Source organism: Moraxella sp. HMSC061H09, assembly GCF_001809255.1.
Taxonomy (GTDB): domain Bacteria; phylum Pseudomonadota; class Gammaproteobacteria; order Pseudomonadales; family Moraxellaceae; genus Moraxella; species Moraxella catarrhalis.
This window is the reverse complement of record NZ_KV796849.1, coordinates 57,672-106,489: the sequence shown is the minus strand read 5'-3', so window position 1 is coordinate 106,489 and position 48,818 is coordinate 57,672. Positions and strand designations below refer to the sequence as shown.

Sequence of the window (48,818 nt, the reverse complement as noted above, 5' to 3'; positions counted from 1 at the left end):
AAAACCGCCAACAAAGCCATTTTAGCGTACGCATAAACTTATGGTATAATCTGAATATGACACGATCAACACGATCAAAGGGCGTGTTTGCTTGATACCGATTGATAATATCAGTCATGCCAAATCCTGCCCAAGCAAACATAAATAAATCATTCATCCAATCGTCATGAGTGAATTGATTAAATTTAATCGTTAATCATTCGATGTAACCCAAAAAAAGCAAAAGAGCAAACAAGCGTAAAAAAGCAAAATGCCGCACCAATCATCGAACAACCCATTATCATACCATGTCATCAAGTGATACCAAACCATGAACCAATCTGATCACAAGCCAAACCCAGACTTAGCCACTTTTGGCGATGATGAGCTGGGTGAGTACAGTTTAATCCTACCGCCTGCAGGCTGTTGTTTTCATTGTGGGGAAGTGTTGCCCAAAGAGCCGTTTTTTACGACCATATTTGATAAGCCACGCCCCATGTGCTGTTTGGGGTGTCAGCTGGCCGCCCAAAGCATTGTTGAGGCGGGGCTGTCGCAGTATTATCTTGACCGCCGTGAGATTAGCCCAACGGCAAGCTTGCCTGAGGCGATAAATTTTGATGCTTATAATCATGCAGATATCAAAGAGCAGTTTGTGTATGCTGAAAATGGTGGCAGCACCGCTGAGCTTTCGGTTACCAATCTTAAATGCTCAGGGTGTACTTGGCTGATTGAAACTCGCCTTAGGTCGCTTGATGGGGTGAGAGCGTGTCAGGTGAATCTAACACAGCAGCGTATGCGGGTGAATTGGGATGATGGCGTTTTATCTATTGGTGAGATTTTAAAAACGGTTCATTCAGTTGGTTATGACGCCAAGCCTTATCGCCAAGATACGCATGAAGCGATGCTTAAACGACAAAATCAACAAATGCTCATACGGCTAGGCATTGCAGCTTTGGGTGCGATGCAGGCGATGATGTTTTCAATTGGTATGTATTTTGGTGCGTACAGCGGTATTTTGGTTGAGCATCGTGATTTTTTGCGTTATGTTTCGCTGTTTGTTAGCATCCCTGTCTTTTTTTATTCAGGTGTGCCATTTTTTATGTCGGCTTATCACGCACTACGCGCACGACAAATTAATATGGATGTGCCTGTATCGATTGCCTTAATCTTGACCTTTTTTGCCAGTTTATACGCCACCATCATCGGTGCAGGCGAGACTTATTTTGACTCAGTCTCCATGTTCATCTTTTTTTTATTGGCAGGGCGATATATTGAACACAATGCTCGCCTAAAAGCATCAAATATGGCATCAGATTTGGTGGTGATTGAGCCGATATTGGTCACCAAACTTGATGAAGCGTCTGATTTGGTTCAAGCACTTGCCACCGACCAAGCACAAACCGCCATTGATACTTGGCTGGCTACCAAAGGTGATATGGATAAACGCATCAGCCAAATTGGTCAAGATGATAATGCCAAAATTTTGGCCCAAAGTGTCAAAGTCGGTGATGTCATTTGGATTGAATCAGGGTGTCAGATTGTGGCAGATGGCGTCTTATTATCCAAAACGGCAACCGTCTCCCAAAGCCTATTGACAGGCGAGAGCGATTTAATCGTCAAAACTTGTGGCGAAAGATTGGCTGGCGGTTCTCAAAATGATAGCCAGCCGCTATTGATGCTGGTAACCGATGATGTGGATAACAGCCAAATTGCACTCATTGACCGTCTGATGAATCGTGCGATGAGCGAAAAACCCCAAATTGCTCAAGATGCCGATAAAATGGCGCGTTGGTTTGTGGCACGCGTGCTTTTATTGTCGCTTTTGGTGTTTGTGGTTTGGTATTTTATTGATAAGACCCAAGCACTGTGGGCGACGGTGGCGGTTTTGGTGGCAACTTGTCCTTGTGCGTTATCGCTTGCTACCCCAATTGCACTGACCGTGGCAACCAATCGCTTGGCAGGCTTTGGGTTTTTGCCAACCCGTGGTCATACGGTACAAACTTTGGCCAAGGTTAGCCATGTGGCATTTGATAAAACAGGGACATTAACCCTCGGGCAGGCAAATCTTTTAGCGGTGGTGAGCGATTACCCAAACGATGACATTTTGGCACTGGCGGCAGCGTTAGAGATTGGCAGCCGCCATCCTGTTGCCAAGGCGATTTTGACAGCGGCACATGGGCTACATTTGCCTGCTGTTCAAGAGATGAGCCATCATATCGCAGGCGGTGTAGAAGCGGTATCTCAGGGCGTGCGTTATCGTATTGGTCATGCCAGTTTTGTTACCGACCAAGCAAGCGGTCGCCCTGACTTTGACTATGGACGCTATCAAGAAAATCTGGAGGACTATCAAGCCAATATGTCAGTACTGTTATCGGCTTGGCAAGATGGCAGTTGGCGACTGATTGCACGGTTTTATTTTAATGACCCGATTCGTACAGATGCCCATCAGATGATTGAGCAAATCAAATCATCAGGCATGATACCGCTTATGCTGACAGGCGACCCCAACCCCAATGCCCTAAAAGTTGCCAAAACGCTTGGTATTGATCAGGCATATTATGGGCTAACACCAGAGGATAAAGTGTCATACATCAAGCAATTACAACAAGATAATCACATTGTTTTGATGGTTGGTGATGGGATTAATGATGCGCCTGTTTTGGCGGCTGCCAATGTTTCAACCGCCATTGCAGGTGCAGCAGACCTAGCCCAAGTATCAAGTGACAGTGTTCTTTTGGGTGGTCGGCTGTGCTCGATACCCAGAGCTATTCATCTTTCAATCAAAACCCAAGCCATTATCCGCCAAAATCTCAAATGGGCATTGGTTTATAATGCGTTGGTGCTATTGCCTGCAGCGTTTGGCTATGTACCGCCTTGGCTTGCGGCGATTGGCATGTCGTTATCTAGTCTGGTGGTGGTCTCAAACGCCATGCGTATTAAAAAAGCTAAGTAAATTTTTCATCAACCTAAAAAACCACCAAAATATCAGCGTATTTTGGTGGTTTTTAATTAAAATTAAGTTGGTTTTAATGCTGATGGCTTATTCTTGCAACTTATTCTTGCAAATAGCCAATAAGGCGTAAAAATTCGATATACATCCAAACCAATGTGGATAAAATACCGATGCCATACACCCATTCATAGTCTTGTGCCACGCCAAACGCCACGCCTTTTTCAACATTGTCAAAATCAAGCAACAAACTAAACGATGCAATCAAAATCACAAAAATACTAAAGCCGATGGCAACCATGCCCCCATCAAATAATAAAGGCAGGCTAGAACCAAATAGGTGAAAACCCAACTGCACCAAATACAAAATACCAATGGCAATCACTGCCGAGGTTACAATGGCACGCAATTTTTCGGTAACTTTGATAATGCCCGTGGCATACAGCGTCAACATGACAGCAGCGGTGATAAAAGTTGCTGATAATGCAGATAATGGTACGGATGGGTAGTATCGGTACATGATTAGGCTAAATGTACCCAATAGCACCCCTTCAATCAGTGCATAAGGAATGGCAAGCGATTTGGCAAGATGCGGCTTCATGGCACTGGCTAAGCCTACGCCCATGCCAGCAAATACCGAAACTAATGCCATGGCATATAATAGCGATGATGAGACATTGATGGATAAGGCATAAAAAAATACACCAAATCCTGAAACGGCAGCTAAGCTAAGTAAAAAAGCGGTTTTACTGACAACACCACGCACACTCATGGCAACGGCACTGGTGGCAAGTGTTGTACGGCTGATGATAGGGTTTGCCATAGTATATCCTTGTTCAATAAAAATTTGTCAATCTTAACATTAATGACAATGAATAAACCAATTAATTAAACCAATTAATTAAAAAACACAGGAACGATGATAACAAATATCCGTGTTTGGTCACAAATCAGTATCAAAACGGTATTACAACTATTTTGACAGAGCATTAATCAGATGATATAAAAATCTTTGCCTTGATTATCCGAAAACCAAGTAGCTTTGTCAAGTTAAGTCAAGTTAACCATATGCATCTTTTTGTATTCATAATTTTGTATTAATCATTGCAAGGCTTGGCGTGTTTGTTGTGTTGATGGGCGTTTTTTTGGTATGATACGCATTATTTATGATTAAGCCAAGCCATGTCAAATTTTACCAACAATCACCCAAAACGCCCACCATTTCATCGTATTGGTGTGATGGGGCGTGCAGGCAAAGCCAGTATTGTAGAAACGCTAAACGAACTCATTAGACTGCTGAAGATGCGTCATTTATCGATTGTCATTGACGCACAGACAGCGGCCATTGATGGTATTTTGATTGATGGTGAGCATGCAGATGACAGCATCATAATCACACCACGCCACACGATGGGTGAGCAGTGCGATTTGGTCATCGTGGTGGGCGGTGATGGCTCAATGCTTCAGGCGGCGTCTGTGATGGCAGGTACTGGCGTGCCAGTACTTGGTATCAATCGGGGGCGATTAGGGTTTTTGGCGGATATTAATCCAGATGAGCTGACCGAAAAAGTCGGACAGGTGCTTGATGGGCAATATTGGCTGGTTGAGCGATTTTTATTAAAACTTCAAATTATCCAAAATACGACCAATGACAATGCATTGACACAAGTTTTACATGAAGATATTGCGTTAAATGATATTGTCTTACACGCAGGCAAGTCAGTTCACACCATTGATTTTAAACTAAAAATTAATAATAAAGATGTCTATCGGCAGCATGCAGATGGTCTGATTGTCGCAACACCCACAGGCTCAACCGCCTACGCACTGTCAGCAGGTGGGCCGATTATTCACCCAACATTAGACGCCATTTGTTTGGTACCCATGCATCCACACACGCTATCTGACCGTCCGCTTGTTGTTGCTGGCAGCAGCCAAATTATGATTAATATTCATAAAGATAACCGCACACAGCCCATGGTTGGTGCAGATGGTAAGACTTCTGTGCCTTTGGAAAATGACCAAACGCTCATCATCGCCAAACATGATAAGACGCTTTTATTACTGCACCCAAACAGCTATAGCTTTTATGAAGCGTGCCGTACAAAATTACATTGGAATTTATACAGTGAAGAGTTTTCACTGGATTAATTCTCCTTTCATTAATTGGAAAATAACCCATGAATAAACAAGAAATTCTAAACAGTCTAACCCCTGAAATTGTTGATAAATTTCGTACCGCCATTGAGATTGGTCGCTGGGAGAATGGTGAAAAGCTGACCGATACACAGCGTCAAACCTGCATGCAGGCGGTTATGGTCTGGGAACATGAGCATTTACCCATCACAGAACGCACAGGCTACATTCACAGGCCCATCAAAGAAGATGGAACGGTTATCGGTGAGGCATGTGACATTGAGCATGACCACCATTATCCCAATGCTGAGCATGTGGTGAAGTTTAAGAGTTAGGATATTGCCTTAAAAAGGCTCTTTAAGACAGCGATTAACCAATCAACATTGCCTATGCTGATATGGGTGATGTTTATTGGTATGATACTGTTAATCCATAGTTTATTGATTAACAATTATTTACTTAAGACGCACCAATATTTCAATCCCAAATCACCATGCAGCTCAGTCAAATCTAGCAATACCAACGACCCAAGGGCGGTTAAGCCAGCTGTCTTACAAAGCTTATCGGCAGCCACCAAAGTGCCACCTGTGGCAAGCACATCATCGACCAATAAGACATTGGCAGGGTCAAGGTCGCAGCTGATCTCAAGCGTATCACTGCCATATTCCAAACCATAGCTTTCACGGTGGACAGGGGGTGGGAGTTTGCCTGTTTTTCTGATAAGAATCAAACCTTTATCAAGGCGAGCGGCCAAAAGGCTGGCAAGCACAAATCCCCGAGACTCAACCGCAACAAAGGCATCCGTTGCCGCCAGTATGTCACTTGGCAACGCATGAATCAATGCGTCAATCAGCTGATTTAGGTGTCGATTGAGTAGTGGGCTGATATCATAAAACTCAATACCTGCCTTTGGAAAATCTGTTACAGTACGAATATGTGTCCAAAGATTTTGGCTCATACATTTCCTTTCATAGTCATATCAGTCGGTTACAACAGCACTCGCCATAGAATAACCCCAATCGCCAGTATAAAAAATATCGGGGCTAGATATAAATGAATTGCCAATGCTGACCACCACGCCATCCCCAGCATAAGCACAAACCCAGCCAAAGCAATCCAGTCATGGCGACGCTCATTGAGTCCATCGGCTCGGAGCGATTGTATCTCATGTAATAGGGCATCTTGATGAGCGCCCAAAGTGGCTAGGCTTTGTAGGCTTTGGTTAAGCAGCTTGGGTAGGTCTGTGGTAGACAGCAGCACCTCAGGCAGGCGAGCTTGTAGCTCTTGCATATTTTTGATGGGATCTAATTGAGATTTGACCCAAGCGGTTAAAATTGGTTTGGCAAGTGACCAAATATCCAGCTCAGGATACAGCTCACGACCCAGCCCCTCCACATGAACCAGCGTCTTAAGCAGTAACATAAGCTGCGGTGGAATACTCATACGATGACGGCGAGCAATGGATAAAATTTCAAATAGCACGCCTGCAAAATCAATTTCATGAATCGGCTTTAGTACCATTGGCGAAACGGTACGGCTCATATCACGCATCAGTGCATATTTATCCGCTGACGGTGGTATCCAGCCTGCTTGCCAAATGATATCCACCAGTGCGGTGTAATTGGCATTCATAACTGACAACAGCATTCGGGCAACAATCAGCTGGTCTTCTTTGGACAGCTCGCCCATAATGGCACAATCAAGCCCGATATAGCGTGGTTCGGCAACAGCACGCCCATCAGGCATGGTTTCAACAAAAATATTGCCTGGGTGCATATCGGCATGAAAAAAGTTATCACGAAATACTTGGGTAAAAAAGATGGTCAAGCCTTTTTTGGCCAGTGCAGCACGGTCATAACCAAGGGCATCAAATAAGTCAGTTTGGGAGATGGGTACGCCAAAGATGCGTTCAGATACCATAACTTGTTTGGCACTCATATACACCTCAGGCACATAAATCAGCCGAGAGCCTGTAAAATTATGACGCATTTTGGTGCTGTTGGCGGCCTCAAGCGTCAAATCCAGCTCATTGAGCATAATTTGGCGATAATCTTCAACCACATCAATCAGATGAATGGCACGAGCCGCTTCAAGGCGTGCAGATGCCCAAGCTGCCATTTGCCGTAATAGCTCAAAGTCTGAGATGATGCCTTGTTTGATATTGGGGCGGACAACCTTAACAACCACTTCACGACCATCATGCAAGGCGGCGGTATGTACTTGTGCGACACTGGCAGCGGCCAAAGGCATCTCATCAAAGCGAGCAAAGATATCCCCAATCGGCTGACCTAAGCCGTACTTGGCATGTTCAATGGTAGCAATGGCTATTTTGGCATCAAATGGGGCAACCTTATCTTGTAATAAAGATAATTGTGCGATAATTTGTGGCGGTAATAAATCAGAACGAGTGGATAATAATTGACCCAACTTTAAAAATAGCGTCCCCATTTCTTCAAGTGCAAGCTTGACGCCCAAAGGCTGATGTGAGCGACCGAAGCTTGCAGGATGTGCACGAAGTAGGCGAGCAATGGGTGCAAATTCTGGTACATCAGCAAAATGTGTATCCAAGCGATATTTGGCTGCGATGCGGTATAATGACAACAAGCGTTTGCGATGAGTGATAAGCATATCGGTGGTCGGCTTAGGTTTTAGTTATTTTGCTTAAGAGTATTTTGGATTTCTGCTAATTTGGCTTGACTGCGTTCAATCTCACTTTGTAGGCGAAGCAGGGTTTGTTTTTTATCCTGAAGCGTCTGATCGATAAAGCTACTTTCATTGGAAGATGCCTGGTGTGATACAAAGCTTGCCAAAGCTTGCTTAATGTGACTGATGATGGGGGCTGCTAAAGGGGAAATCTCTTGACCAACAAAATACAACTGACTAACCGCATCTTGCCCAATCAACCGCTCTAGCCAAGACCAAATGTCAGGATGACATTGCTCAAGCATGTATTTGGCACGCATTAAAATCTGATGGTCGCCTTGAATTGGCAAATTGCCTGTTGGATTTTGAAGGAGTGCTAATAGATGCTTGGGGTTATCAACCGTTAAAGTACACTCAGGCGGATTGGGATAAACACCGCCTTGTGGCTCAAAAATCGGCTCAAAAGCAGGCTCAAGACGCACACGCTCATCACCAAATAGTACATCAACGGATAGATTTGGTGACCGCATCATCACACGCAGCGTCTTACCTGATAAGTTTTTTAATTCAGACTGTATCAATGGGTCTAGGCCGATGGCGGTATTGACCAGCTTTTCACCCACAGCAAGCGACAGCACCCCAATCATCATGAGTGTGCCTTAAATCCACGATGAACCGCAACAATACCGCCTGTTAAATTGTGATAATCACAATTAACAAAGCCAGCATTTTGCATCATCTGCTTGAGTGTTTGTTGGTCTGGGTGCATACGGATTGATTCGGCTAAATACTGATAGCTTTCGGCATCACCTGCCACAATCTTACCCATGATGGGCAGGGCGGTAAATGAGTATAAATCATAAGCCTTTGACAAAGGCTCAAATACAGGTTTTGAAAATTCAAGCACCAGCAGGCGACCACCTGGTTTTAAAACACGGTGCATGGCAGAGAGTGCTTTATCTTTATCGGTAACATTTCTTAGCCCAAAACTGATGGTTACCAAATCAAAGCTATTATCCTCAAAAGGCTCAAGCGTCTCGGCATTGGCAAGCACAAAGTCAACATTATGACAGCCTGCATTAATCAGACGAGTGCGACCGACCTCAAGCATCGCTTCATTGATATCAGACAACACCACACGCCCAGAGCGACCGACCTCACGGCTAAACACCTTTGCCAAATCACCTGTACCGCCTGCAATATCAAGAACCTTTTGCCCGCTGCGTACACCTGTCAAGCTGATGGCGTACCGTTTCCATAGGCGATGAATACCAAAGCTCATCAAGTCGTTCATCACATCATATTTGCGTGCAACAGAGGTAAATACTTCGGCAACTTTGGCTTGTTTTTCAGATTTATGCACTGTTTGATAGCCAAAATGGGTCGTCTCGTCATCGGCTGGCTTTTCACCTTGGGGGCGTTGTTGTTCACTTTGACCTTGGGGAGTACCAGTGGGTAGGATATTTGGATTGGTGAATTGGTCATTTTGGTGATTGGTTGTCATGCGTCTGCTCAAGTTATTGTTAAGGTGAGTTGAAACTCACTTGGGTGATTTGGTTGGTTAAAGTTTATATGTCTTAATACAATGATAAAACAGTATGCTTAATAATACACCATTTTTGGGCATTTTGGTATTTTTGCTCATATTTAATGACAAAAATTAATAATAAAAATGCCCCATATAGTCACCACCGCCTGCCAATTAATTCTTGACTGATAAAAATTAGCAATGGATTAATTGATTTTTTTTGGGTGTGATTGAGTGTGAAATTTGTAAATTTGCTTGAATTTATCCCATGATGGCTTTATAGTGATGTTGGACGATGATTTTATGATTTGTCCTATCATATTTAGTTATATTGAGACTTATAACCCACAAAAGAAGGAAAATTGCAATGGCATTCACTCTACCAGAGTTGGGCTACAGCTACGATGCACTAGAGCCACATTTTGACAAAGAAACGATGGAAATTCACCATTCACGCCACCATCAAGCTTATGTTAATAACGCCAATGGTCTGCTTGAAGGTACTCAGTGGGCGGATAAATCTGCTGAAGAGGTTATCGCAAATTTGGATGAAATCCCAGCAGACAAAAGAACAGGCGTCAGAAATAATGCTGGTGGTCATGCTAACCATAGCCTATTTTGGACCATTTTAAAAACAGGCACGACTTTAGGCGGATCGTTAAAAGATGCCATCGTGAGAGATTTTGGTTCTGTTGAAGCATTCCAAGAGCAGTTTGAAAAAGCCGCTGCCAGCCGTTTTGGTTCAGGTTGGGCGTGGTTAGTGCTTGATGAAGGTTCGCTAAAAGTTGTCTCTACCGCCAACCAAGATAGCCCATTGATGGGTGAAGCGGTCGCAGGCTGCAAGGGATATCCTATCATTGGTTTGGATGTGTGGGAACATGCTTATTATCTAAAATACCAAAATAAACGCCCAGATTATATCAAAGCTTTTTGGGAAGTGGTTAACTGGGACGAAGCACAAAAGCGTTTTGACTCGGCAAACTAAAACAACCCATTCATCAAAAATCAGCTGAGTGATGGTTTGGGGCAGATAATCCCAAACCGCTCAATAAAATAAGCCGTAACTGACTGTTATGGCTTATTTTATTGCCCACAGAATCATCAGATAACTTACGCATCAAACTTATCTTATGATGACATATCAGGCGGATATTAAACCAAATAAGCCGTTTTGATAAGCTTATAAAATGAGTATTTTGGTCAAAAAAGATCTATCATCTAATACATAAATCATCGTAACTGACTTTGACATGATAACGCTCATTGAGACCAAGATTGCCTGCGATTATTGTGATGGGCAAACAAGGTTTTGGATGAATGTAAATCATTTTAAAAAATAATTGTGTTTATGCGTCTTATCTTTTAAAATCAGTTTAATAATATTAAGGAATTGTGATGACAAAGATTTTATTTTTGGTGACAGGGATGACGCCGCAAATTATCACCGAAACGATATGGGCATTGGCATGTGACCCTGAGTTATCTCATCAAGAACGCTTTATTCCTGATGAAGTTCATGTATTAAGTACCGATGATGGTCTAAACCAAATTCGCTCCCGTTTGTTTAGTGAAAAACAAGGCTCTAAATTTGCTCAATTCCAAGAAGAATATCCGCAGCTTGCCAATATGACTTTTGATGACAGTGATGATTATTTGCATGTCATCAAAGACCGTGATGGAAATATCTTAAAGGATTTAAAAACCCCAAAGGATAATGAGCTGGCAGCGGACTTGATTTGTCAGGGGAGATTTATGGATACACCGTTTGATGCTCATCGCCATGAAGATGGCAAAGGCATTGTTATTATTGTTCCTTATGGTCGGCTATATTACGCCCCGCATTATTTTGATGAGCAGACAGCGGATGCATATTTGGATTATTTCTTAGAAAGTCAAATCGGTGGTAAGCCCATCAATCACCGCACACACAACTGGCATCATACTGATTTGAATATGGTGCAGTTTCGTCACATTCATTGGCAACAAGACACCATCAAAATGTATGGTAAAGTACACAAGCTACCACGCATCTCAGCATGGTATGGCGATAATGATTGCCCTTATACTTATTCTGGCATCACCCTAAACCCAAATCCATGGACAGACCGATTGCTCATGCTCAATGATGAGCTTGGAAAAATATGCAAAAGACGATTTAACAGTGTATTGATGAACTGGTATCGCTCAGGTGAAGATTATATCAACTGGCATAAGGACGACGAAAAAGAATTGGGTAACAACCCCTTGATTGCTTCGGTAAATTTTGGTGAGTCTCGGCGGTTTTTACTGCGTTTATGCGACAATCATACGCTTAAGCTTGAACTACTTTTACATCATGGGAGTATTTTGGTGATGGCAGGTCAGTTGCAGCATTTTTGGCAGCACAGCATTCCTAAGCAAAAAAAGATACTAGGCAGCCGAGTGAATTTAACCTTTAGAAATATTATCGGTAATTAGTATCGTAATTAGTATCAAAGCCATAAAATATTAAGTTGATATATCAACCGCTAACACCTTGGGCTAGGCGAGTTTGACCAATCCAATGTTGAGCAAACTGATATGCGATGCGACCAGAACGACCGCCACGACTGCTCGCCCATTGTAAGGCTTGAGATTGGGCAAAATCATCAAAGACGATATTGGCCTTTGTCAGTTCATGCTCAACAATTTGTAAGTATAACGGTTGGTTCATTGGCTGAAATGATAGCCATAACCCAAAGCGGTCGGATAAAGATACTGTCTCATCAATGGTTTCATAAGGATTCACTTCATCAGTTTGACCATTATAAATACTGATATTATCTTTCATCATCTGTGGCAATAGATGGCGGCGGTTACTGGTAGCATAGACAAGTAGCTGACTATGCTCGCTATCAAGTGAGCCATCTAAGATTGACTTTAGGATGCGGTAATTCTCATCTTGAGCATTGAACGCCAAATCATCACAATAAACAAGATAGCGATTGGTATTGCCTTGATTGACCGACTCTTTGATGGCATGACGAATTTTACCAAGATGTTTTAAATCATCTCTGGCAACCTCAATCACACGCAGTCCTTGGGAATGATAAGCCTGAAGCAATGCCCGCACCAGTGATGATTTGCCTGCACCTCGTGTACCTGTCATCAGTAATGATTGGCAGGCAGGTGAGCCAAAAACTGCTTGGTATTGTTGATGAGTTTAGTTTTTTGGGTATCAATGCCAAGCAAATCCGCCAAACTACGGCCAAAGCTGATCTCAATCGGCTCAAGATTGCCTGATGTACCGCCAACCCACCGATAAGCCAAAACCGCAGGGTCGATGATGATGGGTTGGTGGGTGTGTTCGGTCAGATATTGAGTGAGTAGCTGGATCAGATGATCAGGCAGGTGCATATAAATTCCGTCGGATAATGTCAGATGAAAGATTAAATTTGGTCTGCAGAAAAGGTATCACATTGATGCACATCACCTGTTTCAAAGCCTTTATAAAACCAGTTTTTACGCTGGGCACTGGTTCCATGAGTGAAGCTATCTGGGACGGCATGGCCATGGGCTTTATGTTGTAGGTAATCATCACCGATTTTTTCGGCAGCATCTAAAGCCTCTTCAATATCACCTTGTTGTAAAAATTGTGTACGCTCATGATTGTGGCGTGCCCATAAACCTGCAAAGCAATCCGCTTGTAATTCTAAGCGTATAGATAAATTATTGGCTACCGTTTGATTGGCTTTTATTTGGGCTTGGTGTACTTGTTGAGAAATACCAAGCAAGGTTTGGACATGATGACCAACCTCGTGGGCGATGACATACGCTTGAGCAAAATCAGCGGCTTGGTCTTGGCGTGTCAGTTCGGTATGGTTTTTTTCGCCTGTAATGCCCATTTGTGTACGCATATCACGAAAAAACTGTGTATCTAGATATACTTTTTGGTCAGCAGGGCAATAAAATGGACCACTGGCTGAAGTGGCTGACCCGCAGGCAGATTGGACAGCACCGCTAAACAAAACCAAACTTGGTGGCTGATAGTGGTGTCCTGATTGGGCAAAAATTGGCGTCCAAACATCTTCAGTATCTGCCAAAATTGTGGCAACAAATGCTTTGGACTCTGCCATATCAGCGGTTTCATGAGTGGGGGCCGTGGTTGCTTGTCCTTGAATTTGTTGAGCAACACCCAAAGTGGTCTCTGGGCTGATACCAAATACCTGCCATAAGATGATGGCGATGATTAAGCCAAAAATACTCACGCCGCCGACTTTTTTGACGCCGCCGCTGCGTCTGTCTTCGATATTGTTGCTTTGTCTTCGTCCACGCCACTGCATAAGTTATCCCAAATCATTGATATTAATTAACCTAACACGCCTCTAAGCCATCTCATCGATGGCTCACTACGCTTGATGGGTTATGCCCATATCATATCACCATCTGGCAAAATCATCAATTTATCACCTAAGAATTTAGCATCAATATGAGCGTTTGGCATCTTTGATTTGATTGCAATTTATTGGTAATCATCGTATGATGAACCAACTTAGTTTATGCAATATGGAACTGATATATGTCAAAATTAACTTCGGTAGTGGTTGAACATAATCCATCTGCTCAGCCCATCACGCATACGGTGATATGGTTGCACGGGCTTGGTGCCAGTGGCCATGATTTTGAACCGATTGTGCCTAATCTTGGTTTGGCAAAAGATACTGCTGTTCGTTTTATTTTTCCCCATGCCCCAAAAATCCCTGTCACCATTAATAACGGCTATGTCATGCCTGCTTGGTATGACATTTTGGAGATGAGTTTAAATCGTAAAGTCGATGTGGCTCAAATCATATCTTCAAGTGCGATGATTGATGAGTTGATTGATGATGAGATTGCCAAAGGCATTGATAGCCAAAATATTATTATTGCAGGGTTTTCACAAGGGGGTGCGGTGGCGTATCATAATGTTTTAACCAATTCACGCAAGCTGGGCGGACTTTTGGCACTGTCAACTTATTTTGCCACATTTGAACACATCCAATCAATCGCAGTAAATCATCATATTGCTGTTAAGATTGACCATGGGGAATTTGATGACATTGTCCCCAAAACTTTGGGCATACAGGCGATGCACCACTTAAAATCACTTGGCTTAACTCCCATTTATACCACTTATCCCATGGCCCATCAGGTCTGTTTGCCACAAATAACAAGTATTGGCGATTGGCTAAATGCCTTAATTAAAAGCTGATACGATTTAACCGAGCAGATGATAAAAATCCATAACAATACTTATGCAATATAGGTATTGCTATGGGTGATTTTAAGTGAATGGCTACTTTTGATGCGGTTTTTGATTGACTTCATAGATGGCGGCTTGTAGCCAAATATTCGCTTGAATATAATCATGCACCTGAATGGCGTCTGTTTGCTCAGTGCTGACAGCTGCAATACGCACCACAAACGGGTCGGCATCAGGTTCACGCAAAATAACCACATCAAATAAAGTCATCGGTTTGCCAAAAAATTCTGTGCTTGATTTGCCCAAAACCTGCCCTTGACACCAAGCTTCATCTTCTTGACCAAAGGTTTCACCGTATAAATAAGCACACATATGCCCCAAATTAATCTCAACAGGTGCAAACGGCTTACCAGATTCATGGTCTGTTGGTTGCCATTGACGGATTTTTTCATCAATATCATCAGGGATTTGACCGCCATTTTTTGCGACAATATCATTAAAAGCGCGGTGGTGGCGAATGGCTTCTTGGTCCTCAATGACAATTGTTTCTTCTTGGTTGCTTGGCTTGATATGATACGCCAATGCACTAAAATTAACAAAGTATTTTTTGGGTGTACGATACTCTGTGCGATTGACGGCATACAGTTGGTCAAATGCATAAATGACCGCACCATCAGGCGTTTTTAGGCACAAAATGGCATCTGATGTGGTATCACAGCGAATGATACGCTCAATTTGGCAAGTTAAACCATAGGGGCTATTAACCGCAGGAAAAGCATTAATAAAAGCTTGGGGAGAACCGTTTTTGATGGTTAAGATTTGTTTGATATGACAAGGCTCATTCATACCCAAAAGTAGTTTGGCATTATTGGTACTATTTTGTGGGCAAAGTCCTTTGGGTAAGGTTGCTTTATCTAACATTGCCTGTAACCAATTTGGCACATCTTGGGTAATGTCATTGGTCAAAATTGCCCAATGGTCGCCATGGCTGGCATTTTCATCATGGGGTAAATCAACTTTGGTGGGGGAGGTTTCGTGCGTATAATTATAACGAATGGTCTGATTGCTCATAATTACTACTCATAAATAACTGCTTATCTACATGGGGATTGGTTAAAAAATCTCAAGCGCTTGGCAGGTATTAAGGACAGATACACACTAAAATTTTTTCAAGATTGATGAAATAATATTCATTAGTCAATACAGTAATTTGATGGTAAAGTATGCTAATAAAAGTACAAAGTGCAGCAACATGGTATTAATAAATGAAATCATTTAATACCACAAAGATATCATTCATTATTTACAACACTAAAATTTATCTTTAACCATGGTATCAAACCACAGTTATCGTCAGGAACACTCATGACCACTCAAATAAAAAGCCATTATCTTGGTAGAATTAGTAAGATTAATTGGAAGGCCTTTGGCCCTGGAATTTTGATGGCATCGGCTGCCATTGGTGCATCGCATTTGGTGTCATCAACACAAGCGGGGGCATTATTCGGCTGGCAACTTGCCATTGTCATTATTTTGGCCAATGTGCTGAAGTATCCTTTTTTTCGTTTTGGCATCGATTATGTGTATGACACAGGCGACAGTCTGATTGCAGGTTATGCCAAAAAATCCAAAGTCTATCTTTGGGTGTATTTTATTTTATCAGTCATCTCCTCCATCATCACTTTGGCGGCGGTTGGGCTCATGTCAGCGGTGATTTTAACCTTTATGTTTCCAAGTTTGGGTCTAACGCCTTTAACAGCGTCGGTCATTGTGCTGGCGATTTCTTGGGTGTTGTTGATTGCTGGGCGTTACAATGTGTTAGATGGCATAACCAAAATCATCATTTTGGCGTTGGCGATAACCACGGTTGCAGCGGTGTTTATCGCAGCAGGCAAACCCACCGTCATGGCGGTGGATTTTGTTGAGCCTAGCCCTTGGAATCTGGCAAGTTTGAGCTTTATTGTGGTGGTGGTCGGCTGGATGCCTGCGCCGCTTGAATTTTCTGTGATTACTTCTATGTGGACGGCTAAAAAAATCCAAACTGACCACACCACTCACGAACAAGGACGATTGGATTTTAATGTGGGTTTCGCCACATCAACCATCTTAGCGGTGCTTTTTTTGGCATTGGGTGTGTATGTTCAGTACGGTTCAGGGCAAGAGATTCAAACCGCTGGCAGTGCTTATGTTGGGCAATTGATTGACATGTACACTGCCACCATTGGTGAATGGTCACGGTTGTTGGTGGCATTTATTGCGTTTATGTGTATGTTTAGTACCACCCTCACCTCAGGTGACGGTTATGGGCGTGCCAATGCTGAATGCTGGCGATTGATAAAGGGTGAGCATGAAATCAGCCGTGGTCAGTTGATATTTTGGATATCGTGGGCGGTGTTTGGTGGGTTTATTATCATTGCTTTTTTTGAAGGTCAGCTTAGTAATATGCTCAAATTTGCCATGAGTTCTGCGTTTGTGTCTGCACCTGTTTTTGCGTGGCTAAACTACTCTTTGGTACGCTCAGAACAAAAGCTGTCATCCGGCATTCAAGCGTTGTCAATCATCGGTTTGATGTTTTTGCTTGGATTTGCTTTGTTATATGTTGCCAATACCATGGGCGTTTTTGGCTAGCAAGCAAATAAACTAAAAATTCAAAAAGGGCTGAAACCATCAGCCCTTTTTTATCCTCCGTTGCCGTAAACCTGCGACTTTGGGCGGTGGATATAAGGCAACTTAAATAGTTATGCTTACGCATCGGCCGCTGTTTAGTGTGGCGTATTTTGCTGTTCGATATACTGGCGGATAATCTCAATTGGAGCACCACCACAACTACCTGCAAAATAGCTAGGCGACCACAACGCACCACCCCGTAACTGCTTAGAAATAGATGGATACTGCTTTTTGCGAATAAGCCGACTAGACACGCCTTTCAAACTATTAACTAAACTTGAAATAGCCACCCTGGGCGGATAAACCACCAATAAATGCACATGGTCGCATTCACCGTCAAACTCCACCAATTGAGCTTCAAACTTTGAGCAGACTTCCTCAAAAATGCCTTGCATATCGTCTAGAATCTCTTTGGTAAACACTTTTCTACGATATTTAGCCACAAAGACCAAATGTACATGCAGATTGTAAACAACGTGCCTACCACATCTTAAATCATTTGACATACAATTAGACAACTGTAAAATAGAAAAATCCAATCATACTCAAACCCATGAAAACACTCAAGCTACGCATCAAAGACAAACACACAAACCAACTAAACCGCCTAAGCGGTTCGGTCAATTTCGTGTGGAATTATGTCAATGACTTGGGTTACAAGTACCTACAAAAGACTGGTAAATTCTTTAGTGCTTACGACCTAAACGAATATACCAAAGGCAGCGGTGAGTTATTGGGCTTACACTCTCAAACCATTCAGGCCATCAACGAAACCCATGCCAAAAGCCGAAAGCAATTTAAAAAAGCCAAACTCAACTGGCGAACCAACCGACCCAATGCCAAACACAAGAGCCTAGGCTGGATACCCTTTAAAAAGTCTGCTATTAAGTATCTAAGCACAAGACAAACAGGCAAAAAAGCACTTAAATCAACCTACAGCTATCGCTCTCTAAGGGTCAAAAGCTCATCATAGATGTCTTTGATGGCTACAACCTAAGTCTATATCAAATCAACACGCTTGAGATAGTACAAGACAGCCGTAACCGTTGGTATGCCTGCATCACCGTCAAAGAATACCCTAAAACACAATGCGGTACGGGTAGTGTTGGCATAGACTTAGGTTTAAAAGACAGTGCGACCACTTCAAAAGGTGGCAAACTTACCATCAAACAAACCCTAAAATGTGCCAAAGAGTTAGCCATTGCTCAGCGTGCAGGTAAAAAGAAGCATGTACGGGCAATCCACGCCAAAATCAAAAATACACGCCAAGACTTAATCCACAAATTCACCACCCAATTAGTCAGACAATGCCCTAATCGTGGTTGGTGACGTTAAATCACGCTCATTCACGAACAAGAAAACCAAACTGGCACAATCAACCTATGATGCAGGATGGTTTGAACTCAAACGACAACTGGAATACAAATGCAAGCATGCAGGTTGTCGTTTTGAAATCGTCAATGAGAAATACACTACCCAAACTTGCTCGTGTTGCCGTCAAATTGACAGCAACAGTCCAAAAGGTAGAGCAGGTTTGCGAATAAGAGAATGGACTTGTGCAAAGTGTGGCACACGGCATGATTCAGATTTAACGCCAGTCGGAATATTCTTGTAGTCGGGCTTGACCGTCTTGTAGCAGGAATCCCCTCACTTTAGGGAGGGGAGGAAGTCAAGATGACCAATCATTGATATCAGATCAGCAATAACACCAATAAACTTGAAACAATGAACGCTTATTCTTGTGGGCTATTATTACTCAATAGATCTTTTTCGCCTGAACGATTGCGAATTTCAGCCTCAACTCTGTGCCATATTTCTGGATCGGGTGCGGTATCTAAAATATCATTCATGCAATTTTCATTGAGTATTTTTTCGGCACGCACCTTGGCAATTTGTTTTTGGCGTTCGGTGTCACCGATTGGGGCGGTGTCATCGATAGAAATATTAGGCGTCGTTTTGGGCGATGGGGCGGTTGGGACAAGATGGGTTGCAAGATTGATAACCGCATCTTCTAATGCTTGATCAAAGTTTAGCATATAAATTGGTTCAGGTAAGCTAAAGCCTTGATTTTCAAGAGCATGCTTGGTTTCACGAATGGCGATACTGCGAGCTTTTGAAAAGTCTGTTTTACTTTGGTCAACCCATACTCTAAACTCAAGAATAATATTTGAGTCGCCCACCTCATTAATAACAGCAACCGCCTTAGGTTCTTTTAGGACAAAATCCAGTGTATAAATGGCATCTAGCCCCACTTTAATCGCTGCTAATGGGTCGTTATTGGCATCCACACCCAGCTCAAAGGTAAAACGCCTTTCAGGATTTTTGGTATAATTCAAAATGGTTGCTTTAAATACCTCTGAGTTTGGTAGTCGTAAATGATTGCCATCTAAGGTCATTAAAATGGTGGCACGGCTGGTCAATCGTACCACAATGCCTTCTTCATCGTTAATGACCACATGGTCTTTTGCCCGAAACGGTTGGCGAATGCTCAGCATCAAAGAAGCGATATAGTTTTCAATGGTATCTTTAACCGCAAAACCCACTGCAATCCCAAGCACCCCAGCACCGCCAAGAAGCGTACCGATGATGGCTTCTGCACCCATCAAGCTCAAGGCTAGTATCAAACCTAGCACAATAAAAATGACTTTAACTGTTTGGGCCAAAAGTTCTGCAATAAAAGGATTTGGCGTAATGCGTTGCCAAAGTTTTTCACGGCGAGACAGCCAGCCGCCAAGCCATGCCACCAAGGCAAATGCCAATAATGCCACCAATAATAAAGGCAATGCTTTTAGTCCTGCTTTTGATTGATTGACCAAATCATTCACAACAGGCGTGACATTATCTTGGATATCCAAAGTACGACTGATGTCATCTTCTACCGTGACAACACCACTGATACGATTGGCTAATTTGACTGCTTGAGTGGCTTTTTTTTCGTTAGCGGTTTCGCCAGATAATTTGACAACACCTTGATTAACGGTAACTTTGACCGATGATAATCCATCCACTTCAGAAAAAATGCCATAAATCCTATCATAAATTTGGGCATCATCAATCGGCGTGGCTTGACTGGCAATGGGGGTATCATCAGCATTGTTGGCAGGCTTGTTGTCATCGGTGGCTGCTGATGGGTTGGTTAATTGGGCAATGACCAGCTCATCAATGGCATAGCTGGGTGATGTGTTGGCAAATGCCAAAAAACTAAGTAAAACAAGCACGGATTTTTTTATCATCATTCATTCGCTATGTTAAGTCGTCATTTTTGGTTTATCTATCTAAAAAGACCGTTTAGTCAATGACGCATTTTTAAAGACAGTAAAATATCAAAATAATAAAACAGTCATTACCTAAAAAAACCTGCCACGCATTGACAGGTTTTTTTATTCATTTGATTGCTTAATTTAAGGATTGACCAAAAGCAGGGTGTGGCTAGGTGTCGGTGTTTCGCCATTTTCTAAATCACGAAATTGAACACTGTCTTTATCCATATAAATCAAATAAGGAGGCGTGTCAGCATGATCATTAGGGTGTAGTAGGACATATTGATTATCCACGCCATTGATGTCATAAGTACCTTGAGTGGTTACTTGACCGTTCGGCTTGCCCAAATAATCCTGCTTCATCATAAATGTGCCATCAGAGTTAAGCGTTAGGTCAGTTTGAACGCCAGAGCAGTCAGCACAAGGCAAAGTACCTGTATAAGTTGATTGTGGTAATACAACACCCACACCATCAACAACAGCAACCTCAGGCTGGTGCGTACCAGTGGTAGCGGTAGCATCAACGACAGCAGCATCAGCTGTGGCGGTAACAGGTTCATTGGGCTGAACAATGGTTTCTTCTTTTTTATTACATGCACTCAATGATAAGCCTGCCAGCATCACTAGCACTAATGATGATTTCATATTCATAATGATAAATTCCTTAAAAATTTGATGATTAATTAAAATTTATATCAAGCCGATAAACTTATATCCAGCATATCAGACCGATAAACTTCATGCCAAATCATCGGTATAAAAAAGCAGATCTATTTAAAGTTAAAAATATAAGTATATACCTTTTCTATATTCTGACATAAAAAAGCTGTTTTAGCAAGAAACTTATCATACAGATACACAAGCGCAACAAAACCAACCTGATGATTCATTTGTTATGCGATGTTTGGTATTTGTCCAAAAAAGTGCTAAACTAGCACGATTGTATCGTTTGGAACACAGCTTATGTTTCGTCCCTTGGCGTTATTTATTGGGCTTAGATATACCAAAGCTAAGCGTAAAAATGGCTTTATTTCCTTTATTTCTTTTATCTCAACCATTGGGCTTACGCTTGGGGTTGCAGTGCTTATCACGGTTTTGTCGGTCATGAATGGCTTTGACCGTGAAATTAAATCACGCATTCTTGGCATGGTGCCTCAAGCTTCAGTTACCTCAACAGAAATTTTGACAAATTGGCAAGAACTTGCCGAAAAAATCAAAATGCAAAATCCAGAAGTGCAAGCAGTTGCCCCTTATATTCAACTACAAGGTATGTTAACCGCTGAAGGTCAGGTGACTGGAATCGTGGTTTCTGGCATTGAGCCTGATTACGAAAAGCAAGTTTCTATCATTGATGAGCATATGACCGCAGGCAATTTGGATGATTTACATATCGGCGAGTTTGGTATTATATTAGGTGAGTCCATTGTCTCTGACATGGGACTTAAGTTGGGGGATAAGGTTACCTTGGTTTTGCCTGAAGCCTCACCCTCAGCAGCAGGCGTTATTCCACGATTTAAGCGGTTTACTTTGGTGGGGGTATATCATATCAGCAGCGAAATTGATGGCATGATGGGTTTTGTGCGGATGCGTGATGCTGGCGTGATGCTTCGGTTGCCCGAAGGTGCACAAGGTCTGCGTATGAAGCTAAACGATATTTTTAAAGCGCCTCAAGTGGCAAATAATGCAGCGGGCATTGACTCATTGCCATTATTCCCAAGCGATTGGACAACCACACACGGTAATTTATTTAGTGCCATCCAAATGGAAAAAGCAATGATTGGACTTTTGTTGTTTTTGATTGTGGTTGTTGCGGCATTTAATATCGTCTCAAGTCTTGTTATGCTGGTGACTGATAAAAAATCAGACATCGCCATTTTAAAGACATTTGGTGCATCACCCAAGCTTATTATGCAAGTATTTATGGTACAAGGCATGATTATTGGTGTGATTGGTACAGTTGTTGGTACAGTGCTTGGCGTGGCATTGGCTTTGTCAATTAATGATATTTTATTATTTGTGAGCCGTATTTTTGGCGTAAGTTTATTTGATGGCAGTGTGTATGCTGTTGATTTTTTACCCTCTAAGATTGAAATTGTGGATGTGGTATTAATTACAACGGCATCATTTTTATTAAGTTTTTTGATGACAATTTATCCTGCGTTAAGGGCGTCAAAAATTCAGCCTGCACAAACTTTAAGATATGAATAAGGATTAGCATGACGACCATTTTACACGCCAAAAATATCAGCAAAGTGTATGATGAAGGTAAAATTAAAACCACCGTTCTATCAGGTTTGGATTTACAAGTTCAGGCAGGTGAACGCATCGCCATCGTCGGTAGTAGTGGTTCTGGCAAATCAACCTTGCTGCATTTGCTCGGTGGATTGGATACACCAAGCACAGGCGAGGTTTGGCTAAAAGGGCAATGTCTTACCCATCTTAATGAGACTAAGCGTGGAGAGCTGCGTAATCGCTATTTGGGATTTATTTATCAGTTCCATCATTTGCTGGCAGAATTTAATGCCACTGAAAATGTGGCTCTGCCATTGCTGATGCGTCGTGATGTGAGTATCAAGCAGGCAACCGATGAAGCAAATGCACTGCTTCATCGGGTAGGACTTGGGCATCGATTGCATCATCGACCCAGCGAGCTGTCAGGTGGTGAACGCCAGCGGGTAGCCATTGCACGTGCTTTGGTTACGAAGCCTGCCTTAGTCATGGCGGATGAACCTACAGGTAACTTAGATGATGAAAATGCACAGGCAGTTTTTGAGCTACTTAGTGAGCTTCAGGTATCTTTTGGTATGGCATTATTAATGGTAACGCATGATAGGCATTTGGCATCCCAAGCAGATAAAGTCCTTGAGATGAAAAGTGGTCAATGGGCCAATTAAACTGATGTATCATTGATAAAAAGCATAAAAAAGCAGGAGAAAATGCCTGCTTTTTTTGATGGTATCACAAAGATGGATTGGGATTGTTTTTGGCAAGCTGAGTGTATTGGTCAAAGTTTTCGATATACTGTTCTAAGTTTTCAGCGAGCATTTGTTGATATTTTTCGGTATAAAATTTGATAATGTCATCTTTTTCTTTGGCAAGATCACTGCCCTTGACAAAGCCGATGGTTGCCGCTGAGATGGCAAATCTTGCCGCTGCATAATTTAGGCTGGCTGCCACTTGCCCTGCGTGCGATGATGGCGAAAGCTGGCTGTTGGCAAGCGTAATGACGGCATCAGCACGCTCAAAAAATGCATGCATTTGATCTTGAAATTCTGATTCATTAAATTCTTGATTGTCACTCATCTTTTATCCTAAATTAGCAGGGTGAATTGGGCTATTATTGATAAATTGCATAGCAAATAGAGATAAATTGCATCGCAAATAGACAAAATTGCCTTGATATCAAATCCAACCTTAATATCAAGGCTATCCGATTTATTTTGATGATTACTTAAAGATTGGTCATCATCACAGACTTTATTGATGCTGTCTTGTGCCAAATAAAAGGGCGGTATCCAACAATTTAAAGAGCAGAACGCAGCAATTGTGCTTTATCCGTTTTTTCCCAAGTAAAAGCGGTATCTACGCCTTGGCGACCAAAATGACCGTAACTTGCGGTAATTTCATACATTGGCTGTAGTAAATTAAGCATGCCAGTAATGCCATAAGGGCGTAAATCAAAGTGAGTTCGGATAAGCTTGATGATATCAGCGTTGCTAATTTTACCTGTATTAAATGTATTGACCGAAATGGAGGTTGGTTCAGCGACACCGATGGCATAACTGATCTGTACCTCACAACGCTCCGCCAGACCTGCTGCAACAATATTCTTGGCAACATAACGACCCGCATAGGCTGCACTTCTATCAACCTTTGATGGGTCTTTACCGCTAAAAGCACCGCCACCGTGGCGTGCCATACCGCCATAAGTATCTACGATGATTTTACGACCTGTCAGACCTGCATCACCGACAGGTCCACCAATGACAAATTTACCTGTTGGATTGATGTGATATAGTGTGTCTTTGTGTAATAGCTGAGATGGAATGACTTTTTTAATGATTTCTTCCATGACGGCTTCTTGGAGCTGTTTTTGGCTAATATCAGGATTGTGTTGGGTTGATAATACCAGTGCATCTACCGCCAAAGGTTGATGATGTTCATCATAACGCAATGTCACCTGAGCTTTGGCATCGGGGCGTAGCCAAGGCAAAGTGCCATCTTTGCGTAACTGAGCTTGACGCTCCATCAGTCGATGGCTCAGCTGAATTGGAGCTGGCATTAGAACATCGGTTTCATTGGTGGCATAGCCAAACATTAAGCCTTGGTCGCCAGCACCTTGATCTTCAGGACGCTGTCTATCAACACCTTGAGCGATTTCAGGTGACTGTTTGCCAATCATGTTAATCACCGCACAAGTTGAGCCATCAAAGCCCAAATCTGAATGATTGTAGCCGATTTTATTGACTGTATTACGCACAATCGTTTCAACATCAATGTTGGCATGGGTGCTAATCTCACCAGCTAAGACAACAGCACCAGTTTTTACTAAAGTTTCGCAGGCAACTCGTGCATCTTTATCTTGCGTTAAAATGGCATCAAGCAGTGCATCAGAGATTTGGTCTGCCATCTTATCTGGATGACCTTCACTCACAGATTCTGAGGTAAATACTGAGTAGTTCATAAGATTTCACTTCATAAAAAATAAAAATTGTGCAAATTCTGGTGGCTTTTTTAGGCTTGACAGAATAAATACCGTTCACACAAATAAAAATAATCACGGCTTAGTCTGAGACTGTAGAGAGGGCAATGATTATGGACGAATCATTAATACAAGGTATTTGGTAAAAAATTATACGCCAAAATTCTCATAAATACCAATGAAAATTATTCATATTAAAATGAGCGGTAGCACATGCTTTTAAAAATGAATATAAGTAGCTTTGTAGCTTGATTTGTGTCAAATCATGCCATGCCAAAACAGCAAAGCATTACGATGACAGCGTCTATTTAAATGGAGAAATGATCGCTTTTATCGTCTTTTGGGTGGTTGTATCTGGTTTTTAGGTCTTGTTCACGCTGTTTATGACCTTTTTGATGCTTAAATTTGGGGGCGTTGGCGTTATAGCCGTGGCGAGCTTGCCAATCTTTAATAGTGCGATAATTCCAAAAAGCACGAAACGCCAAGCCAAGTACAATACTGGTTGTAATCGCAGATAAAAATAGCCCAATCGCCATGGCTTGCCATGAAAAAATATGACGGTGTGCGGTGAATGGATTGATACCATCGGCAGTCACCCAAAGTGTAAAATCAGTCAAAATTATCCCAATGGCACGAAGTCCAATGATGGGTTCGCCCAAGAGCATTGCGCCCAAAGAATATGCCAGCCAAAAGATAGGAATGGCTGTTAAAGGATTGGTAATCCAAGTCAAGGCAATCGCCATGGGAATATTGGCTCGGGTGAATAGTGCGCCAAGTAATGCCAGCGGCATCTGGCCTGGCAAAGGAAAAAATGCCGCCAGCACGCCAACATAAACAGCACGCCCCAAAGAGCTGCGATTTATCTGCCAAAGTCGAGGGTCTGCCAAAAATGGTGCAAAGACCGCAATCAAACGGTTTTTGCGTAGTTTTTCGGGAGTGGGCAGCCAGGCTTTGAGTTTATTTTTAGGCATGGATGTTGGTTGTAATGCGAATTAAGTCGTGAATTATAACAAATTTTTGGGTATAAAACGATGGTTGTACGGTTATTGTGGGGAAATTTTGGCCAATGATGGCGAGATTGTGATGACTGTGATACAATGCCAAAAGTGAGTTAACAGCCAGTTCAAAAAGAAAATTCAAAAAGAAAATAAGCACATGAACGATAAAATTAAAATTCAGCACCCCAAGCCTTCAGCCAAAGCCAAAAAAGCATTGATTTGGATTGATTTGGAGATGACGGGGCTTGATACCCAACAAGATGACATTATAGAAATTGCAACCATTGTTACTGATGATGAGTTAAATATTCTTGCCGAAGGCCCTGTTTTAGCCATTAAGGTTAGTGATGTGGTTTTAAACCGCATGGATGATTGGAATAAAAACCAGCACGGACAATCAGGGCTAATTGACCGTGTCCGCCGAAGCACTATAACGCTTGCTGATGCTGAAGCACAGACGATTGAATTTTTATCTAAATGGGTGGATGCAGGTATCTCGCCGATGTGCGGTAATTCTATTTGCCAAGACCGCAGATTTTTAGCACGCCAAATGCCAAAGCTTGAGCGATATTTTCACTATCGCAACTTAGATGTTTCAAGTATCAAAGAGCTTTGTTACCGCTGGCGTCCTGATATTGCCACAGGCTACCAAAAAACAGGAACGCATTTGGCACTTGACGATATCCGTGATTCTATTCGAGAGTTGCGCCACTATCAAGCACATTTTTTCAAATTGCTTAATTGATATTAAATAAATATTTTCATATACTTTTTAATTAAAAATTGAGATTTTTTATTAAAAGTTGAGTAAGTCTGACAGTTTAATGTACCAATCAATGAAATATCATTTTTAAAACTTTTAAAAAGTTGTGGCTTTAAGTTTGTTTTTGCGTAACTATTTTAAAATTTGGCAACAATTTTTTCATCAAAGTGGTGCTTATTATTTGAGATGATTTTGGTTAAGATAGTAAGTGAAATTTGCAATTTGCTTTGAGATTATTTTAGATATTATTTAATCAATCATATTAAATTGGTCCATTTAATTATTAGCTCATTTAATTGATTAACAACCATATGGAGTATGTTATGAAAAGATTATCTTTAATTGCATTATTGGCGGTGGCAGGTTTTGCTAACGCAGCGACTTATGAGCTTGATCCTTATCACACCAATGCGCGTTTTAGCATTGACCATTTTGGCACCTCAACCAATGTGGCAGGCTTTTATGAGTTATCAGGTTTGATGCAGTTTGACCGTGCAGCAGGCAAAGGCTCGATTGATATCAGCATCCCAGTTAGTAGCCTAACTGCGTCTTCATCACTATTCACACAACACCTAAAAGGGGCTGATTTGTTCAATATTGAGCAACACCCAACCATGCGTTTTGTGTCAACTAAATTTTATTTCAAAGGGACGGGCAAAAATCGTCAGTTACAATCAGTGTCAGGTAATTTAACTTTGCTTGGTAAAACGCATCCTGTCACTTTAACAGCGACTAAATTTAACTGTTATCAAAGCCCAATGTTAAATACTGAGGTTTGTGGTGGTGATTTTACGACAAAGATTGACCGCACCAAATGGGGCATGAATTATTTGGTAGATATGGGTATGCCTAAAGATGTTCGTATTGATATTCAGGTAGAAGCTGGTAAAAAAGCTCACTAATATCTATCCATACCTATTTTGCTTAGCCTTAATAAAAAGAGCGTATATTATATGACGCTCTTTTTATTAACATGTTGTTTTTATTAACACTGTTAAAAGCTTAACCATGCTTAAATTGTGCAAGCTGCAGATCTTCACCAATCATCAATCCAATTTCGGCATGAATGTGACGACCATCATCACGCCAATCGCCCAAAACAATGCGTATTTTGCGACCATGATGATGTACATTTGGGCGATGTGTATGCCCATGCAATAAAATATCACAATCTATCATGGCTGCATCAACCGCTGATGGGTTTACATTCATGATCTTTGGCGGTTTATGAGATTTTTGATGGTGTGAGTGATTTTGGATATTATTTGCCAGCTTTTTACGCAGTGCTAAGGGCAATTGATTTAACACCATTCTTGTCATAGGGTGATTGATGATGGCACGATAACGCTGATAGCTCGTATCATCTGTGCATAATGCATCACCATGCTCCAAGCGAATGCGGTGTTTGGTCGTGTTGATGGGATAGGGTTCTTGAATGAGTACGCCCTTAAAAGTATCACAAAGTGTTTGGCGAATCATAAAATCACGATTGCCACGCATGACAAGGATTTGTATATGATTATTTGCCAAGGCATTGAGTGCTGTAATGACAGGGTATAGCCAATGTATGGCTTTTTGGTCGTCTGATAACCGTGTGTAGGTGTCATCACCAAGCCACGCATCCAGCCAGTCCCCCAAAAGATACAATGAATTGAGATTGGGTAAGTTTTTTAGGTCTTCTAGCAGATGAACAAATGCCTTGGTTAGTCTTGGCGTCATTGGCGATAAGTGCAAATCACTAACAAAAACCGCCTGAATATCAGACGGTCTTGTGGTAAAAAAATAATCAGCGTTTAGCATATTATTGATTAATCACTTTGGCACTGTTGATAACGATAGGCTCATTGGGTACATCAGCATGATAGCCAAAACGACCAGTTGGCACGCCTTTGATTTGATTTACCACATCCATGCCATCAATCACTTGACCAAAAACAGTATAACCCCAACCTTGTGGTGTTGGGCTTGAATGGTTTAAAAAGTCATTGTCTTTGACATTAATAAAAAATTGTGCGGTGGCAGAATGTGGGTCGGAAGTTCGTGCCATGGCAATGCTACCGACGGTGTTTTTTAGTCCATTATCTGCTTCATTTTTGATTGGTGTGCCAGTGCGTTTTTCGTTCATTTGTGCATCCATACCACCGCCTTGAATCATAAAGCCATCAATCACACGATGAAAAATTAGACCATCATAATGACCTGACTCCACATAATCCAAAAAATTGGCAACCGTGATGGGTGCTTTTTCGGCATTTAGTTCAATTTTAATTTGACCAAAAGTCGTATCAAATTCTACAACAGGCATATCCATAAAGTATCCTTAAAATATCAATGAATGGGATTAAATTTTGCTTATTATAGCATAAAATTTATGGGGTGTGCTTGTGCAAATTTAAAGGCGATACTGATTTTCTGGGTGCTTTATATTTATAAAATCATGCTTAAAGACCTAAAATTATGCTAAAATAATCTAATTATGGCATTTAAAACTGATCACCATGGACAATGAATTATGAGTACACAACCAACCGAAAAAAATGATTTTATTCGCACAATTATCCGTGATGACTTGGCATCGGGTAAGCATGACAGCATTTTGACACGCTTCCCTCCTGAGCCAAATGGATATTTACACATTGGACATGTGAAATCGATTTGCCTAAACTTTGGCGTGGCAAACGAATTTGGCGGTGCGTGCAATTTAAGATTTGATGACACTAACCCCACCGCCGAAAAACAAGATTTTGTTGATGGCATTAAAGAAGATGTCAGATGGCTTGGGTTTGAATGGGCAGGCGATGTACGCTATGCATCGAGCTATTTTGATGAATTATATGGCTGGGCAGTCCAATTAATCAAACAAGGCGATGCATATGTAGATTTACAAAGCATTGATGAAATCCGTGCCAATCGTGGCTCGTTTACTGAGGTTGGTGTGCCATCACCACAGCGTGATGCCAGTATTGAGGAGAATTTGGCTCGATTTGAGGATATGCGACAAGGTAAGTTTGCTGATGGTGAAGCGGTATTGCGTGCTAAAATTGATATGACGCACCCGAATCTTAATATGCGTGATCCTGTGATTTATCGTGTTATGCATGCTCACCACCATCAAACGGGTGATCAATGGTGTATTTATCCGATGTATGATTTTGCACATCCATTATCTGATGCTTATGAAGGTATTACCCACTCTTTATGTACACTTGAATTTGAAGACCATCGCCCATTTTATGATTGGGTCGTGCAAAAAGTTGGCTTTGATGTGCCGCCACGCCAGTATGAATTTAGCCGCCTAAATATTGACCACACTCTAACCTCAAAGCGTAAGCTCAAGCGGTTGGTAGATATGGGCGTGGTATCAGGTTGGGATGATCCTCGTATGCCAACTGTGGCAGGTATGCGTCGCCGAGGCTATACACCTGAAGGCTTGAGGGATTTTTGTGAACGCATAGGCATTACCAAATCTGAGGGGCTGGTAGATCATCGTATGCTTGAATTTAGCGTGCGTAAGTCGCTTGAGGAGACGACCGCTCGAGGCATGGCAGTTTTGCGTCCTTTAAAGGTGACCATCACAAATTTTGATGATGCTGTCTCTAAATTTAATGAGCTTAAAAATGAAAAAACACTGGCAGAATTTGATGGTGAAGCACTTTGGCTAACTCAGCCGAAGCATCCGCATTTGAACATGGGGGAGCGTCAAATTCCTTTTACCAAAACCATCTATATTGATGCCACCGATTATGAGATTGAGCCGCCAGCAGGCTATAAGCGTCTATCGCCAAATAATCCAGAGATTCGCCTGCGTAACAGCTATATCCTAAAAGTCAGTGAGCATAAGACGGATGATGCAGGCAATGTGATTGAATTGATTGCAACGATTGATGAACATACACTGGGTAATAACCCTGAAGGTCGCAAAGTCAAAGGCGTTATCCATTGGGTTTCTGCCACTCATGGTGTTACAGCTTTAGTGCGTTTATACGACCATTTATTGCTAGAAGAAGATGAAATTGATGCATCTTTGGCGCAGAATGCTTTAGGGGCTGATGCTGATGCGTTTTGGATTAACAGACACCTTAACCCAAATTCATTGACTGTATATCAAGCGGTGGTTGAGCCTGATTTAGCAAAAGCAGCGGCTGGTGAGCGGTTTCAGTTTGAGCGTGAAAGCTATTTTATTGCCGATAGTGTTGAGCATACGCAATCTTCACCCGTATTTAATCAGATCGTAAGCTTAAAAGACAGCTTTAAGCCTGAATAATTGCACACTTATCAGACTAAGACAGTTGACCAAAGCATCTTTTAGTGTGCTTTGGTCATGGATAAGTTGATATCACGGGGGCATAAGACAAATGCTCCAAAAAACTTAATCAAATACAATAAATCAAGTTGACGCTATGAAACAAGAGACCGCCCTTGCGATTTTAAAGACAGGGCAAAATGTTTTTTTGACAGGTCAAGCAGGTGCAGGAAAAACCTATGTACTCAATCAGTACATTGAATATTTGCGAGTGCGACAAATCCCTGTCGCAGTCACAGCCAGCACTGGTATCGCATCAACGCACATGAATGGTATGACAGTTCATGCATGGTCGGGCATTGGTATCCAAAATGAGTTTGAGAAAGTCAATCTTCAAAGGCTTGCCGCCCGTGATGAATATCTTGAACGCATCAAAAACACCAAGGTACTCATCATCGATGAAATCTCAATGCTTCACAGTAAGCAAGTTGATACCATCAATCAAGTTTTAAAGTATTTTCGAAAAAATGAGATGCCTTTTGGGGGCGTTCAGGTAATTTTTTCAGGTGATTTTTTTCAGCTGCCACCAATTGGCGATAAGGGTGAAACATCAAAAGAAAAATACGCCTTTATGTCGCAGGCTTGGTGTGAGTGTAAATTTCAAATCTGTTATCTCACCGAGCAGCATCGCCAAACAGGCACTGATGAAAAACAGCGTTTTGGCTTATCTTTGAATGATATTTTAAATCAAATCCGTCGCCAATCGGTGACACAGCAGGCGATTAATATCCTGACATCCACCCAAAATCATACCATTGACTTGAACCGCACCAGACTTTATACGCATAATACTGATGTGGATGTCATCAATCAAACACAGCTCAATGAATTGACTGCCAAGACCATAACTTATCGTGCCGCTAAAATGGGTGAAAAACCCTTGCAAGAATCACTGTCAAAGAGTGTGCGTGCCCCCGATGAGCTGACGGTTGCAATTGGTGCTAAGGTCATGTTTGTCAAAAATTTGCCCCTTTTGGGTGTGTATAATGGCACGATGGGCGAAGTGGTTGGCTTTATTGGCGTATCAGGTAAAGCCTATAAAGCTACTGATGCTGACATCTCTGAAACCGCCTATCCCTTGATTCGGCTCAATACTGGTGGAGAGGTTGCTGCAGAGCCTGAAGAGTGGACAGTGGAGGATAAGGATGGCACTGTATTGGCAAGTTATACCCAAGTGCCTTTATGTTTGGCTTGGGCGATCACAGTGCATAAGTCCCAAGGCATGACTCTAGACGCTGCCGAAATTGATTTATCTAAGACCTTTGAGATGGGGCAAGGCTATGTTGCACTTTCTCGCTTACGGTCATTAGATGGGCTAAAACTGCTGGGTTTTAATATCAAAAGTTTATTGCTGGATGAATGGGTGCAACGCATTGATCAGCGATTTATTGAGCTGTCTTTTGAGCATGCCAAAGCGTTTGAATTGTTTGATGAATCGATGCTTGCCAAAATTTATGATGCCTTTATTCATGCGTGTGGTGGTACAACCAATCCTGAGGTCATCACCGCCAACCAAAAATATCGAGCACTTAAAAAACAAGGCGTGCTTGGTCAAAAAACAAAAGCACAAAATCAAACCAAAGCAGGACAAACTCTTAGCAATGGGCTAACCAGTACCATTCATGCAACTTATGAATTCATTCAGCAAAAGATGGATTTAGAAGAGATTGCTGCTAAGCGTAGTTTGGCTGTTTCAACCATCATCAATCATGTGGCAAGTATTGGTAAAATGATGGGTGCTGATGCCATCGAAGATTATCGTCCAACTGATGAAGTAATCACCGATATTAAAGATACGATACGTCATTTGGAGGCTCAAGGCGAATTTGCCGATGGGTTTAAAATTAAGCCTATTTACGATGAACTTCGTGAAAAGTATAGCTATAATGAAATACGCTTGGCTTTGGCGTATATTGATACCTCAAAGATGGACGCTGATCGTGATACCAAATAACCCACATCATCGAGCAAATGTACCAAAATTACGCTTGGCCATCAATGGTTTTGGTCGCATTGGGCGTAATATACTTCGAGCTTATCTGCAACAGTTAAGTACTTTTGGTCATATTGAAATTGTCGCCATTAATGATATTGCCGATAACCAAATGCTTTTGCATTTATTAAAATTTGACAGCACGCATGGGCGTTTTGATCAAGGTGATCATAATGCAGCACAGGTTTCATTAACGACCAATCAAGATAACTCATATTTGACGATCACAAAAGGCGAGTTATTACATCAGATTCTTTTGCTAAGCTGTGATGAGCCAAAGTATTTGCCTTGGGCAGATCTGAATGTCGATGTTGTGCTGGAGTGCACAGGTCAATTTCGTTCCTATGCCGATGCCAATCGCCATCGCACAGCGGGCGCAAAGCAAGTGATTATTGGTGCAGCACCATTTGATCGTGTTGATGCCAGTATTGTCATTGGGGTCAATGATCACAAGCTTCATGCTGATTTGCCAATTATCTCAGGGGTGTCTTGTACGACACAAGCTTTAGTACCTCTATTATCTGTACTTGATGATAAATTTGGTATCCAAAGTGCTATGATGACTGAGATCCATGCCGTAACAGCAGACCAAAGCGTATTAGACCAAGCACACCGTGATTTTCGCCGTGCCCGTGCCAGTGGTCATAATATCATTCCCACAACATCCAGTAGCATTAATGCCACCGAACGAGTGTTACCTCTGATGCGTGGTAAAATTAATGGGCATTCCATCCGAGTTCCAACAATTAATGTTGCTGCGATTGATTTGACTGTCAAATTTAACAAAACAGTGAGCTTAGATCAGATTAAAGATGCATTGATGACAGCCAGTCAAAACCAGCTTTTGGGCATCATGGATTATTGTGATGAACCTTTGGTATCTAGTGATTTTATTGGTAATAGCCATTCCTTGATTATCGATGGACAGCAGTTGATGATGGCAGGTGAGCTTGCTAAGATTTATGCTTGGTATGATAATGAATGGGGTTATGCCAACCGTTTGCTTGATATGTGTCAAAAGCTGGCAGACTTAAGGTAGCGTTATAGATATTTTTATCCTCTTTTTGTGCAAGCAATTATTATAAAATCATTGTATCACCATAAGAAGATACTATCGTCAGATGCCCAAATGATGATAAATCATGACTAATGAAAATTTATCATGATTTATCATCAATAATAACGCAATTTTGATATACTAAGCACACCCAAAATAACATAAGGAAACACCATGACCATTCAGCCCACTGATGCACAGCGCCGTATCATCTATCAAGCTCGCCGTGGTCTCAAAGAATTGGATTTTTATATTGATTATTATGTCAAATCGCATTATTTGAGTGCAGACGCAGATGAGCAGCAGGCATTTGAGACATTGTTAAGTTATGAAGATCCAGATTTATTGGTGTTTTTTTTGGGTCAAGAAACGCCATCAGAGGCAGGTGTTGCTGCTTTGATTGACAAGATGAAATCACTTCGTCATACTGGCACTGTCTAGCCTGATTAAATAGTCAGTCAGATTTTGGGCGTCTATTCTCAATATCCTTTGGTGTTAGATGCTGCCTTTGTGCCAACACGCACAGGGTGGTATCTGTGGATGAGTACCATAGTTTTGGTTCTACTCATCTGTTTGGCTGTCGGCTTGTCATGGTGGCAATGGGTAAGTTTGGGTGTATGTACAGGCGTATTGATTGGTTTTTATGCTTATCATCAAAGATCAGGCATCCGTCAGATGAGTAGCCGTCAGATTGATGGCGTTTGGCTGTTGTCTTTTCCTATCCGTTCAAAACAAGCGGCAACCACTCAAGATGACCCAAAAGATACACATGTGATCCATCAAGCTTATTTACATGATATCCGCTTGGTTGATTTGGGATTGAGTTTGGTTGTGGTGATAAATTTTTATGCCATCAGCCCAAGAAGGCAGCCGTTAAGCGTTATTATCTTTGCCGATCAGACCGATTCACACAATTTTTCTAAATTATCTGCACTGGCAAGACTTTACCAAAAATAGCACAAATGTTTACAAAAACACTGTTCCGTGATGTACTGGATTTTGTTAAGATGACGCCATCATCATTGAGATTTGTTATAAGTTATCAAGTGATGAAAATTTTAACTTGCATCTTGCATCTTGCATGATGTTATCATCAAATAGTTATCATACAGATTTAGGATAGGGGAAATGATATGAGCTTATTACAAAGCATTGTTACAGAAGTCTTAAAAAATACCGTACAGTCGCCACCTAAAGCTCAGCAAGTACCACCAAACCCCCAGCAAGGCGGCTTGGGTGGTTTATTAAGCGGTTTAACAGGTGATCAATCCAATGCCACCAGTGCAAGCTTAGGCGGTCTATTGGGCAGTGTCATTGGTACACAAATGGGCAAGCAAACACAAGGCTCACCGCTTGATGCTGTGTTGGGCAGTTTATTGGGCAACAATCAACAAAATACCAGTGCTGGCGATTTGGGCAATGTGCTTGGTGCGGTTTTGGGTCGTGGTAATGTCAAATCGGCTGGCATGAATAAAAGTACACTGTTGCTTGCTTTGTTGCCAATTGTATTGACATTTATCCAAAAAAATGGCGGTCTGTCAGGCGTACTTAGCAAATTTTCTAACAACGGCTTACAAAATAAGGTACAGTCTTGGGTGAATGTCGATACCAATAATGATGGCATTGATGCCGATGATATTGCAAGATTATTTGATCATCAAGATATTGAAAATATTTGCCAAAAAACAGGCGCTAGCCGATTGGAAGTTTACCAAGGTATCGCAGAGCTTTTGCCGAAAGTGATGGATGATTTGACACCTCAAGGTGATCTATCAAAAGAAAAAGAGGCTAATGATGAGATTGCTGAGTTATTGGCAAATCTGAAAAGCTGCTCAGTAGTTTAATGCAGTCAAAAAAACAGGTTTTAAAACCTGTTTTTTTGGGCTTATTGGTTGGATTTTATCAAAAGAAGCGTTTGACGAGATCCGTATTTTATTCAAAATCGCCGTATCTTACGGATTAATCTAGTTGTGATGAGAAATTATGGCAAATTTAGCGTTATTTGATTTGGATATGACACTGATTAATGTGGACAGCGACCACAGTTGGGGGCAATATATTGTCAAAAAAGGCTTGGTAGACCCCCAAGCTTATGCCGATGCCAATGATAAATTTTATCAAGATTATATTGCAGGCACGCTGGATGCGGTGGCATATAATGAATTTGTGGCGGCATTTTTAAGCACTCAAAGCATGACAGATTTGCATACTTATCGAGATGAGTATCTAAAGACATGGATACGCCCAAATATGCGTCCAAAGGCGATTGAACAAATTGCCTATCACCGTACCCAAGGCGATACAGTCGTGGTGATTAGTGCGACCAATGATTTTGTGGTTGTACCCATTGCTAAGTTATTTGAGGTGGATGATGAGCATACTTTGGCAACTCGCCTAGAGGTGGTGGATGATGTTTATACAGGTAAAGTGGCAGATAAGCCCAACTTTAAAGATGGTAAACTTTATCATCTAAAAAATCTTATTAATCACTTTGAATCGCAAGGCATCAAATTTGATAAGCTCATCGCCTATTCTGACTCAAAAAATGATATTCCACTGTTAAGCCATGCCGATGAAGCAATCTGCGTCACACCTGATGATACCCTAAGAGCGTATGCCAAAGAACAAGGGTGGCAAGTGGTAGATTGGGCAATGTGATTGATATTGACATTAAAACACAAACACGCCATTAAGCCATAAATCAAAACACCAGATGGGCTTTTGGCATGGTAAAATTAGATAAGATTTGGTATAATTTTTTGTTTAAAATTTCGGCAATCCTACCGAATTGTTTTCACGGGAGAAATCATGGAAATTGCACAGTATCAAGAACAAATCAAAGATTTGCACGCTCGTGGGCAAGAGCTTCGGGGGTATCTTTGACATTGAGAGCAAAAAAGAACGCCTAGAAGAGGTTAATTTAGAACTAGAAAACCCCGACATTTGGAACAATCCTGACCTTGCCACCAAAATCAGCAAGGAAAAATCAGTGCTAGATGGTATCGTGGGCGTGATAGATGGCTTATCCGCCAAACTCGATGATGCTGCCGCCATGTTAGAGCTTGCCGTAGAAGATGATGATGAGAGCCTGCTTAGTGATGTGCAAGCGGAGCTGGATGATGCCCTAAACAGCGTAGAAGAGTTGGAGTTTAGGCGGATGTTTAGCGGTGAGATGGATGCCAATAATTGCTATTTGGACATACAATCAGGCTCAGGCGGTACAGAAGCACAGGACTGGGCCCAGATGCTCTTGCGGATGTATTTGCGTTGGTGTGAATCGCACGGCTTTAAGGCGGAGGTGTTGGAGGTTTCCGAGGGGGGCGTGGCAGGCATCAAATCAGCAACCATTATGGTTAAAGGTGATTATGCTTTTGGCTGGCTTCGCACTGAGATTGGTGTGCATCGCTTGGTGCGTAAGTCGCCTTTTGACAGTAATAACGGTCGCCATACCTCGTTTGCAGCGGTGTTTGTCTCGCCTGAGATTGATGATAATATTGACATTGACATCAACCCTGCCGATTTGCGTATTGATACTTATCGTTCAAGCGGGGCAGGCGGTCAGCATGTCAATACGACCGATTCGGCAGTACGCATTACCCATCAACCAACAGGTGTGGTTGTTGCTTGTCAAAATGAACGCTCTCAACATGCCAACAAAGATACTGCCATGAAAATGCTCAGAGCCAAACTCTATGAACTTGAAATGCAAAAACGCATGGAAAAACAGCAAGCACTTGAAGAGAGCAAATCCGACATCGGTTGGGGCAGTCAAATTCGCTCTTATGTGCTTGATGATTCACGCATTAAGGATTTGCGAACAGGGGTTGAAACTTCCAATACAACAGCGGTATTAAATGGGGATTTGGATAAGTTTATTGAAGCCAGTCTTAAAGCAGGGTTATGACTTAATCTGATGTATGAACTAAAATATCGTCCTTATGGGCGATATTTTTATAGGCAATATTTTTTGGTTCATAGATTGGTATTTTAACTTAATTTCAAAGTTGGTGGTGTAAAAAAACTGGTGATTAAAACATGCTTAAATCTTGAATAATCATGGCAAATATTACCCAAGCTATTTATTTTATTTGTGGTTAGTGCTAAAATCTTGATAGCTTTTGCTATAAACAATTGTACACATCTATAAGGAGACAGTATGTCTATTGACCGTATTCGCCACGCAGGTTTGCGTGAAAAAGTGATGAGTGCCGACAAAGCCGCTCAGTTCATCCAAAATGGTATGATGCTTGCCATCACAGGCTTTACAGGGGCAGGCTACCCAAAAGCCCTACCAACTGCCATCGCTAATAAAGCCAAGGACGCTCATGGCAAAGGTGAAAAGTTTAGCGTTGGTATGGTAACAGGGGCATCCACCGCTCCTGAATGTGATGGCGTGCTTGCCGAGGCAAAAGCGTTGCATTTTCGTTCACCATTTCAGTCTGACCCAATACTTCGTAATGGCATTAATGCAGGTGAGATTGCCTATCAAGACATGCACTTATCGCATGTTGAACAGCAGATGCGTCAAGGCTTTTATGGTAAATTTGACATTGCCATCGTTGAGGCGGCTGCCATTACCGAAAATGGTGAGCTGATTTTTGCGATGGGCATCGGTCATGGCGTAGAAGCGATTAAAAACGCCGATAAAATCATCATTGAGATTAATGACGCTCTAAGTGCAGGCTTAGAGGGCATGCATGACATCTATGATGAGGTGGGTTTGCCGCCACACCGTAAGCCCATTCCCATCGTTGGGGCATTTGACCGTATTGGTACAGCAGGGCTTGCCATTGACCCTGATAAAGTGCTTGCCATTGTATTAACGAGTGCTGGCGACCGTAATTCTAAATTTGCCGAGCCTGACGATGTGTCTAAGCGTATTGCAGCTCAGGTGATTGATTTTCTTGACCATGAGGTTAAGGCGGGTCGCTTGCCTAAGAGCCTGCTGCCACTTCAATCAGGCGTGGGTAATGTTGCCAATGCCGTCATGGCAGGTCTTTTGGATGCACCATTTGATGATTTGGAGGGTTATACCGAAGTACTTCAAGATGGCATGCTTGATTTGATTTTGGCCAAAAAAATGAAAACCGCTTCTGCCACCGCCTTGTCATTTAGTCCAGATGCACTGGCACGCTTTAACGAAAATATTGAGTTTTTAAAAGACAAAATCATCCTTCGCCCCATGGAGATTAGCAACAATCCAGAGATTATCCGCCGTTTGGGGGTGATTGGCATGAATTCTATGATTGAGGCGGACATTTATGGTAATATCAACTCAACTCACATCATGGGTACTCGCATGATGAATGGCATTGGTGGCTCTGGCGACTTTACTCGTAATGGCTTTTTTAGCATTTATGTCAGCCCATCTACCGCCAAAGGTGGGGCAATCTCAGCGATTGTACCGATGGTCAGCCATCATGACCACACCGAACACGATGTGATGTTTATCGTAACCGAACAAGGCATGGCAGATTTGCGTGGTAAATCGCCAAAACAGCGTGCTAAGGTGATCATTGACAACTGTTCACACCCTGATTATCGTGACATGCTTCGTGATTATTATGACCGTGCATTTGTGGCAAGCCAAAAAACAGGTGGTGTACATACGCCGCATCTGTTGCTAGAAGCATTGTCATGGCATCAACGCTTTGTTGAGACAGGCGACATGCGTATTAAGTAATTGATAGATCTTACAAAAACCGTTCAATCAAAACCGATTGGACGGTTTTTATTTGGATAAATGCGTATACCGCCATACCAAAATAAAAACCAAAATTGATGCCAAGGATTTTGCAAGTCTGCTTTGATGACTGATGAGTCAAAAGGGAGGTTTGCATTACAAGAGGGCATTGGCTATTTTATTTAGGAGAATTTTGTATATCGGTTTTAATTGCTCATATCATGATGCTGTTACCAAGCCATGCTTTGATCAAGCTTATCAGCTGGAATTGGTCAAGTTTCATACAGTCTATTTGAGCAGTTTTATTATAAAGGAATGAATAATGCAGTATGTTGCTCCTATCCGTGATATCCAGTTTGTGATGCATGAGCTTTTGGACAGTCAATCACACTACAGTAAACTGTCTGCTTATGCAGAGCTTGATACAGATACAATCAATAGCTATCTTGAGGCGGCAGCTGATTTTGCACAGTCCGTGATTGCCCCTTTGAATCGTACGGGCGATATCGAAGGCTGCCAATTTAATCATGGTGTTGTTACGACACCGACTGGCTTTAAGGAGGCATACGCACAATACTGCGAGCTTGGTTTTCCTGCGATCAATGCTGAGCCTGAGTTTGGTGGCTTGGGCTTACCAGTATCATTATCAAGTGCGGTCAGTGAGATGATGGGGACTGCCAACTGGTCATTTGCGATGTATCCAGGGCTATCACATGGTGCAATTCAAATCATTGAACATCATGGCACAGAGGTTCAAAAAGCCACTTATCTTGAAAAGATGAATACAGGGGCTTGGTCAGGCACTATGTGTTTGACCGAATCGCATGCAGGCTCTGACCTTGGTATCATCAAAACACGAGCCACGCCCAATGAAGACGGCAGCTATGCCATTACTGGCACCAAAATATTCATCACGGGTGGCGAGCATGATTTGACCGAAAATATCATTCATCTTGTGCTTGCCAAGACACCAAACGCACCAGCTGGCTCAAAGGGCATGTCGTTGTTTGTTGTACCCAAATTTTTGGTGAATAGTGATGGCTCACTGGGCGAGCGTAACGGTGTGCAAGCAGGCTCAATGCAATCATGGCATTTGATAATGAATTTTTTGCTTAAGCTTGGTTGTATTAAGTTATGTTAAGCATAAAATTAACCCAAATTTGAGTTAATTTAATTTAACGCATTCAATCACACCAAAAAAGGACGAAAGATTATTTTTGTCCTTTTTTGGCGATGAATGAATAGATAGCCTACCGCAGTATTTGGTAAATACACATAAATATGATACAGTAGCGATTATTTTTCACCAGTATTTTTATCCAAATGATTGCAAAGACCCAATTGACGGTAATCATGAGCAACGATTTTATCATCATGCTTATTTGAACTAAAATCAAATTTTGGGTTAATCAAAAGACAGCCAATCATCACTGTCCAATTGGTTACAATCTGATGTTATTGATGGGCAAAATCATCCAGCGGAGTTTCATTGTGCTAGAAAATGACATGTCAAATCTTGAACAAATATTACAGCGTATCGTTATGCTACAAGAGCTGCCAGAACCTGAAGCCTTAAAACGCTTGATCGATGCTTTGCGTGTTACTGACGAAGATGAAGATAATGAAATTGTGGATGCCAAATTTGATGAGCTGATTGCACTTTTGCGTGAGCATCCTGAGTATGGTTCAGGATTGGCGGCCTTTATTTTACGGTTAATTAATAAATATCGTCAAATTACTTTATATACAGATACAGGCATTGCATCCGATCAAAGTTTTTCAAGTAGTGTCTCACGCTTAATCAGCCACCGTTTTTTGCCATTACTGCCCGAAGAGGATTCGGTGGTTGAGCTTGCTAATTATCTTTTTGATAGGAATAATGATTGGAAGTGGGTAGAATCCATCTCGGATGAACGATGGGATGCTTTGGTGCCGTTGATTCGTCCTGATGAACAGGATCTAAGTTTGGTGGCTCAAGCCAAAAACAGCATTCTAAATGCCATCGTGGTATTGTCATATCGCATCAGCGGCATTGGCCTACATCCTGAGCTGATGAATTTTTATCCTGAGCTGCTGAATTATTCGGCGGCATTTGTGGCACAAAATCAAGAAGCGGTGTTATTTGTCAATCAATATCGCCAAGCTCATGAACTGGATTTGATGACAGATGTCATCCCTGATCAAGACATCGACCCTGCCCCTTTGATGGTGATGGTGGAGCAATGTGAAGATATTGTCGATACACTCAGAAAGCGAGTATATAAAACAGGTATTTCAATTCGTCTGACAAATATGTTAGCACGCCTTGAGCAAAGTTTACAGCGTATGCGGACTTTGGTTGAGCTTGTGAGTGATGCAGAGCATAAGCGTGATCAAGCGATTGCGGATTTGACCATTGAAGTGGTGCAGACTGCTAAAACTCGCTACAGTTTTAGCTCATTGATTGAGTCAAACACCCGCCTTTTATCACGCAAAGTAACCGAAAATGCAGGGCGTGTTGGTGAGCATTATATTAGTACCGATAGAACTGGCTACCGTAAAATGTATAAAAAAGCAGCCATTGGCGGCTTATTTATCGGCTTTATGGCGACATTAAAGATGCTGTCTTACCATGTGGTATTAGCACCAATTGGACGCGCTTTTGTTAATAGTATGATTTATGGCTTGGGCTTTGTTTTTATCCACATTGCCAAAGGCACTGTTGCAACCAAGCAGCCAGCAATGACAGCAGCAGCAATCGCATCAACCATCTCTGGCTCATCAGGCAAAAAAACTCAGCAGCTGGCAAAATTAGCTGAATTGGTTGTTGATATTTTACGCACACAGTTTATCGCCATTTTGGGTAATATTTCAGTGGCGATGCCAGTGGCTTTATTGATTGCACTGGCATGGGGGTATTTTTATGATACGCCGATGATTGATGGCGCTCAAGCTGCTCATTTATTGCATGACTTAGACCCAATTCGTTCTTTGGCATTACCACATGCGGCAATTGCTGGGGTGTTTTTATTTGTCTCAGGATTGGTTGCAGGCTATTATGATAATTTGGCTGCTTATAATAAAATTGGTGAACGCATACGCAAGCATTGGGTTTTGATGCGTGTGATGCCAAAGCGGTGGCTGGATAAGATGAGTAGTTTTGTAGAAGCCAACCTTGGTGCGATCATGGGTAACTTTATTTTTGGCTGTTTTTTGGGCAGTACAGCAACGGTTGGCTATATGCTTGGGTTACCTTTGGATATCCGTCATATTGCTTTTGCTTCTGCCAACTTTGTGCATGGGCTATATTATCTATCGCCTGAGCATTTGACTTGGCAGGTGGCAATATTGTCTTTTGTGGGCATGTTGCTGATTGGTATGATGAACCTTTTGGTCAGCTTTTCGCTTGCGTTGATGGTGGCATTACGCTCAAAAGAGGTGAAATTCACAGAATGGAAACAGCTTTACAAACTGGTTACCAATCATTTTATCACACGCCCCTTAGATTTTGTCTGGCCGCGTAAACAAACTGTCAAATATGCCAAGATTAATAGCTTGGGTGAGATTATTTTTGAGGAAGCGACGGACGAAAAAGCCAATCACATTTTTGCTGATTCAATTGTCCGCCGCTTAGGACGCAATAAACCCAAAGACGCATCAAAGGGTGAAGTGCCCGATGATATCCGAGAAGCGATCGAAGCGTATCATAATGATGAATTGGATGAGTCAGGTAATCTGGTGGATAAATCATCTGACGACTATAACGATAATGGCATCAATTCTTTACCAAAACCCTCAACGCCGCCTAATTTACCAGGTTGATTATAACGCTTTTAATTTTACTGTCTTTACCTTTGGGTATGTGATAGTCGTGTTAAAAACTTTGCTTTTGGCAAAGTTTTTGCTTGTACAAGATAATCAAACTTACCTGCTGATTTAAGGGGTTGAATCAAATAAAAACCTGCTAATGACACCAGCAGGTTTGGTTTGCAATTTAGGTTAACCGTTTTTAAATTAATCATTTTCCAAAAATGAGCGTAAATGTTCAGAGCGAGAAGGGTGGCGTAATTTACGCAATGCTTTGGCTTCGATTTGGCGGATACGCTCACGGGTAACATCAAATTGCTTACCAACTTCTTCAAGCGTATGGTCGCTTGGCATATCAATACCAAATCGCATTTTTAGAACTTTAGCTTCTCGTTCGGTCAAATTATCAAGCACCTCACGAGTCGCTTCACGCAAGCCTTCTGCCGTTGCGTTTTCAATTGGGCTTGAGATGGTATTATCCTCAATAAAATCACCCAAGTGGCTATCTTCATCATCACCGATTGGTGTTTCCATAGAGATGGGTTCTTTGGCAATTTTTAGGACTTTACGCACTTTGGCTTCGTCCATATCCAAACGCTCACCCAGCTCCTCTGGGGTTGGTTCACGCCCCATTTCTTGGAGTAGCTGGCGAGATACTCGGTTGATTTTGTTAATCGTTTCAATCATATGCACAGGAATGCGGATTGTGCGTGCTTGGTCAGCGATCGAGCGGGTGATGGCTTGGCGAATCCACCAAGTTGCATAGGTTGAGAATTTATAGCCACGGCGATATTCAAATTTGTCCACCGCTTTCATAAGACCAATATTACCTTCTTGAATCAAATCAAGGAATTGTAAGCCACGGTTGGTGTATTTTTTGGCGATAGAAATCACCAAGCGCAAGTTAGCCTCCACCATATCTTTTTTGGCACGACGAGCCTTAGCCTCACCGATGGCCATTTGGCGAGCGACTGCCTTCATATCACGGATGTCCATTTGAAGTGCCTGTTCGTGTGCTAAGAGTTTTTGCTGTAAGGCAACCACTTCAGGCTCAATTTTGGCTAAAGTTTCGGCAAAAGCAGGACCGCTTTTGATGCGATGAGACAGCCATTCGAGATTAGTTTCGTTGCTTGGGAAGGTTTTTTTGAACTCATCCATAGGCATTTTACCATGGCGAATCACAAGTTTCATGATGCGGCGTTCATTACTTCGCACATCTTCATAAACTTCACGCATCAAACTCATGACTTGATCCGACAAGCGATTATTGAGTTTAATGAGCATGAAATGATTGGCCAGCTCATCATAAGCGACTTTAACCGCTTCACTACCACGCCCATGCTTAGCCAAGGCTTCTTGGGCTACATCATACAAACGCTGAATCTCCTCAAAACGGACACGCACCTCTTCAGGGTCTAGGCTTGAATCATCGGTATCATCAAGTTCAGTACCATCAGACTCACCATCTTCTTCAGCATCATCTTTATCGGTGGTTTTGGGTGATCCAAGATCCAGCTCAATTTCTTCTTCGTTTAAAATAAAATCGCCATCATCGCCATTTAAAAACCCAGAGACAATGTCGGAAATCTTTTTTTCACCAAGAAGCACTTGCTGATATTCATCAAGCACAAATTTTACTGTGCCAGGCCAATACGCCATGATATATTGAACCTCACGAGTGCCTTCCTCGATGCGTTTGGCAATGCCAATTTCGCCTTCACGGGTCAGCAAATCCACCGTACCCATCTCACGCATATACATACGCACAGGGTCGGTAGTGCGTCCAGGCTCAGTTTCAACAGAGGCTAGTACTGCTGCTGCTTCATCGGTTGCGATGTCATCATCGCTACCAGTGTCTGATAATAAAATATCATCATCATCTGGTGCTACCTCAAAGACTTGAATGCCCACATCGGTCAACATCTGAATGATGTCTTCAATTTGATCGCTTTCGGTGACAGACTCTGGCAGTTGGTCATTCACTTCAGCATAGGTGAGATAGCCTTGCTCCTTGCCTAGGCGAATCAGTGCACCTAACTGTGATGAAGAAGTGTCGTGATCTTCGTTAATATGATTATGTTCACGCATGTGTATTTTGTCTCTTGGTGGGCATCAAAACATTTCATTATACTGGCTTTTTGGGTATCTTTCAACTTAGTGAAAGTCTCGGTAAGGATTTTATTAAAAATATAAATTTATGAATTTATAAAAATATTCTAATGATAAAACCTTATTTTTTATTCGTTAACTTTTCTTTGAAAGCCTAAAAGCTTATGCCTATATTGGGGTTTGAAGCTGATTTTAAAAGAGTGATATAAAAAATAATGCCAAAGCAAGTCGATAATTGTCACAGAGATGATTATCACCGATTTAACAAATTTAATATTATTGATAAAATTAGTATCATTGGTAAAAATAGTGAACATATCGGTCAGTTGCTTGACCTTGAACCAAGTCGGTGTTTTAATGTAATATCGCAAAATACCCACTGGCATTTGATGCTTATATTAAAGGAATAAATATGACGCTTAAATTAGGCAATAAAAGATTTTGGCTTGCCATGATCGCAACGGCCGCCATCGTGGTGGGTTTTCGTGAATTGGCATTGGTGGTATGTACTTGGCTTGGGATACCAACGGCGGCAAATATTGTCGGCTTGGTGAGCTTATTTATTGTGTTGGTGGGTGTGCGTATGTCGGTAGGGCTGCCAGCATGGCTATCAAGCTCAGCAAGTACCTTACTGGTTGATAGCGGTTTTGCTTTTTTACCAGTCTCAGCAGGTGCAGGGATTTTGCTGTTTGGGCTTGGCGAGGATTTGCTGTCAGTCTCGGCGACCATTATAATCAGCACTCTGATACCACTTTGGGCATTTGCCAAATTATCCGCTCTGTGGCTTGGCAGTAGCGACACCAAAAATCACAGAGGTGGATTATGATGCTTGACACTACCACGATTTTGATTGCTTTTATCATTACTTTGATTGCACATATTGGGGCCAAATATGTCCTTCGTTATTTAAATAAGTTTATCAAAGGCGTGCCTATGATCATCGTTGCTATCATATTGACGCCGATTTTATTATTCGTCATTGGGCTTGATTATCATACTTATTACGCACATGCCAGACCTGTTTTTGATCGCTTGCTTGGTTATAGTACAGTACTGTTAGCGGTGCCATTAGCGGGCATGGATTTTAAAGGTTTGCCAGTCAAAAAACTGGGCGTGGTGGTGATATTGGCAAGTATCGTTGGGGCGATTTTACCGATGTCTTTGGGTTATCTATTGACGCTAAATATGGATACCATTTTGGCATTTGCCACGCGTTCTGTGACGACGCCTGTGGGGTTGTCGGTCGCACAAATTATTGACGCGCCTTTAGTGATGGCAAATTTGATCATCATCGTTTCTGGTATTTTGGGTGCAGGCGTGTGCCGAATTTTATTCAAAAATATTCAGGATGAACGCGCCCAAGGCTTGGCGTTGGGGCTGGTAGCACATGCTATCGGTACAGTAGAAGCGTGGATGATCAGTCCGACAGCGGGGCGTTATGCAGCGTTTGGCCTAGCAATTAATGGTTTAGTGACCGCCATGTGGCTGCCTGTGGCGGTGCTTTGGTGGTTGTCTTAACATGACAATGATTTAAAATGGGCTTTTTATCTATCACAATTATTTATCATAAAAATTAATAAATAAAAAGCACTTATATTACCTAACAATAAGCAAAACTCTTGAAAGTTTAGAAAAATTGTTAGGTTTGCGTGTTTCTAAAGTGCAGCATTTTGTATTTATCAGCGTTTCATCATGGTATTTATTAATTTTATGATATAATGTGCCAAATTTTTTACCGAAACGATGAATAAACAACGATATGCAAACTTCAAAAACCCATGTAAATGCCCTAACTTTAGCGACATTTGGCATGCTTAGCGGTAGTGCATTTGCCCAAAACTCTATCTCGGTTTATATTGCACCTCAAGGTTCTGCCCATGCGACTGTGGCATCAGCTTATACTTCATCAAGCAGCCAAAACGCTGTAGAGCCTGGTTTTTTGACTAAGCTGCAAACCGATACCATCAATTCACAAAAATTCACCAAATTAAGTAACGAGTCTCAAACGGTTGGCCGTTTGTATCATTATAATGAGCCTACGACCAATTTTTCTGCAAATTTTGTTGCAAACAGTTATGCAAGCTACTCAGGTGATTATTCTGAGCGTAGTACATACGACCATCTCATTCGAGAATCTGCGGCAAGACATGGCGTAGATCCCGCCTTAATTAAGGCGGTCATCCATACCGAATCAAGCTTTAACCCCAATGTGCGTTCACGCATGGGCGCCATGGGTCTTATGCAGCTGATGCCAGGTACGGCTCGTGATATGGGTGTATATAATGCATGGGATCCTGCCCAAAACATCGAAGGCGGTACCAAGTATTTGGCGTATTTACAACACCAATTTAGCAATCCAAATCATGTGATTGCCGCTTATAATGCAGGCCCTGGTAATGTCAAAAAATATGGCGGTATTCCTCCATTTCGTGAAACCAAAAATTATGTGATTAAGGTAAATGACCGCTACAACAACATTTATCGTATGGATGCGGCATTGTATCAAGGCTATGATGCGAATCGTACCATGCTTGCGATGAATAGCACGCCAGTAGCTCAGGTAAAGACAACAACAACTTCCTACGCTCAGCCAATCACACAAAGGGCACCAAGCAATCCTGTGATTAATCGTGACGCATCTGCACATATTTATTTTTCAAACAATGAATAATCAGATCTTTATCTAGGCTGAATTAAAATGACTTAAACCCAAAAAATTGTTAGCTTTTTGTGTCTATATCGGCAAAAACTTCCACTCATCAAAGTTTTTGCCTTTTATTTTGCGTATTTGTCATTATAATAAGTAAGACTTTAGGTAGTTATATTTTTGATTTATAAAAGGAAATTCACAGATGATGCGAATTGGTTTATTCTTATTAACCAACTTAGCCGTATTGATTGTCTTTAGTATCGTATTTATGGTACTCTCACAAGTCTTTGGTCTGGGCAATGTCCATGGTTCAGGCGGGCTAAACTATGTCAGCTTGGCGGTGATGTGTTTGTTATACGGTATGATTGGCTCAGTCATTTCGTTGTTTTTGTCCAAGTGGATGGCTAAAAA

At 41.9% G+C, this 48,818-nt stretch carries 41 protein-coding genes and 3 pseudogenes (1 of these 44 only partly in view); 27 read left to right on the top strand and 17 right to left on the bottom strand.

What is annotated here, in order from left to right; all coding sequences use genetic code 11:
- The first annotated feature begins 310 nt into the window (after nt 1–310).
- Complete coding sequence (locus tag HMPREF2573_RS04660) at nt 311–2,932, top strand: heavy metal translocating P-type ATPase (RefSeq protein WP_070472730.1); 2,622 nt, start codon at nt 311–313, stop codon at nt 2,930–2,932.
- Between the two features lie 100 nt (nt 2,933–3,032).
- Here HMPREF2573_RS04660 and HMPREF2573_RS04655 read toward each other — a convergent pair whose 3' ends face one another.
- A complete protein-coding gene (locus HMPREF2573_RS04655; RefSeq protein WP_064605009.1) occupies nt 3,033–3,752 on the bottom strand; it encodes a Bax inhibitor-1/YccA family protein in 720 nt (239 codons plus the stop codon).
- A 359-nt stretch (nt 3,753–4,111) separates the two neighbouring features.
- Here HMPREF2573_RS04655 and HMPREF2573_RS04650 point away from each other — a divergent pair, with 359 nt between their 5' ends.
- On the top strand, nt 4,112–5,080 hold the full coding sequence (locus HMPREF2573_RS04650) for an NAD(+) kinase (protein WP_064624191.1): 969 nt from the start codon (nt 4,112–4,114) through the stop codon (nt 5,078–5,080).
- Between the two features lie 29 nt (nt 5,081–5,109).
- Nucleotides 5,110–5,400 carry a YeaC family protein gene (locus HMPREF2573_RS04645; protein ID WP_064641992.1) on the top strand — a complete coding sequence of 97 codons (291 nt, stop codon included), beginning with the start codon at nt 5,110–5,112 and terminating at the stop codon, nt 5,398–5,400.
- Between the two features lie 116 nt (nt 5,401–5,516).
- On the opposite strand, the gene HMPREF2573_RS04640 is transcribed toward HMPREF2573_RS04645, so the two are convergent.
- Genes HMPREF2573_RS04640 through ubiE form a run of 4 tightly spaced genes read right to left on the bottom strand, consistent with a single transcriptional unit; the run spans nt 5,517 to nt 9,212 of the window.
- Nucleotides 5,517–6,023, bottom strand: a complete 507-nt coding sequence (locus HMPREF2573_RS04640) for an adenine phosphoribosyltransferase (protein WP_064605005.1) — start codon at nt 6,021–6,023, stop codon at nt 5,517–5,519.
- Nucleotides 6,024–6,052: 29 nt separating this feature from the next.
- Complete coding sequence (locus HMPREF2573_RS04635; protein ID WP_070472728.1) at nt 6,053–7,693, bottom strand: AarF/UbiB family protein; 1,641 nt, start codon at nt 7,691–7,693, stop codon at nt 6,053–6,055.
- Between the two features lie 20 nt (nt 7,694–7,713).
- Nucleotides 7,714–8,358: a ubiquinone biosynthesis accessory factor UbiJ gene (locus tag HMPREF2573_RS04630; RefSeq protein WP_070472725.1), complete on the bottom strand. Its 645-nt coding sequence runs from the start codon at nt 8,356–8,358 to the stop codon at nt 7,714–7,716.
- Nucleotides 8,355–9,212, bottom strand: a complete 858-nt coding sequence (gene ubiE / locus HMPREF2573_RS04625; RefSeq protein ID WP_064606678.1) for a bifunctional demethylmenaquinone methyltransferase/2-methoxy-6-polyprenyl-1,4-benzoquinol methylase UbiE — start codon at nt 9,210–9,212, stop codon at nt 8,355–8,357. Before ubiE ends, HMPREF2573_RS04630 begins: the two co-directional genes overlap by 4 nt.
- 391 nt (nt 9,213–9,603) lie before the next feature.
- Here ubiE and sodA point away from each other — a divergent pair, with 391 nt between their 5' ends.
- Both sodA and csm6 read left to right on the top strand, forming a co-directional pair.
- The gene (gene sodA, locus HMPREF2573_RS04620; protein WP_064604997.1) at nt 9,604–10,221 is read left to right on the top strand and encodes a superoxide dismutase [Mn]; all 618 of its coding nucleotides are present in this window, start codon (nt 9,604–9,606) and stop codon (nt 10,219–10,221) included.
- A 410-nt stretch (nt 10,222–10,631) separates the two neighbouring features.
- Nucleotides 10,632–11,693 carry a CRISPR-associated ring nuclease Csm6 gene (gene csm6, locus HMPREF2573_RS04615; protein WP_070472720.1) on the top strand — a complete coding sequence of 354 codons (1,062 nt, stop codon included), beginning with the start codon at nt 10,632–10,634 and terminating at the stop codon, nt 11,691–11,693.
- A 43-nt stretch (nt 11,694–11,736) separates the two neighbouring features.
- On the opposite strand, the pseudogene HMPREF2573_RS04610 reads toward csm6, so the two are convergent.
- Nucleotides 11,737–12,611, bottom strand: a pseudogene (locus HMPREF2573_RS04610) (ATP-binding protein).
- Between the two features lie 32 nt (nt 12,612–12,643).
- The gene (locus tag HMPREF2573_RS04605) at nt 12,644–13,537 is read right to left on the bottom strand and encodes a KPN_02809 family neutral zinc metallopeptidase (RefSeq protein WP_070472717.1); all 894 of its coding nucleotides are present in this window, start codon (nt 13,535–13,537) and stop codon (nt 12,644–12,646) included.
- 236 nt (nt 13,538–13,773) lie between these two features.
- On the opposite strand from HMPREF2573_RS04605, the gene HMPREF2573_RS04600 reads away from it, so the two are divergent.
- Nucleotides 13,774–14,445, top strand: a complete 672-nt coding sequence (locus HMPREF2573_RS04600; protein ID WP_003659375.1) for an alpha/beta hydrolase — start codon at nt 13,774–13,776, stop codon at nt 14,443–14,445.
- 84 nt (nt 14,446–14,529) lie between these two features.
- Here the strand turns inward: HMPREF2573_RS04600 and HMPREF2573_RS04595 are convergent, their stop codons facing one another.
- Nucleotides 14,530–15,507: a hypothetical protein gene (locus HMPREF2573_RS04595; protein ID WP_003660599.1), complete on the bottom strand. Its 978-nt coding sequence runs from the start codon at nt 15,505–15,507 to the stop codon at nt 14,530–14,532.
- 294 nt (nt 15,508–15,801) lie between these two features.
- Here HMPREF2573_RS04595 and HMPREF2573_RS04590 point away from each other — a divergent pair, with 294 nt between their 5' ends.
- Nucleotides 15,802–17,064, top strand: a complete 1,263-nt coding sequence (locus HMPREF2573_RS04590) for an NRAMP family divalent metal transporter (RefSeq protein WP_003662988.1) — start codon at nt 15,802–15,804, stop codon at nt 17,062–17,064.
- A gap of 134 nt (nt 17,065–17,198) precedes the next feature.
- Here the strand turns inward: HMPREF2573_RS04590 and tnpA are convergent, their stop codons facing one another.
- On the bottom strand, nt 17,199–17,609 hold the full coding sequence (gene tnpA / locus HMPREF2573_RS04585; RefSeq protein WP_036335205.1) for an IS200/IS605 family transposase: 411 nt from the start codon (nt 17,607–17,609) through the stop codon (nt 17,199–17,201).
- 47 nt (nt 17,610–17,656) lie between these two features.
- Here tnpA and HMPREF2573_RS04580 point away from each other — a divergent pair.
- Nucleotides 17,657–18,759 (top strand): annotated as a pseudogene (locus HMPREF2573_RS04580) (RNA-guided endonuclease InsQ/TnpB family protein).
- Between the two features lie 77 nt (nt 18,760–18,836).
- Here the strand turns inward: HMPREF2573_RS04580 and HMPREF2573_RS04575 are convergent.
- Nucleotides 18,837–20,339, bottom strand: a complete 1,503-nt coding sequence (locus tag HMPREF2573_RS04575) for a mechanosensitive ion channel family protein (RefSeq protein WP_003666087.1) — start codon at nt 20,337–20,339, stop codon at nt 18,837–18,839.
- A gap of 165 nt (nt 20,340–20,504) precedes the next feature.
- Entirely contained in the window at nt 20,505–21,014 is a 510-nt protein-coding gene (locus tag HMPREF2573_RS04570) for a copper resistance protein NlpE (protein ID WP_003661497.1), read from the bottom strand.
- 312 nt (nt 21,015–21,326) lie between these two features.
- On the opposite strand from HMPREF2573_RS04570, the gene HMPREF2573_RS04565 reads away from it, so the two are divergent.
- Entirely contained in the window at nt 21,327–22,571 is a 1,245-nt protein-coding gene (locus tag HMPREF2573_RS04565) for a lipoprotein-releasing ABC transporter permease subunit (RefSeq protein ID WP_003661493.1), read from the top strand.
- An 8-nt stretch (nt 22,572–22,579) separates the two neighbouring features.
- Nucleotides 22,580–23,257, top strand: a complete 678-nt coding sequence (lolD, locus tag HMPREF2573_RS04560) for a lipoprotein-releasing ABC transporter ATP-binding protein LolD (RefSeq protein WP_003659387.1) — start codon at nt 22,580–22,582, stop codon at nt 23,255–23,257.
- Between the two features lie 64 nt (nt 23,258–23,321).
- Here lolD and HMPREF2573_RS04555 read toward each other — a convergent pair whose 3' ends face one another.
- The 3 genes from HMPREF2573_RS04555 to HMPREF2573_RS04540 form a co-directional block, all read right to left on the bottom strand.
- Nucleotides 23,322–23,666, bottom strand: a complete 345-nt coding sequence (locus tag HMPREF2573_RS04555; RefSeq protein ID WP_003659388.1) for a DUF3144 domain-containing protein — start codon at nt 23,664–23,666, stop codon at nt 23,322–23,324.
- Nucleotides 23,667–23,886: 220 nt separating this feature from the next.
- On the bottom strand, nt 23,887–25,047 hold the full coding sequence (gene metK / locus HMPREF2573_RS04545; RefSeq protein WP_003661486.1) for a methionine adenosyltransferase: 1,161 nt from the start codon (nt 25,045–25,047) through the stop codon (nt 23,887–23,889).
- A gap of 326 nt (nt 25,048–25,373) precedes the next feature.
- Nucleotides 25,374–26,036 (bottom strand): DUF2062 domain-containing protein, encoded by a 663-nt coding sequence (locus tag HMPREF2573_RS04540; protein ID WP_003656698.1) that lies wholly within the window; start codon nt 26,034–26,036, stop codon nt 25,374–25,376.
- 184 nt (nt 26,037–26,220) lie between these two features.
- Here HMPREF2573_RS04540 and orn point away from each other — a divergent pair, with 184 nt between their 5' ends.
- Entirely contained in the window at nt 26,221–26,808 is a 588-nt protein-coding gene (gene orn, locus HMPREF2573_RS04535) for an oligoribonuclease (protein ID WP_003656697.1), read from the top strand.
- A gap of 341 nt (nt 26,809–27,149) precedes the next feature.
- The gene (locus tag HMPREF2573_RS04530) at nt 27,150–27,728 is read left to right on the top strand and encodes a YceI family protein (RefSeq protein WP_003659394.1); all 579 of its coding nucleotides are present in this window, start codon (nt 27,150–27,152) and stop codon (nt 27,726–27,728) included.
- Nucleotides 27,729–27,828: 100 nt separating this feature from the next.
- Here HMPREF2573_RS04530 and HMPREF2573_RS04525 read toward each other — a convergent pair whose 3' ends face one another.
- Both HMPREF2573_RS04525 and HMPREF2573_RS04520 read right to left on the bottom strand, forming a co-directional pair.
- A complete protein-coding gene (locus tag HMPREF2573_RS04525; protein WP_065248906.1) occupies nt 27,829–28,626 on the bottom strand; it encodes a UDP-2,3-diacylglucosamine diphosphatase in 798 nt (265 codons plus the stop codon).
- A 1-nt stretch (nt 28,627) separates the two neighbouring features.
- Nucleotides 28,628–29,137, bottom strand: a complete 510-nt coding sequence (locus HMPREF2573_RS04520; protein ID WP_003666093.1) for a peptidylprolyl isomerase — start codon at nt 29,135–29,137, stop codon at nt 28,628–28,630.
- Between the two features lie 201 nt (nt 29,138–29,338).
- On the opposite strand from HMPREF2573_RS04520, the gene HMPREF2573_RS04515 reads away from it, so the two are divergent.
- The 11 genes and pseudogenes from HMPREF2573_RS04515 (at nt 29,339) to HMPREF2573_RS04465 (ending at nt 43,663) form a co-directional block, all read left to right on the top strand.
- Nucleotides 29,339–31,090 (top strand): glutamine--tRNA ligase/YqeY domain fusion protein, encoded by a 1,752-nt coding sequence (locus tag HMPREF2573_RS04515; protein WP_070472715.1) that lies wholly within the window; start codon nt 29,339–29,341, stop codon nt 31,088–31,090.
- Between the two features lie 118 nt (nt 31,091–31,208).
- Nucleotides 31,209–33,083 carry a helix-turn-helix domain-containing protein gene (locus HMPREF2573_RS04510; protein ID WP_255360635.1) on the top strand — a complete coding sequence of 625 codons (1,875 nt, stop codon included), beginning with the start codon at nt 31,209–31,211 and terminating at the stop codon, nt 33,081–33,083.
- Nucleotides 33,070–34,161 carry a type I glyceraldehyde-3-phosphate dehydrogenase gene (locus tag HMPREF2573_RS04505; protein ID WP_003656687.1) on the top strand — a complete coding sequence of 364 codons (1,092 nt, stop codon included), beginning with the start codon at nt 33,070–33,072 and terminating at the stop codon, nt 34,159–34,161. The genes HMPREF2573_RS04510 and HMPREF2573_RS04505 overlap by 14 nt, the downstream gene beginning before the upstream one ends.
- 192 nt (nt 34,162–34,353) lie before the next feature.
- Entirely contained in the window at nt 34,354–34,620 is a 267-nt protein-coding gene (locus HMPREF2573_RS04500) for an FAD assembly factor SdhE (RefSeq protein WP_003656686.1), read from the top strand.
- 99 nt (nt 34,621–34,719) lie between these two features.
- Nucleotides 34,720–35,136 (top strand): hypothetical protein, encoded by a 417-nt coding sequence (locus HMPREF2573_RS04495; protein ID WP_003656685.1) that lies wholly within the window; start codon nt 34,720–34,722, stop codon nt 35,134–35,136.
- 176 nt (nt 35,137–35,312) lie between these two features.
- Nucleotides 35,313–36,023, top strand: coding sequence for a YidB family protein (locus tag HMPREF2573_RS04490; RefSeq protein WP_070472709.1), 711 nt, complete (start codon nt 35,313–35,315; stop codon nt 36,021–36,023).
- Nucleotides 36,024–36,162: 139 nt separating this feature from the next.
- Nucleotides 36,163–36,837, top strand: a complete 675-nt coding sequence (locus HMPREF2573_RS04485; protein ID WP_003665161.1) for an HAD family hydrolase — start codon at nt 36,163–36,165, stop codon at nt 36,835–36,837.
- 150 nt (nt 36,838–36,987) lie between these two features.
- A protein-coding gene (gene prfB / locus HMPREF2573_RS04480) for a peptide chain release factor 2 (RefSeq protein ID WP_100185532.1) occupies nt 36,988–38,083 on the top strand; the annotation gives its coding sequence in 2 pieces (ribosomal slippage) (nt 36,988–37,059 and nt 37,061–38,083; 1,095 coding nt in all).
- Between the two features lie 252 nt (nt 38,084–38,335).
- Entirely contained in the window at nt 38,336–39,862 is a 1,527-nt protein-coding gene (locus HMPREF2573_RS04475) for an acetyl-CoA hydrolase/transferase family protein (RefSeq protein WP_003669095.1), read from the top strand.
- Nucleotides 39,863–40,181: 319 nt separating this feature from the next.
- Nucleotides 40,182–40,946 (top strand): annotated as a pseudogene (locus tag HMPREF2573_RS04470) (acyl-CoA dehydrogenase family protein); the annotation flags it as partial.
- Between the two features lie 368 nt (nt 40,947–41,314).
- Nucleotides 41,315–43,663, top strand: a complete 2,349-nt coding sequence (locus HMPREF2573_RS04465; RefSeq protein WP_013107824.1) for a site-specific recombinase — start codon at nt 41,315–41,317, stop codon at nt 43,661–43,663.
- Between the two features lie 192 nt (nt 43,664–43,855).
- Here the strand turns inward: HMPREF2573_RS04465 and rpoD are convergent, their stop codons facing one another.
- Nucleotides 43,856–45,736, bottom strand: a complete 1,881-nt coding sequence (gene rpoD / locus HMPREF2573_RS04460; RefSeq protein WP_070472706.1) for an RNA polymerase sigma factor RpoD — start codon at nt 45,734–45,736, stop codon at nt 43,856–43,858.
- A gap of 433 nt (nt 45,737–46,169) precedes the next feature.
- On the opposite strand from rpoD, the gene HMPREF2573_RS04450 reads away from it, so the two are divergent.
- The 4 genes from HMPREF2573_RS04450 to htpX form a co-directional block, all read left to right on the top strand.
- Nucleotides 46,170–46,583, top strand: coding sequence for a hypothetical protein (locus HMPREF2573_RS04450; RefSeq protein ID WP_003656669.1), 414 nt, complete (start codon nt 46,170–46,172; stop codon nt 46,581–46,583).
- Nucleotides 46,583–47,275: an LrgB family protein gene (locus HMPREF2573_RS04445; RefSeq protein ID WP_003656668.1), complete on the top strand. Its 693-nt coding sequence runs from the start codon at nt 46,583–46,585 to the stop codon at nt 47,273–47,275. Before HMPREF2573_RS04450 ends, HMPREF2573_RS04445 begins: the two co-directional genes overlap by 1 nt.
- A gap of 241 nt (nt 47,276–47,516) precedes the next feature.
- The gene (locus HMPREF2573_RS04440; RefSeq protein WP_003656667.1) at nt 47,517–48,428 is read left to right on the top strand and encodes a lytic transglycosylase domain-containing protein; all 912 of its coding nucleotides are present in this window, start codon (nt 47,517–47,519) and stop codon (nt 48,426–48,428) included.
- Between the two features lie 181 nt (nt 48,429–48,609).
- Nucleotides 48,610–48,818: the 5' end (the start) of a protease HtpX gene (htpX, locus tag HMPREF2573_RS04435; protein WP_003659420.1), read on the top strand. 697 nt of this gene lie beyond the right edge of the window; 209 of the gene's 906 nt are visible here — the first part of the coding sequence; the start codon lies at nt 48,610–48,612; its stop codon lies off the right edge, out of view.

Bases quoted from the DNA above. Each gene is read 5' to 3' on its own strand.
- HMPREF2573_RS04555 (WP_003659388.1), bottom strand. From the start codon at position 23,666: ATGAGTGACAATCAAGAATTTAATGAATCAGAATTTCAAGATCAAATG.
- rpoD (WP_070472706.1), bottom strand. From the start codon at position 45,736: ATGCGTGAACATAATCATATTAACGAAGATCACGACACTTCTTCATCA.
- HMPREF2573_RS04450 (WP_003656669.1), top strand. From the start codon at position 46,170: ATGACGCTTAAATTAGGCAATAAAAGATTTTGGCTTGCCATGATCGCA.
- HMPREF2573_RS04485 (WP_003665161.1), top strand. From the start codon at position 36,163: ATGGCAAATTTAGCGTTATTTGATTTGGATATGACACTGATTAATGTG.
- lolD (WP_003659387.1), top strand. From the start codon at position 22,580: ATGACGACCATTTTACACGCCAAAAATATCAGCAAAGTGTATGATGAA.
- HMPREF2573_RS04520 (WP_003666093.1), bottom strand. From the start codon at position 29,137: ATGGATATGCCTGTTGTAGAATTTGATACGACTTTTGGTCAAATTAAA.
- HMPREF2573_RS04640 (WP_064605005.1), bottom strand. From the start codon at position 6,023: ATGAGCCAAAATCTTTGGACACATATTCGTACTGTAACAGATTTTCCA.
- HMPREF2573_RS04660 (WP_070472730.1), top strand. From the start codon at position 311: ATGAACCAATCTGATCACAAGCCAAACCCAGACTTAGCCACTTTTGGC.
- csm6 (WP_070472720.1), top strand. From the start codon at position 10,632: ATGACAAAGATTTTATTTTTGGTGACAGGGATGACGCCGCAAATTATC.
- HMPREF2573_RS04650 (WP_064624191.1), top strand. From the start codon at position 4,112: ATGTCAAATTTTACCAACAATCACCCAAAACGCCCACCATTTCATCGT.
- HMPREF2573_RS04590 (WP_003662988.1), top strand. From the start codon at position 15,802: ATGACCACTCAAATAAAAAGCCATTATCTTGGTAGAATTAGTAAGATT.
- HMPREF2573_RS04600 (WP_003659375.1), top strand. From the start codon at position 13,774: ATGTCAAAATTAACTTCGGTAGTGGTTGAACATAATCCATCTGCTCAG.
- HMPREF2573_RS04570 (WP_003661497.1), bottom strand. From the start codon at position 21,014: ATGAATATGAAATCATCATTAGTGCTAGTGATGCTGGCAGGCTTATCA.
- HMPREF2573_RS04530 (WP_003659394.1), top strand. From the start codon at position 27,150: ATGAAAAGATTATCTTTAATTGCATTATTGGCGGTGGCAGGTTTTGCT.
- metK (WP_003661486.1), bottom strand. From the start codon at position 25,047: ATGAACTACTCAGTATTTACCTCAGAATCTGTGAGTGAAGGTCATCCA.
- HMPREF2573_RS04655 (WP_064605009.1), bottom strand. From the start codon at position 3,752: ATGGCAAACCCTATCATCAGCCGTACAACACTTGCCACCAGTGCCGTT.
- HMPREF2573_RS04645 (WP_064641992.1), top strand. From the start codon at position 5,110: ATGAATAAACAAGAAATTCTAAACAGTCTAACCCCTGAAATTGTTGAT.
- tnpA (WP_036335205.1), bottom strand. From the start codon at position 17,609: ATGTCAAATGATTTAAGATGTGGTAGGCACGTTGTTTACAATCTGCAT.
- HMPREF2573_RS04630 (WP_070472725.1), bottom strand. From the start codon at position 8,358: ATGATGATTGGGGTGCTGTCGCTTGCTGTGGGTGAAAAGCTGGTCAAT.
- HMPREF2573_RS04515 (WP_070472715.1), top strand. From the start codon at position 29,339: ATGAGTACACAACCAACCGAAAAAAATGATTTTATTCGCACAATTATC.
- HMPREF2573_RS04605 (WP_070472717.1), bottom strand. From the start codon at position 13,537: ATGCAGTGGCGTGGACGAAGACAAAGCAACAATATCGAAGACAGACGC.
- orn (WP_003656697.1), top strand. From the start codon at position 26,221: ATGAACGATAAAATTAAAATTCAGCACCCCAAGCCTTCAGCCAAAGCC.
- HMPREF2573_RS04635 (WP_070472728.1), bottom strand. From the start codon at position 7,693: ATGCTTATCACTCATCGCAAACGCTTGTTGTCATTATACCGCATCGCA.
- HMPREF2573_RS04475 (WP_003669095.1), top strand. From the start codon at position 38,336: ATGTCTATTGACCGTATTCGCCACGCAGGTTTGCGTGAAAAAGTGATG.
- HMPREF2573_RS04595 (WP_003660599.1), bottom strand. From the start codon at position 15,507: ATGAGCAATCAGACCATTCGTTATAATTATACGCACGAAACCTCCCCC.
- HMPREF2573_RS04525 (WP_065248906.1), bottom strand. From the start codon at position 28,626: ATGCTAAACGCTGATTATTTTTTTACCACAAGACCGTCTGATATTCAG.
- HMPREF2573_RS04500 (WP_003656686.1), top strand. From the start codon at position 34,354: ATGACCATTCAGCCCACTGATGCACAGCGCCGTATCATCTATCAAGCT.
- ubiE (WP_064606678.1), bottom strand. From the start codon at position 9,212: ATGACAACCAATCACCAAAATGACCAATTCACCAATCCAAATATCCTA.
- sodA (WP_064604997.1), top strand. From the start codon at position 9,604: ATGGCATTCACTCTACCAGAGTTGGGCTACAGCTACGATGCACTAGAG.
- HMPREF2573_RS04575 (WP_003666087.1), bottom strand. From the start codon at position 20,339: ATGATGATAAAAAAATCCGTGCTTGTTTTACTTAGTTTTTTGGCATTT.
- HMPREF2573_RS04495 (WP_003656685.1), top strand. From the start codon at position 34,720: ATGAGTACCATAGTTTTGGTTCTACTCATCTGTTTGGCTGTCGGCTTG.
- HMPREF2573_RS04440 (WP_003656667.1), top strand. From the start codon at position 47,517: ATGCAAACTTCAAAAACCCATGTAAATGCCCTAACTTTAGCGACATTT.
- HMPREF2573_RS04445 (WP_003656668.1), top strand. From the start codon at position 46,583: ATGCTTGACACTACCACGATTTTGATTGCTTTTATCATTACTTTGATT.
- HMPREF2573_RS04490 (WP_070472709.1), top strand. From the start codon at position 35,313: ATGAGCTTATTACAAAGCATTGTTACAGAAGTCTTAAAAAATACCGTA.
- HMPREF2573_RS04465 (WP_013107824.1), top strand. From the start codon at position 41,315: ATGTTATTGATGGGCAAAATCATCCAGCGGAGTTTCATTGTGCTAGAA.
- HMPREF2573_RS04540 (WP_003656698.1), bottom strand. From the start codon at position 26,036: ATGCCTAAAAATAAACTCAAAGCCTGGCTGCCCACTCCCGAAAAACTA.
- HMPREF2573_RS04565 (WP_003661493.1), top strand. From the start codon at position 21,327: ATGTTTCGTCCCTTGGCGTTATTTATTGGGCTTAGATATACCAAAGCT.